This is a genomic window from Gilliamella sp. WF3-4, assembly GCF_001690275.1.
Classification (GTDB): Bacteria; Pseudomonadota; Gammaproteobacteria; order Enterobacterales; family Orbaceae; genus Gilliamella; species Gilliamella apicola_C.
The window spans coordinates 1-57,040 of record NZ_LZGW01000003.1; the positions used below are offsets into that span (position 1 = coordinate 1).

Below are 57,040 nucleotides of genomic sequence, written 5' to 3' on the forward strand. Positions count from 1 at the left end.
GACGGCTCGAGCAGGTACGAAAGTAGGTCATAGTGATCCGGTGGTTCTGAATGGAAGGGCCATCGCTCAACGGATAAAAGGTACTCCGGGGATAACAGGCTGATACCGCCCAAGAGTTCATATCGACGGCGGTGTTTGGCACCTCGATGTCGGCTCATCACATCCTGGGGCTGAAGTAGGTCCCAAGGGTACGGCTGTTCGCCGTTTAAAGTGGTACGCGAGCTGGGTTTAGAACGTCGTGAGACAGTTCGGTCCCTATCTGCCATGGGCGTAGGAAAATTGAGAGGGTTTGCTTCTAGTACGAGAGGACCGAAGTGAACGCACCGCTGGTGTTCGGGTTGTGATGCCAATTGCATTGCCCGGTAGCTACGTGCGGAATAGATAAGTGCTGAAAGCATCTAAGTACGAAACTAGCCTTGAGATGAGTTTTCCCTGAAGAGATTCAGTAAGGTCCGTTTGAGACTAAGACGTAGATAGGTCAGGTGTGTAAGTGTAGTGATACATTGAGCTAACTGATACTAATGAACCGAGAGTCTTAACCTTACAACTCGGAGTTGTTTTGGAGTTACGCGATAGGATGATTGAAGTTGATGATTGTATAGAGATTGACTTTAAATTGTTTAATAAATGAGAGAGCAGTTTGTTCCGGATTGAGAGATTGTTGTGGATATGAGATAATACACAGTAATTGAGAGAAGAGAAGACAGGATATGTCTGGCGGTAATAGCGCGGTGGTCCCACCTGACCCCATGCCGAACTCAGAAGTGAAACGCCGTAGTGCCGATGGTAGTGTGGGTATTACCCATGTGAGAGTAGGGTGCCGCCAGACTTTTAAATTTAGTGAAGCCCAGCAGTGATGCTGGGCTTTTTTACGTTTGGTATTTTATTTAATGGAGCGCTTATTTGTATAGTAATATCTAGAGTGAGTAGCCCGAAGAATAACGTATTGAAGATGATAAGTTGATGTTGAATTGATGTTGGAATGAAATGAGTTCATTAATCATTGATAAAAAACCGAATTATCCATGTCCTATTTACCGCACAGTTCTCTAACTGGAACAACCAGCCTCAGCTTCTTTTAAAAAGCTACGGTTTGATGTTCAGTCATTTTTTATAATTAAATCCCTCTTTTGTTTTTATCATAGAGAATTTTCTACTTTTTTACTGTACTATTTTAGAGGAGCAGTTACAAGAGCAATTGAAAGACTCTTCAAAGGGAAAATTCCTAATGAAGCTATTGAAATTATTAGATGGGGTTGATTTTATGCCGGCATTATCTGAATATTCAGATATATCAAACACTGTATTCAATATATTGGATAAAAAAGGGTACCAAATCTGGTATGACAAAAGATTAAAAATGTACTGTGCCGAAAGAAATGGTTGGGATTTTATGGCAGATTCCCCCGTCAGGTTTACTAGGTTTAGTTAGTATTTATGAGTTTAAACAACCAGCTATATATAAAGAATATTGGTGGAAAGATGACAATAAAAGTTTACTAGATAATTTAAGTAGAAAAAAACCTAAATACATATCAGTAACAGATAAAAAATAGACCCTGTAAATAAAAATGGATAAAAAAATTAAAAGAGTTAGCGACTGAGTTAGCTAAAAACATAAAAATTCAAGACGATTTGGGTAAATTAACCTGCTTTTTAAATAAACTTATCATTGAGGCAGTGTTAAATACGGAAATAATCCAACACTTAGGGTATGATAAACATCATAAAAAGTTAGGTAGTAATTATCGTAAGGCTATAGTAAAAAAACAGCCATTAGTGATGATGGTGAGTTAGAACTATCCATCTCACGGGATAAAGAAAGCTCATTTGAACCACAGTTAATAAAAAATATTAAACTCGGATTGATAAAATCAACCATCAAATTCTATTCCTGTATGCCAAAGGCATGACCGCACGAGAAATTGAAAAACTTTAAACAGATATATGATGTTGATATCTCTCTAGCCTTGATATCAAAGGTGAGCGATGCGGTTAAAAGGCAAGTGATTGAGTGGCAAAATAAACCGTTGGATACGCTTTATCCCATTGTTTACTTAGGCTGTATTGCGGTCAAAGTCAGACAAGATGGCTGTATTATCAATAAATTGATTTTTCTAGCTTTAGCCATCAACTCTGAGGGGGAATAAAGAACTATTAGGATCTTGGATAGCTGAAAATGAAAAGGCTAAGTTTTGGTTATCGGTTTTAACTGGACTGAAGAATCGAGGAGTGGAAGATATTTTAATTACTTGTATTGATAGTTTAAAAAAGTTTTCCTGATGCAATTAACACCGTTTATCCCGTGTCTGTACCTTGCATAGGGTGGGTAATAGTTTAAAGCTTGTTAGTTGGAAATACTATAAAGCATTACTAAAGATTTTAAAGCAATTAATCAAGCTAGAACCGAAGAGTAAGCCTTACAAGCTTTATCTCACTTGAATCGATGTGAGATGAAAAATATAGCTACATAAGTCAATTATGGCGATGTCATTGGGATAATTTGACAGCCTATTCGAAAAATATTTGTAAGGCAATTTACACCATCAATGCCATAGAATCACTGAACAGCATCATTCGCCATGCTATCAAAAAACGCAAGTTTTCCCGACGGATGATTCGGTGAAAAATGTGATTTATTTAGCTATCCGACAAGCATCAAAAAATGAGCTATACCGATCCAAAACTGGAAAAGCGCAATGAGCCGGTTTATTGTAGAATTTGGTGACAAAATTACCCGTTACCTCTAACTGGCAAATACACAAAATTGAGGATAGTGTCTTTTCTATCGGTTAAGACACTTCTCCATAATCATTTTCAAGACATTATATTTTAGTTGTAATTCTTAATTCTATAAGAAAATTATATTGTTAGTATTATTTATGTTGAAAAATATGTCATTCGATATATTTCCCTAAATGATAAATATCAGTTGCCTCGTTATTCATTTCTAAAGAGCCTAAAGCACCTAAATCTAAACTATATATATTATCAGACTCATTATTTTTCTTGACGTATATAAAATAGCCTACATCACCATCTTGACCTATTAAAAAATAATTGGGTGCAATGTTTTGTATACTATATACATCATTTCTTTCTTGAATGTCATATATGTTATATATGTATATATATTCTTCTTTTTCAGTGATTAATTCATACGGCTCTTTATCTTGAACCTCTTCTGACAAAAATCGTACATATAAACTTGGAAATTTGATATTCATTTCTTTTTCAAGAGTATACAATATTTCTATAATTGATTTCTTTTCCATAAAAAATTTACCATTCAATTAATATTCTATAAGTCAAAAAAAGGATTATTTATATTAGCATTTCTAATGCTATCGAAATATTTGTAAGAATCATTTAACGCTTTTTTGCTTGTGCTTTAGGTACACCGGCGTGAAGTATTTCTCTGTAACTTATATTGAATTCTTGTTTTAAGGTTGTATTCCATTCTCCATTAAGTGAGTTTCTAGTTCTTTGTGCACGACTAATGTTAGCATGTAGTAAACCAGAAAAAGATTGTAATAATGCCGCTGGTGCAACATTTCTTCGATAACTAGTTATATTTCTTTTAGTCCAAGCAGCTTGTATTGGATGATGGCTTTGTACGAATGCATCAGATCTAGTGTTTTTATGGCCTGAAGCTCTATTTGCATTAGGCGATAAGTTACCATGTATGTTTACATCGCCTTTTTTATAGCCATTTGGAGCTTTACATATTAATCCCTACGATTTGATTGGCGCATATTGATACAGATTAAAGCTACCCAACAGTCCAATCAAACCCAGTTGTGTAAAGCGTCCTATATCCGGATTATCGTACCTGAAAGTATTGTAATGTAAACTGGTTTCACTGTCTAAATATTGTCCTTGATATCTGAGATTCTGTTGTATCGGTAAGTTCTCCCCGACAGCCGTGCAGATCGGTGTGGAAATAGCGGATATGTTGTTCTTGGTTGCCGTCTGTGCCTATACGTGCTAGCGGTTCGTAGCTGTTCTGGTCGGTATAGATATATAGGCTGGTAGGATGATTCGGGCCGGTTTTCTTAATTATTGTTAAGCCATCTCACAAGAAGTAGGTATGGTTGTAGAGCTCGCTTTATTTTGATTTTGAGGTATTAATCAGGTCGCTTAGTCACAGAATATATATACATTTAAACCATTATTAAATGATTTTTCCAGAAAATCAATAAAATGAATAATTGATTCAAGCTGTAGCTTTTTTGTTTTAATAAGGCTTTCTAATTCTTTTATTAAGGGCTGAATTTCTCCATATAAAATAGTAGTATCAGCATAGTAATCATCAAATTTTTTTATTATTGGGTATTGATTTAATGGTTTCGCATTATTGAAAAGTTTATCATAATCAGACTTCTCAAGTGAAAATACCGGTGTGTTTCCATCTATTTTCTTTTGATTATTTGATGCCATAAAATCCAAAGCCATAAATACCTCATGTTCTAATTGGATGGGATTGTTGTAACCTTGTCTACTGTGTTTTTGGCTTACCAGTCGTTTAGAGGTATCGTAAAAGAAATTTTTTACTTTTTTTAATGATGAATTCATTAATCATAGACACCAATCTCTTCTGCTTTTGCAATTAACTCATCTTGCAATGAACCTTGTATTTCTTCTCCATCATACTCAAGCATGAAATCACCACTAATATTCGGTGGGAAATGTGTACCGTCTATGGTTCCAAAAACCGCAGACATTGTATCTACTATTACTATACGCAGAAAATTAAAAATCTTTTCTTGGTCTTTATCTGATAGCTTTGTGATAATACTTCTTGCTCTTGCAAAAGGATCATTAACGTTTGTAGATTCACTTGAATCACTTAAATGAATTTTATAATATTCAAGTGCATCATCTAAAAGTTCAGATAAGAGTGAGGTAACTACTAATTCATCTTTTCTTATTTTAACCATTTAACAACCTCTTTTTCTATTAGGCTTTGCTTTATTCATTTCTGGATACATTTCTTTATTTTTGGCGATTAATTTCTGAAAAGCGCTATTGGGTATTTGTGGGTAACCCCTTCTTAGCTTACGTATATCTCTAGCTAATAACTTTCTAATACTACTAAATTGTTTTCCTGTTTTAGAGTTAGTTTTACTACGTGCAACAATTCCAACTTCATCTTTAAGGAACCAATGTTCTAGCTCTGGGAACTAAAGTAGCAGGGATCATACCCTTTGACAAGATTTTGCATAATTGCTTTTTGCCTTATATGGTGAGCATTCATTCCTAAATGATCAACTCTAGTCAACCCATTAGGCGTATACTCATACAGTTTAAACCCAGCGACTAATCCAATTGGGGCGGGCATAGTCAAGACCCTACATCCGAACCTGAAAGTTTTGTAATGCAATCTGGTTTCTCTGCCTAAATATTGTCCATTATATCTAAGGTTTTGCGCTACTGATTCCGTGCTCAATTTCCTGAATCCGTTTACTCCAGAGCTGGTAGCGGCATACTCTCAGTATTTTGCTATTTGAATCGGTTAACTTTTCCGGTTTTATCCCTAATATATATGTTGCTATCTTTATATTAAATATGGTTCTAAGTAAAAATCACTATCTACGAAACAATACTCTAGCCAATATCCAGATTCTTTACTGTATCCCTGTAATATAAGATTATTTTTTTCAATAAATATTTTCTGAATATATTCAAAAAACTCTAATTCATGTCTAAGTAACTTTTTTTGTTCAAAACTATTATTCAAATCATTGACAATAAAAACGTTTGCTTGGAAAAATGACCAATTAAAAACTGACAAACTAATATTACTGATGTACTGTTTTTTCTCTAGATCGTAGACTGACTCAAAATATATCTTAATTTTATTAGAAAATATTTTAGTTTCCAAAATATTACAATCTGCTATTTCTATATGTTGTATATTCATTTTTTAACAACTTATTTTTTATGATCAGCCGGTGACTTTGAATTAACAACGTTACCGTTAATATTTAAAGAGTTTCTTGCCTTATCATATTGATGGCATGATAGTATAAAACACTTTATCTAGCGGATCTAATTTAGCTACTATTGTTCTGATGTCTGTATATTTCCAATGTGCAAATGCATCATCAGGGGATCCTCCTTTCCATGAAATGTTTTCTACTTTTGATAAAGTATGGTAATGTAAGCCAGTTTCTCTGTCCTAATACTATCCCTGATATCTGAGGTTTAGCTCTACTGAGTTGTGCTCGATTGCCTGAATGTGCTTCCCAAGAACTGAAAGCTGCATTCCCAGACGATGTCACTATTTGCATCGGTTAACTTTTCTGGCGCACTATTTGGGTCGGTATGGAAGTAGACTGTTTCCTCATCTTCACTGTTTCTTTTGTCTATGCGTACCAACGGTTCGTAGCATTAACAGTCTAATATCGTTATTTCGATACTGGTAATGCTCATTAGGTATTTATCTGATTATGTGCAAAGCTTAATGATAGTATTGTCAGTCAATGATTATTTATGTTGATTGTTCAAAAGTCATATACGTATTATTTTTTTCATCTAAAAAAATATATAAGTAAGAAATATCATGCCTAATTTCGGTTATATCCAATTGGCCTATAAAAAATAACGGTTTATTTTCTACTGTTGGCCATACTGGAGATTGGAGCCATCTGGGTTTATTTTTTAAAAATTTAAAATCATTTTTAATTTCTAATTTTAAAGCTCTTTCTAACTCTATTCCAGATTTATCTTTATGTTTATTAAAGATAAACTGAAAATAAGGTTCAGTCAAATTTAACCATCGTGGTTGAATTTTCATAAACAGGTCATATTTTTTCTTATATTCATTATTTAACGAAAAGCTAATATTTTTTTTTGTAAGCAATTTTGAAAGTAAACCTTTACTATTGATTTCGCCTGATGGTAATAAAATATCAATTTCAATAAGATACAAAAATGCATTTTGTGAATTAGTGTATGGAGGTATTTGAGTTTCCTTAGATAAAAGATCTTCCATATCCTTATTGTAATAAAGTTCTTTTTGAAAATCCTGCGGAGAAAGTGACCCTTCCAAATAATTTTTTATAATATCTATAGAGTTCATTTTTTATTACCTCCTAGCGGTCTAAATTTATCAAGAGCCGTATGCTGTTCTCTAGTAGCCTCACGAAGACTTCCAATATCTGGTTCTTACTACATTCCATGAAGAGGTATCACCATTAGGCAATGACTTATCGATAGCATCACCTCTCTTTCATATTTTGAATCGTACTTTGCATGATAATCCCTACGGATCTATCCAAGTCAATCCATTAGTCGCATACTGATACAGATTAAATTCACCTAGCAACCCAATTGGGTCAGGCTAGATAAAGTGGACTATATCAAGGCATAATACCTAAAAGTATTGTAATATAGCCCCGTTTTTCTGTCTAAATATTGGCTCTGATATCTGAGATTGTGCTCTATTGATGTGAGCTCAATCTCCTGAATGCATTTATCCTAGAGCTGAAAACTGCATTCCCAGATGATGTCACCGTTTGCATCGGTTAGCTCTTCTGGCGCACTATTTAGGTCGGTATGGAAGTAGACTATTTCTTCATCTTCACTGTTTCTTTTGTCTATGCGTACCAACGGTTCGTAGAATTAACAGTCTAATATCGTTATTTCGATACTGGTAATGCTCATTAGGTATTTATCTGATTATGTGCAAAGCCTAATGATAGTATTGTCAGTCAATGATTATTTATGTTGATTGTTCAAAAGTCATATACGTATTATTTTTTTCATCTAAAAAAATATATAAGTAAGAAATATCATGCCTAATTTCGGTTATATCCAATTGGCCTATAAAAAATAACGGTTTATTTTCTACTGTTGGCCATGCTGGAGATTGGAGCCATCTGGGTTTATTTTTTAAAAATTTAAAATCATTTTTAATTTCTAATTTTAAAGCTCTTTCTAACTCTATTCCAGATTTATCTTTATGTTTATTAAAGATAAACTGAAAATAAGGTTCAGTCAAATTTAACCATCGTGGTTGAATTTTCATAAACAGGTCATATTTTTTCTTATATTCATTATTTAACGAAAAGCTAATATTTTTTTTTGTAAGCAATTTTGAAAGTAAATCTTTACTATCGAATTCGCCTGATGGTAATAAAATATCAATTTCAATAAGATACAAAAATGCATTTTGTGAATTAGTATATGGAGGTATTTGGGTTTCCTCAGATAAAAGATCTTCAATATCCTTATTGTTATAAAGTTCTTTTTGAAAATCCAGCGGAGAAAGCGAACCCTCCAAATAATTTTTTATAATATCTATAGAATTCATTTTTTATTACCTCCTAGCTTTCTAAATTTATCAAGAGCCGTATGCTGTTCTCTAGTAAACTCACGAAGACATCCAATATCTGGTTCTTACTACATTCCATGAAGAGGTATCACCATTAGGCAATGACTTATTGATAGCATCACCTCTCTTTTATATTTTGAATCGTACTTTGCATGATAACCCCTACGGATCTACCCAAGTCAATCCATTAGTCGCATACTGATACAGATTAAATTCACCCAGCAACCCAATTGGGTCAGGCTAGATAAAGTGGACTATATCAAGGCATAATACCTAAAAGTATTGTAATATAAATCCGTTTTTCTGTCTAAATATTGGCTCTGATATCTGAAGTTTTGATCTATTGATGCGTGTTCAATTTCCTGAATCCCTTTACTCCCAGAGCTGATAATTTCTTCATCTTCACTGCCCCTTTTGTCTATATGTGCCAGAGGTTCGTAGCAACTCTGTCCGGGGTAGATATACAGGCTGCTGTGCTATTTAGCTGATGTTTTTCGATATGCTAGCCAAGAGCATCGCAGATATTGGAATGCCAATATCTTTTCAAACAACAAAATTAAGAAAGAGTAATGAAGATTATTATTCAATAAATTCTAAAATATATTTCTAAATTAACTATATATAGCTAACTCAGGCTTACAAAAACCTATAACAAAATCCATTAATTCTAAAATAATATCTTCTTCGTCAAGATACCTCAGGTTTTGTAAACAATCATACATGCAAATCTGTGGCATGCCTTTATTTTTAAAATCAACTAATACCTTTCTAATTTCCAATAAATCTTTATTTGAAGATATTTCTTTTTTCATATAATCAAGGAATTTCTGTTGTTCTAGCATTTTATCCATTTACTTTTTTAATTAGCCAATGCTGTTTGGTATTTTGAAAAGAAGCATCGACTGTTTAGGTTGAATTGCGCCATGTCCTGATTTGTTTTGTACGTGCTGCAAATCATTACCAATGATCTGTTACATACAGGAATATCCCTATTAGGGCTAGCACTCAATGTTCTAGCTGAGTCTACAACTTTGGATTTACTTTTCTTTTTTGTCATTCTTCGAAATATGTCTGAATAATTTAATCCCCATGCTTCGATACAAGTCAACCCATTAGACGCATACTGATACAGATTAACGCCACCTAGCAATCCGGCTAAATCAGTGAATCTACATGTATCAGGATAGTATCACTTTGAAAGCCCGTTATTCTTAATAACTTCATTATTGTGATTTCAATTCTGCAATTTTATTCTCTTGCCACCACAGACAATACCTTTCGTAAAAGCTAAACCTATTGCACGTTTTGCACTTTCAAAAATATAACTATATAAACTCTCGTAGTTTTCAAATTCAGGATCTAAAATGAAAAAATTTTCATTTAACGGTTTAAAAAAACTTTCTTTTACTTCTCTTAATCCATATGGAGCCTGGTTTTTATCAGGAATGCAAATAGAGATAGAAATAACATACTCCTTATCTGATGGATAGCGCATTGATCTTTTGAAAACCCCAATACCATTTGTAGCCCGAGAATTAATCATTATTAAAATACGCCACCCATTTAAATCTAAAATATTTATTCGCGGTAACAAGTTATCAATATATTTGTTCAATTCTATCCACATGAAATGCATATTCACATTGTCATTTATTTTTGGTACTTCAGTAGGCAATGACACCATGATTTTTTTTCCCATAATATACCTTGTAAAATAGTTAGCACCACTTGTTCTTTTTAGTACTGGGTCTATAACGTTTGTCTTTTTCTCGATTGGGTGGCAATTCATGTTTTAATATTCTTAAAAGCCTAACTCTTCTTGCCTCAATTCTTTTCATTTTACCTTTAGTTATTCCTCTATAAGTACGGACTACTTTCGATTCTGCATTGCCAAAGTTAGGGGCTTTTCGTACTTTTCTTATACTCGTATAAGCACGTCTATTATCCGCCAACCATTACATCTTCTGCTTTACTAATTCCTGTTTTAGCACGGCGTTTAGATTCCTATCCATTACATCATATAAAACCCAATCTCAATTAGTGTCATTACTATTTTTATACCATCCAAGTGTATCAATCCAAGTCAGCCCATTCGGCACATACTGATACAGATTACACCTACCTAGCAGCCCAATTGAGTTGGACTGGGTAAAGCGTCCTATATCTGGATCATAGTACCTAAAGGTATTGTACTGCAGTCTAGTTTTTCTGTCTAAATATTACCCATGATATCTGAAGTTTTGCTCTATTGGTTTGTGTTCGATTTCCTGAATGCGCTTACCCTAGAGCTGATAGCTACATTCCCAGAGTTATTCGCCGTTTGCATCGGTAAGCCGTTCTGGTCGGCGTAGAAGCAGCGGATATATTGTTTTTAATTGCCGTCTGTGCCTATACGTGCCAGTGGCTAGTCGTTGCTCTAGTGGGTGTAGATATTCAGGCTACTGTGCCGATTCGGGCAGGTTTCCTGTATTATTGTTAAGCTATCCCATAGGAACGGGTACGGTTGTAAGGTTTGCCTGTGCGCCTGACTGATGTTTTTCGATACGTCGACCTAAGGCGTCGTAGGCGTAGTTGTAACGCTGGTTGTGGCTAGCACTTTGTTTGTTTTTGAAGCAATAACTCTCTATCTTACATATATCTAATTATTGAGCTAACTTCTATAATTTTATTTTTTAGTAATATTTAATTTCATATTTACCAATTACATCAAAAATATGATCATAAGTGCTGAGTACTATACGTTGCCTTCCTTTTTTATGCACCTCATCAACTAAATCAAAACTAGATTTTAAATATTGCTCATAAGGATACTCATCCATTCTATAAATAAATAAACTATAAATATCACTGAAAGTAAATGTAACTTTAACTTCTGGAACATTCGATATCTTCGGTTTACAGCCTGATAATGCTAATGACGTATTAACAACTAAAGTAAATGGTATACATTCTAATTTTACGTCAGATAATATTAATGCACTTCGCGCATAAATTATACCGTATTTTGTTTGAATTTCTTTTGTATTCATATTATTTACACCTCAATTTTATTGATTTACCACTGGTTTTAGTTGTAAAACGCCACCATAAAGTAGCTGAAGACAGATCCACTTAAGTAGCCCATCTAGATGGAGCCTTAGAAATTCCAGCCTTTTTAGCAGTATAAAGGCGCCTATTATCCAAACTAAAAACGCACCTTGCGATAATAACTTTGTTTGTATATCAGTGGGTAAATCAAGCTTTTTTATTTTTCTAATAGTCTCTCGATTATTTATGTATGAATGATAATAAGGCTATGTATAAGTTTATTCACTTTTTTATCGTTAAAGATTGTAAATATTGCCGATTTTTTGATTAAAGTAATGCATATATTTTCTTTAATTGTCCACAATATTTCTTACTATACGGTATTTTTATTTTTTTTAGATAATTAATTAGGTTATCAACATCGTTAGTAAGTAAATAATACTCTAATAAATGAATAATAAGAAAATTTTCATAGGGTGCATTAACTGAAATAGTGACATCCTTTTCATCATTCCCTTCTTGTTCATCTGGTTCATCAAAGAGAACGACAAACTTAATCGCTATATATTTCAAAAAAGAAGCAAGATTATTCGACAATATGTTTTTTAAATCAGATAAAGTGGCACCAGACAAATTTATTTCATTTGCATCATATTCAAACAATACCGATGGCAATTCTTTTCCGTTTGTCGTAATTTTATATTTTTTCTCTAATTTATCTAATGCCGTTTTATATAATGAGCTATTTATAAAATCTCGAATTTCATTAATGTTTATCATTTATCAACATCTCTTACTATATTTATAACACTATAACCAATGTGTTTATATGGATTGCTTTATGCTTCCATGAGGTTTATTTGGCAATCATCATCATGATTAAATCACTTTTTACTTTTATCATGGCGAGTTTTCTACTCTTTTGTTGCACTATTTTAGAGGGGCGTTACAGCTTAGGTTATAATAAACAGATACATTATCTCCCTACAAAATATTAAGGAAACTATTACTATTAGCACATTTATAAATTATTGTTAGATAGTTATATTAAAATAATTATGCCGTTTGAACAAAAAAAAGTCCTGCATTATTAAAATCATCAATTTTCTTTTTTAGAAACAAATATCCAATAGCATCAGATAAAAATAAAGCTCCACCATCATGAACGGGAATATCTGATGAATATAATTGGCCAATAAAATCATATTCATTTAGCAATTTTTCACAAGCCACAATGCCATTGGGTATTTTATTTGACAAAAAAGAAAATGCTGGGTACTCATTATTCTTTAGTTGTGTCTTTTCTAATTCAAGATATTGAGGAACAAGACTATTACTATTTTCACGTAATTTTGATGTCTCAGTTAGTGTAACTCTGGTAAATCCTGATTTTAAATGATCAAGTTCTGCATCATCACCGAAATAAACAATATCGTCCAAAAAATACCTATTTTCATTATATGTTGAAAATACGGAAATATATTTAGCTTTAGGAAGATTAATTCCACTAATAGAATCAGATAATTTATCATTATCGATTGTGAATAATAATGTTAAATTTTCACCTAACGGATTTTGGGGCCAATTGCCGTCAATAAATGCTCCTCCACCAAATTTGATACCACTATTTTCGTTTGATGAAGGTGTAAGCTCATATACTAGGTGCATGATATCTCCATTAACATTTGCTAATTTCTTTATGAATTTTTACGATTTTTCTTAGTATACCAATTTTCTTTTCAGGAACACCAGCTCTTCCCTGTGCTTCATAGTTATTCTAGTCGGTATAGATATACAGCCTGCTGTGCTGATTCGGGCTGGTTTCCTAAATCACTGCTAAGCCATCCCACAGGAAGCGGGTACGGTGTAGGATTTGCCTGCGTTGTCTAGCTGATGTTTTTCGGTACGTCGACCTAAGGCGTTGTAGACATAGCCGTAACGCTCACTAGCTTGGGTATTCGATGGATACTTCGGTCAACATGTGCTAAACATTGTATTTTAATCTTAGATTTTGGCCAAATCGACTAATCTATATATTAAAATGCCTTGATTTGATAGTAATATAATAAAATTTTAGATAATCGTAGTATTTAATTTTATAAATTCTTTAACTCTCTAATTTTAGCTAAGCCTTTTTCCAAACGACTAATATTTTCATACTTATTTTCTACAGTACTTTTATCTAAATATTTAAGCCATCCAGATACATATTTCCTGAATAAATCAAAACCATCTTCCGTAACAGCAGATTTCATTAATATAAAATCAGTTTTCAAATTTCCCTCTAGATCAAATGGCTCTACATTAATTAGTAAATGGTTCTCTTTGAGAAACGTTAATAAACTAGTAGATAATCTTATTATTTGGTTTTGATATTCTTTACTTTTATTTGCGCCTAATAACATAGGAATATTATGTAATTCAAAATCTTCATTATTCATTATTTTGCCTTATAACTTTTGATATACTTTCAATTTCGATCAGTTCGTTAGTATTTTTATTTTTCACATATATACTTCCTGTACTATGTATCCGAGCTTCTTTTGCTAATTGTTTGTACTTAGAGGCAGTTTTACTTGTTATCTCATAAGGACGCCATTTTCCATTTGTCTTTTAACCACAAAGTCGACTCTATGTCGTTCACCTGTTATAGGATTTTAACTGGTTTGGCACCCGTTCATTTTTTAGAGTTTGATGGGCAGAATCAATCGCTACCTTTAACTGGCAAATACACAAAATAATATAGAATGGTGTCTCTCAATTTTCTATCTAAATACTAATCTATTATTTTAATTTTCAATAATATCTTGATATAGTTCAATTAAGTCATTATTGTTACTTTTTAGGCATTTATTCATTAATTTGATTTTTAAGTCTGAGAAATTTAAGTATAGTAGTAATTCAGCTAATCTTCGGTATATAAAGTCATCGAAAGAAGCAAGGTAATGATCCAACATACTGCATAATTTATGTTTTACGATTTTATTCTCTTTAAATTTGATTAATATATCTCTAGCTATAGGAATATTATCAATATTGCCATCGACTGATATGTCTATAATTATAGGAATTAATATTTCTAATTCTTCGTCATTAAAATCATCATCTCTTATGAATCTTAACGCTGTTCCTTGTTCTGATAATGTGTTTAATGCTAATAGTAATTGTTGGAAAAAACATTCTGATTTTCTAAAATAATATTTAGAAGAAAATAAATTTGTTTCAGATTCTTTTAAATTAAACCATTCTATAGAAAAAATTGTATTATCTTTCATTTTGTTACTACCATACTCACAAGAAATTGAGTTAAATAATTTTTTAAATTCATTCATGAATATATCACGTTTAATACCTAATCCATTAGGGAATGATTTTCCTTCAGGTATTGTATAGTAATGTTCAGTTAATGGAGACTTATTAGGATCTAATGTGGTTGATGCACCTTGCGGTAATTTTTTATCAACCTGAGGTTTTACCATACCAGTGCTATCAGTATCAATATCTTTGCTTGCTCTTGGTTTTTGGGCTTGTTTTTGTTTCCAAAAGCACACAATTCATTATTTAAGCCCAAGGATCAATCTAAGTCAACTCATTATTACCATTCCATATTCTTAACTCATAAAAATTCTCTGTTGGTAAAATTGAAAATCCAAAAGAGTTATTAATGGCAACTAGCAAACACTCTAACGTCTTGTTACTATTCTTTACTGTCATATTCCAAAATAATGTTGGATTTTGCTTAATGTTATTAATATGCAATTTTAAATAATAATATGTATTACAAGTGATAATTTGAAAAACTACTAAATCATTAGTATCAATACTACTCAAAAAATCACAAAATCGGTTAAATAATAAATTTTCATTTACTGATAAATCTACTGGCTGATGTTCAATATTATCAATAAATTTTGACAAAAAGACATTATAATCATGCGACTCAAACGTTATCGAATAGCTGTTATTATTAATCCGTAATTTATTTGAGATATTTTGAACAATTGCCTTTTTTTCTTTTTCAATAACTGATAATTTCAATCTTTCTTTTAAAGATAATGACATTATTTTTTGCCTTTAGCATTTGTAATTTTTGTCATATTTTCAGGAATATGTCTACCATATTGATTATATCTTACTTTTGGTTGGAGAGGATCACCAGACAAATCATCAGCAGTATAAAAGTGAGGAACGCGATCAAATTTATTTTCTCGTTTTGAAGTATTTAGATCGGCGTGGACGTAAACTATTTCTTCATCTTCACTACCTCTTTTAACTATGCGTGCCAGTGTTGGTAGTTGCTTTGGTCGGTATAGATATACAGGCTGCTGTGCTGATTCTGGCTGGTTTCCTGAATCATTTTTAAGCCATCCCACAGGAAGCGGGTACGGTTATAAGGGTTGCCTGCGCTGCCTAGCTGATGTTCTTCGATACACCGGCTTAAGGCGTCGTAGTGGTAGTGCTGGGTAGCGCCGTTGGTTTGTTTGCAGCCGATTTGTCCGTGGACACTGTATTGGTTTTTATGTCTTCCAAACCAATTAAATACTTTTAAACATTATTAAAAGGGTAAGTTAATTTTTTTATTCAGTTTTTCTTCAATAAGTGTCGATAATTCTTTAAATAAAGTTTCCCAAACCTGAATGTACTCTAATTTACTGATAAAAAGTTTCATATCAGGAATTTTTCCATTATATATGCCTACATCTGGTCCTTTCTTATATTCAAGTTCTACGCCTTTATCTTTAATTTCATAATAGAAGTAAAAATCAGAGCCTTGCTCACAAAACCAAATATCATCTTTGCCTGTCCAATTATTTTTTACTCGTTTGACAGATTTAACAATGTCTTCATAACATGCTGTTATGTCCGCATAAATGTAAAAATGTACTCTATAGTCGCCTTTCAGTTTAATGTAAAACTCAGGTTCAGCATATCTTCTCAATTCTTCCAATGCATATTGAAAAGGAGTTAGTTCGTCATCAATATCATCATCAATATCGCCTATGGGATTTTGATAGTTAACCTCAAATATAGTTTCCATTTTAATCTCCAGGAATATAGGGACAGGCTATAATAGGTTTGCCTCTAATGACTACTCTTATAAATCTTACAATATCCATTATTTTTATTGTTCTATCAGGATAATATATTTTTGATAATTGTGATACTTTAACATCATGTGCTCCATGTGTGTTGGTGCTTTAGCAAACGCTTCCTCTATTATTTTGTTATCATTAAATGCCTTATAGGCTCAGAGTCTTTTGGATTTTTTTCTCGGTCAATTAATTTTTGTGCATTAATTTGAGAACCATGTTGATTACGGGAATATCCATATTTTTTATAACTTTCCCTGTTTGATGATTTAGCTTACAACTCATTAATCCAAATGGATCCAACCAAGTCAACCTATTAGGTGCATACTGATACAGATTAAAGCCACCCAGCAGTCCTATCGGGTCTGGCTAGGTAAAGCGGCCTATATCTGGATCATAGTGCTTGAAAGTATTGTAATGTAGTCCAGTTTCTCTGCCTAAATATTATTCATGACATCTGAGGTTTTGCTCTATTGATTGATGTTCAATTTCCTGAATATGTTTACCCCAGAGCTGATAGCAGTATTTTCAGACGATGTCATTGTTTGTATCGGTAAGCTTTTCTGGAGAGCCGTTCAGGTTGGTATGGATATACAGGCTGTTGTACTGATTCGGGTTAGTTTTCTGAATCATTTTTAAGGTATTCTGCAGGATGCGGGTACTGTTGTAGGGTTGTCTGCGCTGCCTAGCTGATGTTTTTCGATACGGCGTTTCAGGCCATCGTAGTGATATCCTCTGAAATGTAGGAGAATCAGGTTGCTGTATTCTGTACTTATCAATCGGTCGAGGCGATCGTACTGGTAGCTGCGTTCTGTTAAGATACTGGGCCGGGTTGGTTTGTGTTGCAGTCATATTTGAATGTGGTGTTCAGCCGCTCTTGTGGCGTAATACTTCGCGGTGCAGGTTGTCGGAACCGTAATACAGGCTGTTGATGGTGCACCCATCTGGCTGTGAATAAAAAAGATGAATAATCTATTTGAATGTTTTGAATTTTGATAGCCAATAATTGCCTTTATCATATACACAACCAATTAAAACATTTCCTTCTGTTTTGATCGTTAATTCACGACTATAACAATATTGTTTTTCAAAAGACCAGTTTATATCAGCAATATCGAGATATTTCATAATAAGTTCAAAACTTGTTTCAGAATATATAATTACATTATTTAATAAAGTAATTGGATGACGAGCTACATCAAATCCTAAGGAATGTATCTTGGAATCAACTACCATTATTTCCAGTGAATCATAAAAATAAGAAAAACCTTCACTTTTGTTCAATTTATCAAAGTAATATTTTTTACCCAAATCTTTTTTTTGCAAAATAGAATATATTTCTTTTTCTGATAAGCCTACTTTTAATTCCAAATATATTCCTGTTCTCAGAAAATCAGTTAAGTCCATTAATTTTCTCCTGCATTTTTGAAAATTTAACCACACCCCGCTCGGCCAATTCAATTGACTTTTTATTACTATTTGAGTCATTTAATATCTTTTTAAATTCTTCTATGGCATGAGATACTTGAGTTTTAGTTTTCCCCATAATTTTTTTATTGTTTATCAAACCGTCTATATGCTTGTTCGCTTGGGTTATGGATTTTTTACTAATACCTTTCATGTTACTAAACCGCTCCCAGATAAGATTGTCAGCTTTATCTAAACCTAATTTAGCTTCCGTAGTTTTTCTTCCATTTATAGATATATCTAAATAAAATCTTTTAATCCTTACATTATCGAAATGACATGGTTGCATTTTCCCGGTACAGTCAATCCTAATGGATCGACCCAAGTCAACTCATTAGGTGCATACTGATACAGGTTAAAGTCACCCAGCTGGTCAATCGGGGGGCTAGCTAGGTAAAGTGACCTATATCCGAGTCATAGTATCAGAAAGTATTGTAATGCAGTCCAGTTTCTCTGTCTAAATACTGTCCCTGATATCTAAGGTTTTGTTGTATCGGGATGTGTTCGATTTTTTGAATCCGTTTTCCCCAGAGCTGATAGCGGTATGCTCACAATACTGCGCCATTTACATAGGTAAATTTTTCCTTTTAGCCCTGATTGCATATCCCTAATTGTTTATACGATAATGAAGATATATTTCATATTCATCATCATTAATAACCAATATTCTTTCAGGTTGTAAAAACAATAATGATAAATCAAAAGATTGGTTGTATTTAAATATACTTTTTAAAAAATTATCAAGATAATTAATATTTAAGTGTATCGCAAATTTTTCTTCAAATAATTGGATGCATTTAAAAAAATTATTATTTAAAGTGTTATTTATAATTTCAATTAATTTTTTTTGGCTAATCGGGTGCTCTAGCCTGATTTCGCTATCAATTTGATCAATCTTGAAAAAAATTTTAAGCTGTTCTTTATACCAAATGAAATCTTCATTATTAACAGACGAAATTGTAAATGATTCAATTCCTTCTAATTGACTAACATATTCTTCTGCTTTTTTATAAAGTAATTTTTTTTCAAGTTTATTATTCATAATATATGTGATGATCATTGGTTAGCGAATCAATAATTTTTTGATATCGTTCTTGTTCGAAGTCATAGGTAATTGAATTAGCACTACGTTTTGATTGGTCCGCATTTAGCTATTGGATCATTTGTTTATTCTACTGTGACACGTTTATGTCCTTGTGCATTTTTATATTGATAATACCTGCCATGTGAAACATGGCTCTATTAATAATTTTATTTGTCTAATTTATAGGGGAAAAAATATTTTTCTAATATTTCATTTTTTGTTTTCTCATCAAAATATCTATTGTTTTGTTTTTCATAATTAGCTATTTTATCAATAGCAACACTCTTATTCATTTCAGGAATATTTGAAAAAATTCTGTTCCAATCTTTTTGATTCCCATACATTTTTATCAATTTTTCAAAAATTGAATTAATAATGGGGCTGCTACAATAAAATAACGAGTCTGTTTCCTCACAATCGAACTTTAAATAAAGAATTGCTTTGGTTAAAGCATTTACTTCACTTCTAGTTAATTCTATTTTTTCAATATCCATTATTATCAACCTTTTGTTTTTACACTAGAATTAATTTGATTGTTTGTCAGTTTTAATCTGATTTCATAACCTAAACTTGACAAAAAAGAATATGGATTCTTACCAGAATATAATATCTCATTTAGTGTTAACTTTCCTTTATAAATATATTCTAATAATATTAGCCATTACATCTTTCGGGATCATTAAAATATCTGTGATATAAACTTTACCTTTTACATAAGATTCTAAGACACCTATTCGCATGATGTTTTCTAGGCCAATCGAATCCGTATAGTGAATACAGCAACCCCATTCGGTGTGGAAGTAGACTGTTTTTTCCATCTCCACTGCCTCTTTTACCTATGCGTGCCTATGGTTTGTAGTTGCTTCCGGTCTGTGTAGATATACTGGCTGCTGTGCTGATTCTAGCTGGTTTTCTGAATCATTTTTAAGCTATTCCATGGGAAGCGAGTACGGTTGTAGGGTTGGTCTTCGTTGTGCCTAGCTGATGTTTTCGATACAGAAGCATAAGGTGTCGTAGATATAATCGTAACGCTAGCTGTGATCGGATTGTTTGATGTGTGTTTCACTTAAGCTTAATTTTATCTATTATAAGCTAGTGGCCGATTTTATTATTTGGTGTCGATATTCTTTGCTTTTATTAATAGTTAATAGCATTGGAATATTATGTAATTCAATATCTTCATTGCTCTACCCTTATCACTGTTGATAAATTTTCAACTTCAATTAATAATTTAGTATCTTTATACAAATATTTTTATTTTTTAATAAGGTATATGTGTTTTATTAATTGGAACAAAATCACTTAATCCTATTCTCCATCGTTGTTCAATATATTCTAATAATTCATCGAAATTAGAAAAAACATATTGTTCAAATGAAGTTATTGATTGATTGAATGCATTATTATTATCAGTTAATGCAGGATCTGCATAATATGTGCGGAGCTTATATAAAAAAAACACTTCTTCCTCATCTATTATTGGTTTTATAAGTTGATCTATATAAAGCGAATACAAGGAAAATTCCCATTCGTCGTCATCCCAAGGTTTTGCATATTCAATAGAATAAATCTCAATAAAACGAGTTTTATTTTCTTCTAATCTTTCAAAGAATTGCCCTTTCATTTCATAGGGAAATGGATGGTAAGGATTATTGTATTTTTTCTTATTCATAAAATATTCTAATAATTCGACTGTTATAGATGTGAATTAGCAAATGCGCACTTTCAGAAGCATGACCTCTAATTTTCTCATTTGGATTAAATTCATCCCAATGATAAGCTCCTTTTTCTACTAAATGGACGAGGTAATCAGTCAGATGCATCTTTTTGTGGGCAAAATGTTCTTGATTTAGTGGTATCCATATATCCTTTGTGTTGAGGATGTTTTTCGTTCGCGGAAATTAACGCTCTCAATATTTCTTCTGCATCAGGTTTATTTCGTACTCTTATAAGAGCTTATTTTCCTTTAGTTAGCTGCTTTTTAATGTGCTTAATTGCCTGTAATAAATTGCAATTCCTCCTACGGAACGGTCTAAGCCAACCCATTAGGCGCATACTGATACCGATTAAAGCCACCTAGTAACTCAATCAGGTCTGGCTGGGTAAATCTACTATATCCGAATCATAGCTCCTGAACATATTGTAATATAAGCCAGTTTCCCTGTCTAAATATTGTTCCTGATATCTGTGATTTTGCTCTATTGATTCTTGCTCAATTTCCTGAAATCGTTTACCCCATAGCTGACAGCTACATTTCCACAATATTTCACCGTTTGCATCGTTAAGTTCTTCCGAGAACGGTTAAGGTCGGTGTGGTAGTAGGCTATTTCTTCATCTTCGCTGCCTCTTTTGTCTATGCTTGCTCGTGGTTTGCAGTTGTTTCTGGTCTGTGTAGATATACTAGCTACTGTGCTGATTCTGGCTGGTTTCCTGATCATTGTTAAGCCATTCCACAGGAAGTGGGTACGGTTGTAGGGTTGGTCTCCACTTGTGTCTAGCTGATGTTTTTCGATACGTCGACCTAAGGCGTTGTAGACATAGCCGTAACGCTGGTTGTGGCCTGAATGTTCGATGCGTGCTTTGCTTAGGCGATGTTCGGCATTGTAAGCTGTAGTGCTGGTTACGTCGTTGTTTTGTTTGCTTTTGACGCTGCCATACGGGTGATAGCTATAGCTCTGATCTCTGAATTTAAGTAGATGATTAAAACGCATCAGGTTGTGGTTGCGGCAGTCTTAATTTACGTCCGTAAGTTTACATATTCTTCAAAAAAACATCTGAATGACGGTGCAAGGACGTTTGATATTTTTCTTGAGAAGAGATCATAATTAACTATTTGTCCATAAGTATTTTTCCTACAATCAACACAGCAACATACATCGTCATCTTTAAAATAAATAACTGCCATATCTAATGGTAATGAGTATTCATTTCGACATTGACAAGTATCATAATAGATAGCTCCTCCAGACTCAGCCAAGGCATTATTATCAACTATGCCTGATATTTCTTCACCAACAACCCCTCCGCCACCAACCAATAAAATAAATTCTTTTAATTCATTTGGTAATGACAAATTTAGCTTATTTTCAAGTATATTAATTTGTGATTCATCACAAGCTCCAAGCCAATATACTTCGTCTTGAGCGCCATGATTTAAACGCGTAACAAGATTTTTAATATCACCCATATAGCTATTACCTCACATAAAATCCAATGCCTTAATTTACAATATTCTTTTATTTTTCATCATTAAAAAATAATTAAAATTCTGCTGACATTATATTCTTTAATCTTTATGATTCCAGATAGATAAAGCCGAAAAATACTTTAGCTTTCTTATGTCAATATGAGCAAAGGTAATTTAGATATGACAGGTTTGTTGAAAAATTTTAATTATAAACTAAATTGATAATAAGTATCTGATAATATTATCTTTTGTTACCTTTTTAAGGATTACAGCATATTCATCTTTAAAATACCCTATATCAGATATTTGATCTTCTGCATCTTGAATAAACCGTATCGGATCATAAAAATTGAATGTGTATGTATTTCCATTTACTGTAACTTCAAAATTTAATACAACTCCTTTAGATTCGCATTCAAGTTGAAACAAATTGTCATACCAATCAGGAAATATAATATTCATTAATCTAATACCTGTATTTTTGATAGCGCAACCTGATAATTTTCAAATTATCGCTAATAGTAGTCATATCATATTTTATGAGGAATAAACCCTTTACTAGATACACTAGTAGGATTATCAAAAACAGAAATACCGCGTGTTGTCTTTACTAAACGCTGATTTACCAATTTTATACTCTCCTAGTTTTGCTTTAAAAGAAACAGGTTCCCCTTTTTTGAACCCCTGAAATAACAAACAACTCCACCCAAGAGGATCAACCTAAGCCAATCCATTTGGTGCATAGTGACACAGATTAAAGTCACCAGCTAATCCTATTGGGTCCAGCTGGGTAAAGCGTCCTATATCCGGATCATAGTACCTGAAGATACTATAGAGTAATTTAATTTATTTTTAGAACATCAATTTTTCCATTTTTCACCTCTGACATAACTTATTAGTTCATTTTTATTTTTTGGTTCATTAGGAAATTTCAAAATTGAATCATAACTACAATGACCAATAATCGATGATTTTATGTCATCCAAATAGTCAAAAGCGGCCTCGGGAATGTTATCGTAATCTGAATCGGATAAATTATTTTTTATATATAAAAATGCAAATTTATATATCTTTTCTCTATCCCATTTAGATTGTATTAATTTCCTTAAAAATAAATCTATTAATTTCTGTGATGTATTGTTTTCATTCACATCCCATGATTGCATTATTCTTTTCAAATCTGCAAATGCCTCTTTTTCATTAACAATAAGTTTTGTCATTTATAAGCTAATCCCATTTAATTTGATTAAGCAATTTCTGATATTCATCAAATGTCATGTTTTTGCTTGAATATATGAGAACCATGATCATTAATCGCTGCAAGTCTATTAGGCAATTTATCCAAGTTTGTAATAGTATTTACAAATACCTCGTTTGGGTCAACAGGTAAAGGAACTTGACTGCCACTTAAACTTTGTTTGCCTGTTTAACTTGGATTAATCATATCAGTTGCATTATTTACTTCACTAAAATCATAGAACTTAGGATTTCCTGATGCCGTTTGTATCGATAAGCTCTTTCTGATAACCGTTCAGGTTGGTGTGGAAGTATATTACCCTTTGTGGTTGATTACTTCGTTTATCTCTACTTGCCAGTGATTCGTACTTTGTTTTGTATAAATATACAGGCTACTGTACTGATTCGGGCTGGTTTCCTGAATTATTGTTAAGCCGCCCCATAGGAAACGATTACGATTATAGGGGGGAGGTGTTGTAGCTGTAGTACTGAGTAGCGCCGTTGGTTTGTTTGCTTTTTAATGTCGACAGTTATAAATTATTTTTTCTTTTTGCCTCTTTTAAATAAAAGTTTATATATTTTTTTTGCCTTTCCTGGAATGCTCGCGCTTTACCATATTTATAAGCCTCATCAAAGTATTTATATGCTTCCTCTAACTGGTTTAATTCATAACAAACCATTCCTAGATTAATTAAAGGCCCCGTATTTATATTAGATCCCCTTGTTTGTAATGAAATTACACCCCATTTTTTAGCAGTAATAAAATCTGATAAGTCAAAATAAGCACTATATATACATTTTGAAATCCAGCTAGCTATTTCCCAATCTAGCTTTGGTTCGGGAAGTAATTGCCAAGCATCATTATATTTATTTAAGGCATTGGTAAAATCTTTCTTGTCATGATATTGATTACCAATTTCTACTATAGCAATTATTTCTTTTTCCAATTTATTATCAGATAGTGTTTTCATCTTTATAACCTTACTTGTTAAAAATGCTCCTTGAGAAGGATTATGACCAAAATATTCTAATTTATAATTATCTAAATCTCTCATGAATGATCTTACTTTCTTAGATTTAGACCTATGACACTTACCTTTCTGATTCCAATATTTAACGGCATCTTTTAAATGTGCCATATCAGCATTTTGAACATAATACCATTGGTTATTAGTTGAATTTTTGAATTTCATGTTGTTACCGCTATCACGAATGCGACCCTTAGTGAGCATTCTTTCAATAACTTCCTGTCCTGTTTTGCTTTTCTTGCTTGGTATTCTTCCCATGAATCTAAGATGGTAACTACTTAATCCCCCCAAGCTAATCTGTAGTGCTCGTCATAGCGGTAATTGGTCTGTTTTTATTTGCTGAGTTTTTGATTCAAGCTAAGATTAATCTCTGCTATTACTAGCCATAGAATAAACAGCAAATAAAATCGGAAAGATTTTAAATATCAATCCTGATTTTAATAACTATTTGTAGCTTACTTCACATTGGCCAATAACATCAAAAACATGATCATAAGTACTTAAAATATAATGCTCATCTTTCTCTTTATCGAATATTTTATCGAAGCATGATATCATCATTGGCTGATAACTTGATTCATCAATCATTGTAATATTTAAGCTCTTTATATTTTCAAATTTAAAATAAATTAAAGCCTCTCCTTCTAGTCCTTTACTTGGTTGGCAAAGCGATAATTCCAAAGAAGCTATTACCTTTAATTCTAGGGGAAACATATTTAATATGACGTCTTTTAATATTAAAGCGTCTCTTCCATATATTTCTCCATATATTGTCTCAATAGCCTGATTATGTACTGTTAGCATCTTACTTTTATCTCTATCCCACCAGTTGTTGTTGAAAATATATTGTTTAAGTTAATTGACTTCAAATCAGATTTAGTTGCCCAAACCGCAGGCATACGTTTTATACTGTAACTAACTCCTAAAATAGTACAGCAAAAAAGTAGAAAATTCTCTATGATAAAAGTAAAAGGGGGATTTAATGATGAAAAAATGGTTGAACATTAAATCGTAGCTATTTTAACAGAAGCTGAGGCTGTATTGCCTTAAAGAACTGTGCCGTAAATACCGGTAAGTTTTAATTGCTATTGTTTAAAAAGAAAACTCTTTTTTATCGTAAATATTTTCAGACAATAAAATTAAACAGATTCTTTTAGTGATAATCCAAAATCAATAAACCCTTCAGAACTTATAACAAGGCACCATTTATTTGAAGAATCAAAAAAATAATGATGTTGAGGAATATTTTCTATAGCAAGAGCAAGGAAACTATCAAATTGATTAAATTTTAGATGTACTGCAAAATTTAAAGAGGAATCATTTACATAGTAAATATCCCCGCTTTCTCTAATTTTAGTAAATATATCATTATCGACAATAAATTTTCTTATTGTGGATAACCAACTGGAATAACTTCCAAAAAGTTGATTACTTTTGTGTTTAAGAGTTTTTGACCAATCAATTTTGGTTCCTTTCCAGTCAAAAGAATTAAATAATTTATGTGCAATATTTTACCAATTATCAACCAGTTCTGGTGGTTCTGATAATAGCGAAAGTTTCATTTTTATTTCATCATCAAGAGTCATGTGTCTCTCCGGTGCTTAGAAGCAAGATTAAATAGGCCTTGAAGTTTAATTGATTTTATAACATCAAATAAAAAATGTTCTCCTTTCTTTTTTCCACTAAATACGCTTATATTAGCACCACTTCTTTCATCATACTCAATCCTAAATCCTAAATCCTAAACCCTAAATCCAGTTTTTCCATCAGCAGAAGTCATTCCAATGGGCTTTTCTTTTGTAGAATCAAATCTTCCCATATTAAATTTTTCAGCTTTAAAAACCTCTTTTTTCCTGTCACTTCAAGGCGTTATTTCTTGCTTGTTGATATGAATCTTTAATTGATCCACAACTCCCTCACCACGGATCAATCCAAGCCAATCCATTAGGCGCATACTGATAAAGATTAATATCGCCTATCGTGTCTAGTTGGGTAAAGTGGCCTATATCCGGATCATAATAGCTGAATGTATTGTAATGTAAGTCTGTTTTTCTGTTTAAATATTGTCCCTGATATCTAAGGTTGTGTTGTATTGGTATGTGTTCGATTTCTTGAATCTGTTTCATCCCCCAGAGCAGATAGTTGCATTCCTAGATGATGTCATTGTTTGCAGCGTACACTCTTGTCATCTCTTAAAATATGAAAAAACATTATTTGGTAACTGGATTTTCTTATTATTCGATGCCACCGATAGTTTATTTCCATCAATATTTGATAAATGTAAAAAATCTAAGATCATATTAATTACTCTAAGTGTATAGAGTAATCGGATATTGCATATATTTTTATTTAAGACAACAAATTAATGAATTATGCATATTTAACATACTAATTAATATCAGATTCTAGACATAAGCTAAAAGTTTTATTTATATCATCTATATCCTCACATTCTGTATAACAATAAACTTTCGGATCATCTATATCTCTATTAGTAAAGAATAAAGAGGTATATCCTTGGTGCATTAAAAAGGCAAACATATTTTTAGGTGGAATTATTTTATTTTGATGCATCAATTCTATAGTTTCTTCATTAATATCATCAAGATCAGAATAAAGCATCCATGTGCCATCCTTAAAATCACCAGCATAACATCCTAATTTTTCAAGATATAATTTATAAAACTGAGGAAGCTTTCCATATTTTTTTTCCAGTTGCGCTATCTGCTCTACATTACAGCCTAAAACAGAAATCCCTTTTTTTTCTAAAAAAGAAATAAAACTATCAATCATATGAATATATTTGTTTTTATTCATTTAATTACCTGTAAGTCTATTTATTTTTACGCTTGGAAACCTAGTTTCAGATTGTTTAATTGTAACTATCCCCTAAAATAGTACAGCAAAAAAGTAGAAAATTCTCTATGATAAAAGTAAAGAGGATTTAATTATGAAAAAAATGACTGAACATCAAATCGTCGCTATTTTAAAAGAAGCTGAAGCAGGTATTCCCGTTAAAGAGCTGTGCCGTAAATATGGCATGGGTAATTCAACTTTCTATAAATGGCGAGAAAAATACGGCGGTATGGAAACGTCGGATATCAAACGCTTAAAGGAGCTGGAGGCTGAAAACCGCAAGCTTAAGCAGATGTTTGCCGAACTGAGCTTAAAATCTCAGCTTCAGGAAGAAATCATAAAAAAGCTTTAGTGCCGACAAAGGCACGTAAAACGTGGGCACAGTAACTACAACAAAATCATTCGGTTACTATTGTTATGAGTTGTGCTATTGTTGGCTTAAGCCGTTGTGCTTACTATTATCAATCTAAGTTACAGGATGATTCCGTGATTATTTCGGTGTTGAATGCTATCACAGACCGGCATTTACGCTGGGGCTTTCCTAAGTGTTTTAATCGTATCAGAAAGCTCGGCTATCAATGGAATCATAAACGTGTTTATCGGGTGTATTGTGAGTTAAAACTGAATCTTAAAACAAAACGGAAACAATGAATTCTACCTAGGGAGCCAGAAAAGTTATTGGCTCCCAATAAACAAAGTGACTGTTGGTCAGTGGATTTTATGAGTGATAGTCGTTGCAATCAACGTCGTTTTAGCGCCTTCAATGTGATAGATGATTTTAACCGTGAGGCATTAGGCATTGATATTGGCGTGAGTTTACTCGCAGGTAGAGTGACTCGTTATTTGGATAAATTGGTGGAGTATCATGGTTATTTGCGGTCTCCAATAAAATGTTTCCATATTTTCCTCCAGACATAAAAAAGCTCACATTTGCGAGCTTTAGGTTTGATTTTATTTTGTATATCTACATTAGATTTTCATATTCAATTAACAACAATCGGTGTGTTTTTGTGATGAAAACTGCATTTGCAAACCTAATGCTTGAACAATTTTAAAGATTGTATTAAAAGTAGGATTCCCCTCACCTGATAACGCTTTATAAATACCCTCACGACTTATACCTGTCTCTCGTGAAAGTTGGCTGATGTTTTTAGCTCTAGCTATATCACCAAGCGCAATAAATAAAAACTTAGGATCGCCTTCTTCTATTGCAGCATTTAAATATTCTTGCATTTCTTCATCAGTGTTTAAAAAATCAACCACATCAAAATTTTTTAGCTTTGTAGTCATAATTAGCCCCATTTATTTGCTAGTTCTTTAGCAATTTTAATATCTGCCTGCTGTGTATCTTTGTCACCGCCACACAATAAAATAACAATCTCATTATTGCGATTAATAAAATAAACTCTATACCCTTTTCCGCAATGAATCCGCATTTCTGATACACCACCTCCTACAGGCTTAACATCACCAAAGTTACCTTCTTGTATACGACGAATTCGAACTTTAATTTTAGCTGCTGCAATTTTATTTTTTAGCGACTTCAACCATTTTTCCATCTCTGGTGTATAACTTACAGTAATCATGCTTTATTCCTGTTTTAATTTAAAACTATTATATCTCACACTGCTAAACTGTCAACTTTGGTTATCAATTCTTTTTATTTATATTTTTGCTAGAACTTATATAATGATTATATTGAGATTAGTCATAAGAATCATAATGAATAAAACAATCAATATTGAAACAGATGTACCAAGCGAAGTTGTTAACATGGTTTTTGATAATAATTATTCTCCAGTTCAAGCATGGCGTGAGTATTTGAAATTATCCCAAGTTGAAGTTGCAAATAAAATAGGTATTAGCCAATCGGCGTATTCTCAATATGAAAAAAGCCAAAAGTTAAGAAAAGTAACACGGATTAAAATTACCGAAGCACTACAAATCAAGCTTGAACAGTTAGATTTTTAATAAAAAACCCGCCGAAACGGGTTATGATCTAATAATATTTGATCTAAAGTTAACTTATTAATAAGTAACAATTTTAAATTTAAAATACTTACCCAGTTATAATAAAATTATTATTAATCATCGCATTAAAAACTAGAGCTGCATTTGATTGATCAATAGTTTTTCACGATAAAAACCACCCACAGGTGGTTTGCATCTAGAACACATTAACGGTTTGGACGAGAACGGAAGTGTGAACAAACATACTCCCAACCACCATTACGAAAGCGGTAATATGCATTAACAAACACATCCTTAATTGAATCTATTGGATATTTCATCCTCAATCCTCCTAAATGACGCTAGTTAACTAACACTTGCCAATTCAGGGAAAGTAGGATACTATGAATTGTCCATTCGTAGAGATCTTACTTCTATATAGCGGTTAGCGTCTCTATATATTAGGCATGTTATAACATGCCGACCCTTAAGGCTCATTATTGAGCCTTAACTCTTTATAACAGCGTAAGATTTAATAATTCTCGAAATTTTGTCCGCCTCTTCCTCTGTTAAATCTAATGGTAAATTACTAATATTTAAAATTAACCCTTCTCTAATTGGAATTGGCAAAACAAATGTTTTTGTCGATTCAGGTACTGCTTTTTCGACCGTTTCGCTTATAGGTTTTCTTACTGCTTTTATACCGCCTCTAACAACATGTACTTTGTCACCATTTAAGTATTGAATAAAATACTTTAAGCCGCTATTCATTCTACCAACATATGTTTTTTTCGCTTTTTCACTAATATTAGATTCAGCATATTCACGAGCAACTATCTTTTCAAAATCAACATTTCTTATATCAGTTGAAAGCGCTAAACCACTATCAGTATTACTGAGTAATCTTTTAGCGGTCAAAGTTATATTTCTTGAAGTCTCTGGATTGATATATTTATCTAACTCATCTAAAAACACAAGAAAATTACGTATTGAATAATCCATAAAAACCTCATAGAAAAATTTATTTGGTGCATTATTGATCGATATGTCTTTCGTGTCAACAATGAAGACACAAAAATGATCAAGAACCAAATTAAATTGATTTTATAATTAATTTCGTGTCTCATTAAATAATGATTTATAAATCTTGAATCATGAATAAATCCATTATTAATATAATAAATCTCAATTTCTTAATTAAGAATGCAATTTCCATTGAATAGTCTTAGCACGTCAGGTACTACCTTATATAATGAAAATATTAATAAAGAAAAGACAAGACAAGACAAGACAAGTAAAACGACAAGAAATATAATAATTAAAAATACGAAGACTCCACAACCTCTTATTTTTGTTCCATTGTTGATCAACTTAAAAAGTAAAGCTAACGAAGGAATATACCCTACTATAAAAGATATAGTCTGAATAATATTATTAAAGAGACTGTCTTTTAAACCATCTTGCTTAAGCAAAAAAACAAAGCTGCAGACGTCGTTAATGTAAAAAACTACACAAGCATTTATATCCCTAACATACGTCAATAATACAGTGAAAACTGTGTCTTCATTAAATTCTGATTTATTAACACTTTTAGGCTCTGAGCTAACTTTTTCAGTGTAAAGTTTCGAGTTCGAAGAGATATTGTAACTATCCCCTAAAATAGCTACAATTTGATGTTGAGTCATTTTTTTCATAATTGAATCCTCTTTTACTTTTGTTATAGAGAATTTTTTACTTTTTGCTGTACTATTTTAGGGGGTAGTTACACGCTGTCTAGCTGATGTTTTTCGATACGTTGGCCAAGGGCGTCGTAGACGTAGCCGTAACGCTGGCTGCGGTCTGTTTGTTCGATGCGTACTTCGCTCAGACGGTGTTTGGCGCCGTAGTGGTAGTGCTGGGTTGCGTCGATGGTCTGTTCTGTTTGGGTTCGGTCGTACTGGCCGTAGCTGTATTGGTTTCCTCTGAAATTCAGGAGCTGGTTACAGCGGATCAGATTGTGGTTGCTGTATTCTTCTCTGTATTTGCGATCCAATATGTTTGCGGTGACATCATATTGCAGGGTTTCCCGTATCTTTGATTGCGACAGCCTACAATTTTTCCGGTGCGATCATAATAGTAATCGGTCTGCCCGTGTCTGCTGTGTTTTTTGCTCATCAGTCGGTTGAGGTTGTTACATTAAGAATTATGCTAATCATTAGAGTTTGAGCTAGTACATACAATTATCTTATTGGAACATTATCTTTTAGTTTTTCGAATTTTAGCTAAACCTTTTTCTAAGCGACTTATATTTTTATACTTATCGGGAACTGTACTTTTAGCGAGATATTTATACCATTCATCTACTGTAGTTTTGAATAATTCTAAGCTTTCTTGAGTAACGTTTGACATTTTAATAACAGTATCAGTTTTTAATTTTCCTGTATCATCAAAAGGTTCAAGACCAATTAATAATTCATTATTTTTTAAAAAGTTTAATAAGGCTGTTGAACTTTGAATAATATCCTCTTGCCATTGCTTACTTTTATTTCTCGTAAGTAATAATGGAATATTATGTAAGGTAAAATCAATTTTGCTCATTACTTTACTCCAATAACAGTTGATACATCATCTAATTGTGTTAATTGATTGGTATTTTTATTTTTCACAAAATCACCCCAGCTTCGCCGATCTTGAATAGGTTACACTAATTCATACAACTTGGAATGGCAACACCTATTCAAACAACAAAATTGCGGTTTGATGTATTTGGTAACGTTTAACTGTGCACTTAGATGTCAATGATAGTGACTTCATTACCCGAACAATGTGACAACGCGAAACGCAGATGGCTAATTGTTCTAAGGCAAAATGAATTCACCTAGAGCTATAAGATTGACAGCTACAATTGTAGGCCGTCAATATTTCTTCTGCATAATATGAGGTAGGTTTATATTTTGTAGCTTTGCACTGATATTAGGCATGATGCCTTGATATTCCTAAGTAGCGACATAATGCCACAATAGGATAACGATGTTGATTATTTTTTAGAATTTTGATTTTCGCGCTATTGTTAGTGCAGCCTGCTTTAGGATTTCTTTTTCCATACGTAGCTGTTTAAGCTTTTTGTGTAAGGCCATTAATTCATTTTGTTTTGGAGTGCGATTACCCTTAGAGCTAAATGAGTTACTTTTACTAGATTGATTTATCTAGCGTTCTAAAGCAAATGGTGTGAGATCCTATTTTTTGACCAAATCATTGCGTGATTTCCCCTTGCAGATAACGTTTCACTATTCGCGATTTGAAATCAGCGCTGAAAGTTTGTCTTGGGCGTTTTTGTTGATTCATATACTTTGCCTTTTTTGGAGTTAAATTTATCTTGCCCCTTAAAAAAGTTATTTGAATGAGCATAGCCTATCCAATATCAATTATTTTCAATAACACTTAATTTATCCGATAAGATCCTTATCTTGCATCATGCTGGGCATAGTTATATTATGGATGTAGAGTCATATTATTTAAGGAATAAGTTATGTTAAAGTCAATTGATCCAACTACGACCCATTCTTGGAAATCTCTTCAAGCTAGCTATGAAAAACATCACAGCAAAACAATTGCGCAAATATTAAAAGAGGAAGCTAAACGAGTTGAAAATCTCAGTATTCCTTTTGAAGATGAGTTTTTGGTTGATTTATCCAAAAATAGGATAACGCAAGAAACGTTAGAACTACTCTATAAATTAGCTGATGAATGCGATCTAGCTGGTGCAACTAAAGCTATGTATAGTGGTGAAAAAATTAATCGTACAGAGGATCGTGCTGTATTGCATGTCGCACTTCGTAATGTATCAAACACCCCAATTTATGTTGATGGTAAGAATGTGATGGATGATGTTAATGCAGTACTGGCAAAGATGGAATCATTCAGTAAAAAAATCATTAGTGGCGAATGGAAAGGTTATACTGGAAAAGCGATCACTGATGTTGTAAATATTGGAATTGGTGGTTCAGATCTGGGTCCTCATATGATTACCGAAGCGTTACGCCCCTATAAAAACCACTTAAATATGCATTTTGTTTCTAATGTTGATGGTACCCATATTGTTGAAGCGCTTAAAAATTTAAACCCTGAAACCACATTATTTTTAGTAGCATCTAAAACTTTCACCACTCAAGAAACCATGACTAATGCTCAAACGGCACGAGCATGGTTACTTGATGCAGCTCAAGATGATAAAGCCGTTGCTTTACATTTTGTTGCGCTTTCAACTAATGCTAAGGAAGTTGAAAAATTTGGCATCGATACCGCTAATATGTTTGAATTTTGGGATTGGGTGGGCGGACGCTATTCATCATGGTCGGCTATTGGCTTATCAATTGTATTATCAATTGGATTTGATAATTTTAAACAATTTTTAGCTGGAGGCCATGCTATGGATAAGCATTTCCAAAGTACGCCAATCGAGAAAAATATACCTGCATTATTGGCACTAATTGGTATTTGGTACAATAATTTTTGCGGTGCTGAAACTGAAGCAATTTTACCTTATGATCAATATATGCATCGTTTTGCTGCTTATTTTCAACAAGGGAATATGGAATCAAATGGTAAAAGTGTTGATCGAAATGGTAATAAAACTGCCTATACTACTGGTCCAATTATTTGGGGTGAGCCAGGTACGAACGGTCAGCATGCGTTTTATCAATTAATTCATCAAGGGACTAAACTGATTCCTTGTGACTTTATTGCGCCAGCGATTAGCCATAATCCTATTGGTGATCATCATCCAAAATTATTGTCCAACTTTTTTGCACAAACTGAAGCTTTAGCTTTTGGTAAAACAGCACAGCAGGTTGAGCAAGAATTTATTGCTTCTGGCAAAAATCTTGATGAAGTGAAATCCGTGGTACCATTTAAAGTGTTTGATGGCAATAAACCTACCAATTCAATTTTAGTCAAAAAAATTACGCCTTATTCACTTGGTGCATTAGTTGCGATGTATGAGCATAAGATCTTTACCCAAGGTATTATTTTAAATATCTTTAGTTTTGACCAATGGGGGGTAGAACTTGGTAAGCAATTAGCTGGACGTATCTTACCTGAGCTAGCGGACAATAAACCAGTGAGCTCTCATGATGAGTCGACAAACAACTTAATTAACCAATATAAAAAATGGCGTTAAAAAGTCTCAAGAAATAAAGTGCTTGAATATAAAGAAAAAACCTTCAGTTTCCACTGAAGGTTTTTTTATCAATAATGATTATTACTTTTTAACTCGCATTATCGGTGTTTGACCCGCTTCAACTGAGCCTGATAACTTAGTTAGTTCGGCAACAGTTTCCATGTTTGAAATAACCACAGGTGTTAATACTGATTTGGCTTTACTTTCAAGTAGAGGTAGATCAATCTCAATAATTGTATCACCAATTTTAACTTGCTGGCCTTCTTCGGCAACACGAGTAAAACCTTCACCTTTTAGTTCTACTGTATCAATACCAAAGTGAACGAAAAGCTCAATGCCTTCGTCTGATTCAATAGCAAAAGCATGATTGGTTTCAAATATTTTGCCAATTTTACCATTTAATGGCGCAACAATCTTGTTACCAGAAGGTTTGATTGCAATACCATCACCAACGATTTTTTCAGCAAAAACCACATCTGGTACATCTTCGATTTTGACAATTTCGCCACTTAAGGGGGCAATAATTTCGATGCCATTTTTATTATCATCGGATACGAATTGTTTAATTTTATCGAATAGACCCATTATTGTCTCCTAACAAATTTGCTTTTCAGCAGTGTAATTTTCAATTAAATCAATAATTTCTTTGGCGGTTGCTTTTTCTAATGCAGTATCAGCAAATTTTTTCGCCTCTTCATAATTTGTATTACGAATTAATTTTTTAATTTTAGGAATTGATACTGCGCTCATACTAAATTCATCAAGCCCCATACCAAGTAATAAAATTGTCGCTCTTTCATCACCAGCAAGTTCGCCACACATACCAGTCCATTTTCCTTCTTTATGAGAAGCATCTATAACATTTTTGATTAGTGTTAGTACTGAAGGTGAAAATGGATTATAAAGATGAGAAATCAATTCATTACCACGATCAACGGCAAGCGTATATTGTGTTAAGTCATTGGTTCCAATACTAAAGAAATCGACTTCCTTGGCTAAGTGATGCGCAATTACAGCGGCTGCTGGCGTTTCAATCATTACACCAATTTCAATATTTTTATCAAACGCTTTACCTTCAGCATTTAATTGTTCCTTAAGGATATTGATTTCAGACTTTAATATGCGGATTTCTTCTACAGAAATAATCATTGGGAACATAATGCGCAATTTACCAAATGCTGATGCACGTAAAATTGCACGTAATTGTGCATGAAGCACTTCTTTACGATCTAAACAGATACGAATTGCTCGCCAACCTAAGAATGGATTTTCTTCTTTTGGTAAATGCATATATGGGACATCTTTATCACCACCAATATCCATGGTGCGTACAATCACAGATAAGCCATTGGTTGATTCAGCTACTTCTTTATATGCTTTAAATTGTTCTTCTTCGTCAGGATACGCTTCACGATCCATAAATAAGAATTCCGTGCGGTATAAACCAACACCTTCATAACCATTACGTTCAGCACCAGCAATATCCCGTACTGTACCAATATTGCCACAAATTTCTACTTGGTGACCGTCAAGGGTTACAGCGGGTAGATCTTTTAATTTAGCAAGTTCTTCTTTATCACTAAGGTATTTAGCTTGAACTTGTTTTAACTTTTCTTGAGTAGTGTGATCTGGGTTGATATAAATAGCATTATTGATCGCATCTAGAATAATGAAATCACCTTGTTTGATTGCTTGAGTTGCATTAGATGTGCCAACGATAGCAGGGATTTCTAAAGAACGAGCCATAATTGAGGTATGTGAGGTGCGCCCACCAGCATCAGTAATAAAACCCAATACCATTTCTAAGTTTAGTTGAGCTGTTTCAGACGGCGTTAAGTCAGTTGCAACTAAAATACATGGCTGGCTAATAGCACTTAAGTCAACAATTTCAATACCTAAAATATTTTTTAGTAATCGTTTACCGATATCACGAATATCTGCAGCGCGTTCTTTTAGATATTCATCATCTAGATTTTCGAGCTCTTTAGCTTGAGTTTCAAAAACAGATTGAACAGCAGCATCAGCGCTTGAGTGCTTACTTTGAATACGAGAAATAACTTCTTGTTCAAGATCTTCATCTTCAAGAAGCATAATATGCCCTTCAAAAATGGCCGCTTTATCTTCTCCTAATGTTGATTTCGCCCGTTCCATGATCGCATGAAGTTGTTTGCTTGATTTTTCTCGAGCTTCCTTAAAGCGCTCAATCTCAGCGTCAATCTTGTTATCAAGAATTTGTCTATTGCTAATAACAATAGGTTCTTCTTTTAATAATAGCGCTTTAGCAAAAGCGATACCTGGGGAAACAAGTGTACCTGATACCATAACATTTAATCCTTATTCAATTTTAAAACCATTCATAGCTAATCGGGAGTTATTTATTCCAACTCAGGAATTAATTTTACTAAGTGATCAACAGCTTCTTTTTCGTCTTCGCCTTCAGCTTCAATAGTAATAGTTGTGCCTTGTGATAAAGCTAATGTTTGTAATTTAAATAGGCTTTTAGCGCTTGCACTTTTGCCATTAGATGTGACCGTGATTTCTGCGTTAAAGTTTTTTGCTTCTTTAACAAATTGTGCAGCAGGGCGGGTATGAAGACCGTTAGATGCTGTAATGGTTACATCTTGTTTATACATATTATTTTACTCCCAAAATATTTTCATTCTAGCGACCAATATAAATAAAAACAGCCTGAAAGGCTAGTAAGATTTCATATATCTTTTATATTAGGTCAATCGTATTATCTTAATTTATTAAGATAGTCATATTTGATCAATACTGATAGATACGCGTGATCTTATCACTGCATTTTTTAAATTCTACCTGTCCATGAATCCCATGTTTTATATTTTCAAAAACCATTTCTTCACTACCATCAAGCTGTGATGCTCGTATCTCTTCTCTACAGAAAGTTTCAAATCGTTGTAATTCTTGCTCACTATCACCTAATTTATAAGCTTTAGGTAAATCTTGACCTGTTACATTAGTATGTATTTTGTTTCGCACATCAAGGACAATCATACCTTTATTTGATAGAAATAAGCCACAGGCAGTTAATGATAATGATAATCCTACAAAAAATAATAGCTGCAGAAACAATTTCATGGTTAATTCTACAATGTTCAAAATAATTCCTTTATAAAGTGCAGGAACCTGTTTATTATTTATAATTATATACTAATAATCAGAGAAAGTGCAGAGTACATTTTTTTATGATGCAATAAGACTAAGGTGAAGTTTATGTCAAATGCGATTAATTATGACGAATTTAATGGTCAACTAATTCAAAATAAAATAGGTATTACCGCAGCCGAACTGCACGGTTTTCTTTCAGGCATATTAGCTGGCGGTAATTTTGATGAAAGTTGGCATCCATTGGTTGAAGATATGTTAAACAATGGTCAAAAAATGCCCGCATCATTAGATGAAAAAATAAGCCATCTTTATACGCTTACCAAACAACAATTCTTTGAAGAAGATTTCAGCTTCCAATTATTACTAAGTGATAAGGATTTATATGCGCAGCTTGATGATCTAGTCGGCTGGGTGAATCATTTCTTGCTTGGCATTGGACTTGTACAACCTAAAATTAATCACATCAAAGGTGATGTTGGTGAGGCTATTTATGATCTTCGCCAAATTGTTAAATTGGGTTATGACGAAAATGAAGATCAGCAAGAACTTGGTTTTGCTTTTGAAGAAATAAAAGAGTATGTTCGCATAACTTCGATGCTATGTTTTGATGAATTTAATGAGCCAGATATTCGCCCAACAATCCATTAATAATAGTAATTACACACCTCAAGGCCATTATAATGATAAACACCGATATCAAAACAGAACTCTTGGCACGGCGAGAGAAATTATTAGCCGAAATGGTGCCAAATAGTATTGCTCTTTTTTTTGCAGCTCCAGAAGTTGTACGTAGTAATGATACGCATTACCCATATCGACAAAATAGTGATTTTTGGTATTTTACTCTTTTTGCCGAACCAGAAGCGGTTTTTGTGGTCATTAAACAAAAGGATAATACACCGAAATATGTATTATTTAACCGCAAAAAAGATGCTTTGGCAGAAATATGGACAGGTTACCGTTTAGGGCAGCAAGCCGCATTAAAGACTATATTTATTGATGAGGCATATTTATTTGATGAAATTGATAGGATATTACCTGATTTATTAAATGGTAAAACGGCAGTTTATCATGCTGATCAACAGTATGCATATGCAGATGGTATTGTGGATCATGCGATTAACACCTTACGACAAGGTAGTAGAATGAATTTATCTGCGCCTAATTGTAAAATTGATTGGCGTCCTATCGTCCATGAAATGCGCATGGTTAAATCAGATTTTGAAATAGAACTTTTACGTCAAGCTTGCAAGATTAGTGCAAAAGCTCATATTAGCGCTATGCAAAAATGTCAACCGAATATGCATGAATATCAATTAGAGGCCGAAATTTTACATGAGTTTGCTTGGCATGGCGCCCGCTCACCGTCTTATAATACTATTGTAGGTAGTGGTAATAATGGTTGCATTTTACATTATGAAAATAACAGTGATCAGTTAAAAGATGGTGATTTAGTTTTGATTGATGCGGGTTGTGAATACCAATACTATGCAGGAGATATTACACGCACTTTTCCGATTAATGGTAAATTTAGCCAAGCTCAGCGTGAAATTTATGACATTGTTTTAGCATCGCAATATCAAGCTATTAAATTATTTAAGCCAGGCACATCAATTATGGATGTGAATAATCATGTTATTAGAACGATGGTAGAAGGTTTAGTTAAATTAGGTATTATGCAAGGAGATATAGATACTTTAATTGCTAACAAAGCCTACACTCACTATTATATGCACAGTTTAGGACATTGGTTAGGCATAGATGTGCATGATGTTGGTAGTGATCGCAACCGCATTTTAGAGCCTGGTATGGTATTAACAGTTGAGCCAGGGCTTTATATTAACCAAGATGCAAATGTGCCGGCACAATATAAAGGCATAGGTATTCGGATTGAAGATAATATTTTAATTACTGAGTCAGGCAATGAAGTATTGACCTCTGATGTGCCCAAAGATCCAGTAAAAATTGAAAAATTGATGGCAAACAAATTTGCTTATTAGTTGTTTTGCTTATTAGTTGTATCGTTGCCATAATTTTTTAATTGAAGTTATGGCTTTTCTATCGACATCATTATTAACCTAGACTAATTGATTTATCGCGATTAAAGATAATTTTTATTTTTAAATCTTTGCTAGCAATTGGTTGATACTTCCAACTTTTCATGGCGTTGATTACTGAACGATTAAAAATATTATTAGGATTAGCCTCTATTATCCGAATATTTTCAACCCGCCCATCTTTGTTAACATCAAACATAGCAATCACATAACCTTCTAAACGCATATCAAGCGCTCGCCGTGGGTATTCGGGTTGATTTCGTCTAATTGGTGAAGGGTTGCCTGAATATCGCTGACTATCTGAAATCTTTGGAGCTACGGAAGTATTAGCGACATTTTCACTGGCAACCTCTTGCCTGACTTGTTGACGTGAAGCTTTTGGGGCTGGTGAGCGTTGTTTCTTCTTTTTTGATTCTTTTTTCACCACGATGTTCTTTTGGGAATCTACAGTAGGTTTGTTAGGTATTTTTTCAACAATAGGATCGGTTGTTTCTTCTTTAACAACTTCTGGTTCAACAACTGGATCAGTGGGAATTTCTTCAATCGGTTTATTATCAATAAGTTCGCTATTTTCCACACCTTTAATATCGGGGGTATTTTCTACTAATGATTGCTCGGGAGCTGCCAATTGCGATAAATCGACCATAACAGCTTTAATTGCATTATCGCCTTCATCAATAACAATATTTTCAGCAAATAAGGCCGAGCTAAACAGTAGTGCAAATAATACAAGATGTGACACTACGGAAGCCGATGTGCATATATAGCGACTCTTAGGCTTCTTTTTCGTAGGGCTCAAAGGAGCCTTAGCATTATCTATGTCTATATCAAAGTTAATCTTCATAGCAATAATCATTTTTAACTTAAGTTAAGTATTCTAGATGAAAATGCTTATCATTTGTAGCATTTTTTGAAATATGATAGATAAGGCCTTGTTGCATCATGATATTTATCAGATAATAGAAAATAGATATCTATTATTTATAATGGTTAGGCTGATGAACACTCCGTCAATGAATCAAATACTCGATCTTGTTAAAGACGATTTAATAAAAGTAAATCAAGCTATACAAGCAGAACTTAGTTCTGATGTGGCTTTAATTAATCAGTTAGGTAATTACATCATTAGTAGTGGTGGAAAGCGCATACGCCCTGTTATTGCATTATTAATTGCTAAAGCACTTCACTATCAAGGCGATAAACATATTATCACAGCAGCTTTTATTGAATTTATTCATACTGCCACTTTATTGCATGATGATGTTGTTGATGAGTCTGACTTACGCCGTGGTAAATCGACCGCTAATGCAATTTTTGGTAATGCTGCAAGTGTGCTTGTTGGTGATTATATTTATACACGTTCTTTTCAAATGATGGTGCGTACAGAATCTTTTAAAGTATTGACGATCATGTCGGCGGCAACAAATGTGATTGCTGAAGGTGAAGTACAACAATTGATTAATTGTAACGATCCCGATATCACGAAAGAACAATATTTAGATGTTATTTATCGCAAAACCGCACGTTTATTTGAGGCGACCGCACATTCTGCTGCGGTCTTAGCTGGTGCAAACGAGCAGCAAGAGATTGCTTTGCAAGAATATGGCAAATATTTAGGTACAGCTTTTCAAATCATTGATGATCTACTCGATTATAGCGCTGATAGCAACCAAAAATTAGGTAAAAATTTAGGCGATGATCTTAACGAAGGTAAACCAACCTTACCGCTTTTACATGCAATGCGCCACACTAAAAATGCTCAAGATGCAACTTTAATTCGTCAAGCAATAGAGCAAGGTAATGGGCGAAATTTATTAGATCGTATATTACAAATCATGGATGAATGTGGTTCGCTAGATTTTACGTTACAAACCGCTCAAGAAGAGGCTCAAAAAGCGTTTGATGTTGTCGCTATTTTACCCGATTCACCCTATAAACAAGCATTACAAGATCTTGCCTTATTGTCAGTAAAAAGAGAGAACTAATTAACAGATAAACTAGTCTGTTATTAGTTAATTTTATGTTCAAGTGCATGCCTACTTAAAATGCTTTGTCACCCGTTGTATATGCAATAATTTCAAAATTCAATTATGGTAATTCTGTATGCTTAGAAGATTTTTGCCTATTTTTTTTATTTTAATTTCAATGATTTCGGTTCAAGGTAGCGCATCTATAGCCAAATATTTGTTTCCTATTCTCGGGCCTCAAGGAATGACTGCTTGGCGGTTATTTTTTTCGGCAATTTTGTTAGTTTTGATATTTAAACCATGGCGCAAAGTCATGACCAAAAAAGCATTGAAATACATTTTTTTATATGGCATATCAATTGGTTGTATGAATTTAGCTTTTTATAACGCGATTGCAAGAATTCCGATAGGTATTGCTGTTGGCATTGAACTCACTGGACCTATTGTAGTGGCAATGTGCTCTTCTCGAAAAGTGCTTGATTTTATTTGGTTAGGTGTTGCCATTGTCGGCCTTGCTATGCTTTTGCCTATTCATCAAGCATCAAACCATTTAGATCCCATTGGGATTTTATATGCGCTATTAGCAGGAAGTGGTTGGGCATGTTATATCTTATTTGGGCGTAAAGCTAGCGCCCTTCATGGTTCATCAAGTGTCGCAATTGGGTCGGTTATTGCTTCGTGCTTTTTATTTCCTATCGGTATCTGGCAAACTGGTAGCGCCATGTTTTCATTAGAACTTATTCCGATGGTTTTTGTCGTTTCATTATTAGCATCGGCAATTCCTTATGGGTTAGATATGATGGCTTTGCCTAAATTACCGGCTAAAACATTTAGTACATTAATGAGTTTATCGCCCGTTTTTGCAGCACTTTCTGGACTAATTGTGTTACATGAACAATTAACCTACTATCAGTGGTTAGCAATTGTTTTTATCATTATATCGTCGATGGGGACAGTACTTGCAATCAGTCAACCGACAAAGCTTAAATCGACTAGACCAAGCAATTAACGGTAATACCGTGCTGTTGCGAGCACGGTAATCTTTGCAGAAAACTTTTAGTTAAAGATAGGACAAGCTATTTTTTAGCTAAAAACAGTGTATATGGTGATTTAACGAGGTGGGAATCCCATGCCTCCTCCGCCCATTAATCCTTTCATTTGGCGCATCATTTTCATCATGCCTCCACCTTTCATTTTCTTCATCATTTTTTGCATATCTTCGAACTGTTTTAATAGTTTATTGACATCTTGAACTTGAGTTCCTGAACCATTTGCAATGCGGCGTTTGCGCGATCCTTTAATAATTTCAGGGTTAGCGCGCTCTTTTAATGTCATTGAACCAATAATTGCTTCCATTTTTATGGTAATTTTATCATCCATTTGAGCTTTGATGTGATCTGGAAGTTGACCAACACCCGGTAATTTAGCCAGCATTGCTCCCATTCCGCCCATATTACGCATCTGTTTGAGTTGATCTTGAAAATCGTTAAAATCAAATTTGTCGCCTTTTTTTAGCTTTCTAGCAATTTTTTCAGCTTTTTCGCGATCGACATTACTTTGTAGTTCTTCAATTAAAGAGATGACATCTCCCATCCCCAAAATTCGCGAAGCAATACGGTCTGGGTAAAATGGCTCTAACGCATCAGTTTTTTCTCCCATCCCTAAAAATTTAATTGGTTTACCTGTGATATGGCGAATAGATAATGCTGCCCCACCACGAGCATCACCATCAACTTTGGTTAAAATCACACCAGTGAGTGGTAAAGCATCGTTGAATGCTTTAGCTGTGTTTGCTGCATCTTGCCCTGTCATAGCATCAACCACAAACAATGTTTCAATTGGATTAATTGCTTGATGTAGTGCTTTGATTTCATCCATCATGTCATTATCAATGTGCAAACGACCAGCGGTATCGACAATGAGCACATCAAAAAATTGCAATTTTGCATGGGAAATTGCTTTATTAACAATATTAACAGGTTTTTCAGTAATATCAGATGGGAAGAATTCGACATCAATCGCTTTAGCCAGTGTTTCTAACTGTTTAATTGCAGCGGGTCGATAAACGTCCGCAGACACAACTAGCACTTTCTTTTTTTGTTTTTCTTTGAGGAATTTAGCTAGTTTAGCGACACTGGTTGTTTTACCTGCACCTTGTAATCCTGCCATTAACATGACAGCGGGAGGCTGGGTTGCCAAATTAAGTGAACTATTGACTTCCCCCATTGCGCTTGTCAGCTCGGCTTGAACTATTTTAATGAATTCTTGACCAGGCGTAAGACTTTTGCTGACATCTAAGCCAACAGCTTTTTCTTTAACTTGATTAATAAAGTCACGAACCACAGGCAGTGCAACATCAGCTTCAAGTAATGCCATACGTACATCGCGTAGTGCATCTTTGATATTGTCTTCAGATAATCGCCCACGGCCACTGATATTGCGGAATGTCTGTGATAAACGGTCGGTTAAATTCTCAAACATATTAACTCTCGTAATAAATAAAAAATTACGATTATCATATCAGAAAATTACCATAAGTCCCACGATCATAATTTTGCGTTGACTTGACACCAAATTGTGTTCCTGTTGAAATGAGGGAAGAGAAAAAGATCACATTGATTATTTTAATAATTAAAAAAGCAAATAATAGATTAAAAAGGAGAAAATCGAATATGGCAAAAGTAATTAGCACTGACAAAGCACCTGCGGCTATTGGCCCTTATGTTCAAGCTGTCGATTTAGGTAATATGTTATTTGCCTCAGGGCAAATCCCACTAAATCCAACAACAGGTGAAATGCCAAGTTGTGTGAAAGAGCAAGCGAAACAGAGTTTAGCTAATGTTAAAGCGATTGTCACAAAAGCAGGTTATCAAGTGAATAATATCGTTAAAACCACTATTTTTTTAGCCGATATGAATGACTTTACCGCTGTAAATGAAGTATATGAAGCCTTTTTTACTGAAAATAATGCTTCTTTCCCTGCTCGTTCATGTGTCCAAGTTGCACGAATCCCTAAAGATGCTAAAGTTGAAATTGAAGTTATTGCCGCTAAATAAATTACTTATCTGATTAGCACCAAAAGGTGCTAATGTTTGTCAAAAACTTTCAGTAAATAAAGCGTTTTAGTATAAATTGCACTAAAAAACGTTACATTTTGAGTTATTTTAACCTTTAATTCTTTTTAGCAAAAAAGCTGCAAATTTCTAACCAAAAATCAATTTAATTATTTATTGTTAACCTGTTATTTAGTGATTGATTGCTGATTTAGTTGGTGCAATAATCTACAATAATTTATTACTATTTTTTGTGTCAATTTGGATTGTAAATATGTTTGAAAAAGTAGAGCCATATGCAGGGGATCCTATTTTATCATTAGTAGCTGAATTTATTAATGATAGTAGAGATAATAAAACTAATTTAAGTATTGGTTATTATTATGATGAAAACAGCATAGTTCCTCAATTACAATGCATTAAAACGGCTCGCAATTATGTCTATCACCATAACCAAGATGCTCAGTTGTATTTGCCGATGAGTGGTTTACCCGCTTATTGCCAAGCAATTCAATCATTATTATTTGGTGACGACCATGTGGCTTATCAAAACAAACGTATTGCAACGATACAAGCATTAGGCGGATCTGGTGCACTTAAGGTGGGGGCAGATTTTTTATATCGTTATTTTCCAAATTCGCAAGTCTGGGTCAGTGATCCAACATGGGAAAATCATATTGCTATTTTTAATGGCTCAGGTTTTAAAGTAAATAAATATCCATACTTTGATGCACAATCCTGTGGTGTAAAATTTGAAGCAATGCTTGAAACATTAAATCAATTACCTGCCCAAAGCATTGTTTTACTACACCCTTGTTGCCATAATCCAACTGGTGCTGATTTAACGCAAGCACAGTGGGATAAAGTGATAGCGGTTTTACAAACACGAAATCTTATTCCATTTATGGACATAGCTTATCAAGGTTTTGGCCAAAGCATTGACGATGATGCTTACGCGATTAGAAAGATGGCTGATGTTGGCTTGTGTGGATTTATCAGTAACTCCTTTTCAAAAACATTCTCACTTTATGGTGAACGCGTTGGCGGGCTATCTGTTTTATGTGATAACAGCAAAGTAGCTAGCCACGTATTAGGGCAGTTGCAAGCCACTGTCCGCCAGAATTATTCTAGCCCAGCAGCTTATGGTGCGCAGTTAGTTAGTTATGTTTTAAATAATCCAGAACTTAAAACACAATGGCTTAAAGAACTCGATGCAATGAGAAATCGAATTGCAACAATGCGATCTACGCTGGTTGAATTATTAAAAAAAGCTGCTCCTGAGCGTAATTTTGATTATTTGGTTAAACAGCGAGGCATGTTTAGTTATACCGGTTTTAGTAAAGAGCAAGTTACACAATTGAAAGATAATTTTGCTGTTTATTTGGTGGGCAGCGGAAGAATGTGTGTAGCGGGTTTAAATCACCATAATATCGACCGTGTGGCAGAAGCATTTGCTACATTAAAATAATCATATTACTAAAAGGAGTATATTTTATGTTCCGTAAAATGCTAATTCTAATGTTAGGTGTGGCGATGACAACTCTTATTGTTGGATGTAACACTGTTAAAGGTGTTGGCGAAGATGTTGAATCAGGTGGAAAGGCCATTTCGCATACTGCTGAAAAAGTCAGTGATAAAATGTAATTAAGGATATAGATATGCCTATAAACATTCTAACATCTGGAATATAGTTAGAATAAAAATGTTACGTATTTTATCTATAGTGATATTTTTTTTACTTGTTGGGTGTGGTTCGTTAAACTTTCGAACTACACCTTTAACTATGGAAAATTGCCAATACTCAAACCTATTTGGCATTGAATTTATATTAAATCCCCTCCCTGCAAATATACCAATTTATCAGCGTGTTTATATTACCCAAAGTCGAGAAGGTAAACATTTACCGAGTAGTTATGCAGGAATAAAAGGTAAATTAACAGATCAAATTTTTATCCGCGATTATCCCAAAGAAACATTCTGGCGAACACCTAACTTATTTGAAAGCTCTTCTCTGTACGATGATGGTTATGATGATCTTTATATTAGCAAAGCGCAAAAAGAAGCACGTGATCGTAAAGCCAAATTTGTAGTAAGACAAGCCATTTTACAAAATTGCCAAATCGTTTATATCGCTATTGATTCTTTAGCCAAAGATAGGGATAATCCTTCACTCATTGAATCTAATGATTTATCAATCATTAAAAAGGCGCAAAAATGATCAAGGAAAAAGAACTTAAAGGATTAGGCGGTTGGCTAATTTTAGTTGGTATTGAATTATTTTTTTATTTTATTTTTATTGGATATGTTATTTTTTCTAGACTAAATGTGATTAATTTTATCGACGTGTGGATACAATTATTGGATCCCTACTCGGAAATGCAAACAATTCATTTGGGGCTGTTTATTTTATGTGACATCGGTCTAAATTGTTTATTTTTGCTTTTAAACGCTTATATTATATTTTTATATTTTACTAAAAGTTATAAATTTCCTAACTTTTTTATTATATTTAGTAGCAGTTTTATTGTTTTTAAGCTAATTCAAAGATGTTGGTATTTTTTTATCGTGTTACCATTTGAATTTAAATTCGAGTTTTCTCTTATAAAAGATATTGTTATAGCAATCATTTATACCTGTATTTGGATTGCTTATATGTTAAAGTCAGTGCGAGTCAAAAATACATTTGTTAATGATCGCCGTAGTGACGATACCTATAGCTCCACTGTTAGTTAATTTGTTTTAAGGAAATAAAATGACATTAAATTTAGACAGTTCAACCAATAAAAAAGTCAAAAAAGCCGTTATTCCTGTTGCTGGTTTGGGTACACGCATGTTGCCCGCAACAAAAGCTATTCCCAAAGAGATGCTTCCGGTTGTTGACAAACCACTGATTCAATATGTGGTTAAAGAGTGTATTGCAGCTGGCATAACTGAGATTATTTTTGTAACCCACTCATCAAAAAACTCAATTGAAAACCATTTCGATACCAGTTTTGAATTAGAAGCCATGTTAGAGGCTCGTGTTAAACGTCAGTTATTGCAAGAAGTACAAGGTATTTTACCTAAACATGTCACAATAACCAGTGTTCGCCAAGGTTTGGCTAAAGGGCTGGGTCATGCAGTGTTATGTGCTTATCCTTTGGTGGGCGATGAACCATTTGCTGTCGTTTTACCTGATGTGATTATTGATGAGTATGAAAGTGATTTAACCAGCGATAATTTAGCCGCAATGATTAATAATTATCATGAAACCAAACATAGCCAAATCATGGTTGAGCCAGTACCCAAGGAATTAGTCTCTTCTTATGGTATTGTTGATTGCCGTGGTGAAGTATTATCTGCAGGCAATGTTGCACAAATGTATAGTGTTGTTGAAAAACCCTCTATTGAAGATGCACCATCAAACCAATCTGTGGTCGGGCGTTATGTTCTATCTGAAAAGATCTGGCCGTTACTTGCTAAAACACCATTAGGTGCTGGTGGTGAAATTCAATTGACCGATGCAATTGCCATGCTACTTGAAGAAGATAGTGTTGATGCTTATTGCATAAAAGGTCGTAGCCACGACTGTGGTAACAAACTCGGTTATGTGCAAACCTTTGTTCAATACGCAATGCGCCACAAAAGTTTAGGTAAAGATGTTAAAGCATGGTTAAAGACGCTTTAGTTTTAATAACATCAAACAATATTAAAAAGACGCAGTTTGCGTCTTTTTTTCGTTCTTAAATTTGGCATGGCAAATATTCTATTAATATCAATTTTACCTTTAAAAAGGTATGCAATTTTCGCGTATATTTTGTAGCTCCTTTTGACCCTTTTTATAATAGTCTATTTTGGAGGTTTTAATGCGCTTTCCATCGTATTCAATAGAATCAATACAATTGAATACGATAGGATGACGATAATAACCAAAAAATCGAGGTATAACATAAGTAATTTTGATATTTTTTGGCTGTTGAGATACTGGTTGACTAGCAACAAAAGCATTATTTTTAAAAAAATAATAGCCACCACTAATAACCAATGCTAAAAAAATAGCTCCTAACACCCAAAATACTTTGTGGCTAATTGATTTACTTTTTTTTTCAATAACAATATTACTCATATCTTATTACCTATATTAACTTACTATCACAACACGAGCCTGCATTGAATGCGGTGGTTTGATTTATTTGTTTTAGTTAAGCATTATCATACTTAGCTAGTTATTCATTTATATCTAAATGTGTTAACGGAAGAAAACGATATAAATTACGATAGTTGCTTAATATATTATTTACTTCTGCTTGTTGTTCTTCGGTTAATTGAGCACTAATTTGTGCTACTTTTGTGGTTGCTTGGGTTTGATTATATTCAACTAATAAACGATACCAAACTAAAGCTAACACTTTATTTTGAGGAATTTCTTTACCTTGTTCATGCATTTGTGCAAGTTCAAACCACATTTTATAAATATCGGAAGAGGTTAATTTGGAATCTGCATAAAAATATTTAGAGAATTTATTATTTTGATAGTATTCATTAATTTCTGAATCTAAATAGTACCACCTTAAATCATTCAGTAATAGAATTGATTTAGTATGTTGTAACATATCGATATTTATATTTTCATAATAAAAAACCAAAAGTTTAGCAGCAGCAGGGCTACCTGATTTCAGTAATGTTTTTATATAAGGTAGCACTACATTATTTGGTAAATTAACCATAACTTGTTGCTGTGCCAGTTCAAATATTGCATAAGGGTTATTATTTGTAACTTGAGCTTTCAACATTGCATGGAATTCCTTATATTGCCCTGACATTTTGTAATATTTTACTTTTAAAAATGCTTTCTTGTGATCATTTTTATTACTGCTATCAATCCAATTAAAGAGCAATTCTTTTTTAGGTGTACAAATAAAGGAATCTCTTTTTTTATCCATTTGGCTTAGCAACTCATCTTGTGCAAAGATATCTCCACCAGCAGCAAGTGACAATGCGGCTTTGCAACCTTGATACGTTTTTAGCCCATTTCCATTTGAATCATGCTTTATTTTGTGATATGTGGCCTTATCATTTTGGTTCACTTCGCTTTGAGTTTGTAACCAATCCACTCCATCAACCATAACCGTTGGGGAACGGTACACTTGTCGATGATTAAGATATTGGGTTGTTAACCAATCAAATTCAGGATGAGATTTATCAATTGTGATCAAAAAATCCTGAGCAGGTTGATAATCTTGCTTAGCTGCCAAATCAAGATATTGCCAAGCCTCATGATAACTTTTTTCAACACCTTTGCCTAAATAATAAATGACACCTAGCCGATAATTCGCTTTTGAATTACCTAATTTAGCCGCATGTTGGTAATAAGTTATTGCTGTCTTTTCATCCTCAAGAATAAAGTCATATAACGTACCAAATTGATAAAGTACCGTTGGGTTGTTGGGGTCAATTTTTAATGCTGATTGATAAAGAGCCATTAATTCATCTGTTGTCTTACCTTGAATATTTCTAGCATCACGATAAAAACCATAAGCTATTCCCTGTTGTTTGGCAAGTTTCAGCAAAAGAGGAATAGATTCAAGTTGATATAAGAAATCATAGCTTTCAACTTGCAGTGTTTCGACTAGATTTTCTATCAATTTTTCATAAAAAACTTCTTTATCTTTAGGGTTATTTGCAAAAACAGCGTCGATAACTTTTTGGGCTTTAGCCGTATCAAATTTGTTTATATAAAATGGCGTAATAACTTGATGTAAAAATTGATTTTGTAACGATATGTCAGTTGAAGATGTAATGTCTTTATATTCTGTTAAGTTCATCTGATAGTTTGTAAGGTCATCTTGGTACATGCCTAAATGATAATATTTTATTGCTTCTCCAATATCTTTTTCTACACCTAAACCATTTAAATAAAACCACCCTAACTGGAAAGCCGCTTTTTGTTTAGACTCTTTTGGTATGTTAGATTGTTCGACTACTTTTAATAACCATTTTGCTGCCCAAAGGTAATTAGGGGTATCTAATTTAGAACCATCGGGTTGTCCTCCACCCAAAAAGTAACTAACCATTTTCGTTGGTGTTTCTAATGTTTGTTCATCAGCAAATTTACCAATATTGTTTGCTGTCTTTTCAAGCCAATAGAGTGATTTTTTGGGATCATTGAGCTTATCTTGATAAAGTTTATATAGTTGATATTGAGCTAGATTATCAACCTCCCAATCGGTACTTTTACTAGCTATTTTATAATGTTTGATTGCTTTAGCATAATCGGCTTTAACTTCTGTCCCCTCGTGATAAAGCAATCCTAACCAATAATGGGCTTCACCGACACCAAATTTTTTACCATTTGGCTGTGCTAACCAAAATGTGCCTTCAACGATTCGAAATTTTGCTTTGTCTGAAATCGGTGAGGCAGCTCTTTCTAACCAATAAAGCCCTTTTTTAATATCTTTAGGCACCAATTCGCCTGTAATATAAGCAATACCTAAATCTTTTTGGGCGATAGGGTATAAGTTTTCGGCCGATTTTGTTAAAAACTCGATATATTTATCGGCAGATTTATCGCGACAACCTGACAGTTTTTTATTTTGATGACTAAAATATAACTGATTAGTTTGACAATGATAGCTATCGTTTTTTGTTAAAGGGCTATAAGCCTCAGCGATTTTATATTGGGCAACGCTGTCTTTCTTTTCGATAGCTAAATACCAATCTTCTTGATAGATAACGCTTGCAAATGTATGATTTGGGAAAGCCAAAAATATGGCCAATAAAAAAAATACTCTTATATTATTCATTTCATTATGTCTTGCTTGTTCAAGTTTAAATTACAAAATAGATAACGATCTTCCATCAATTTAGCGAAGTTGGATTAATGGAGTTTTATCAACTTCGAACGAAGAAAAATATAAACTAGGTTGATAATGAATTGCCTTTGCATCATAAAGCCGTTCGGTGTTTAGCGAAGGAGTTATATAATATTGTGTTAGGCGTTTATCTTTTGCCCAATTAGGAATATCGCTAAATGAATAATGATAATAGACCAATCTTGATGTTCTACTGCGTTGATTATACCTTGTTGGACTCGATTCAGTTTTATACACATCATTGACTTTAATGTTGCCAAAACAAAACCCCCCTTTTTCTGGATTAAAATACGTTTTACCTTCTTGGGATAATCGATATCTTGTGGCATAAGTTAATGACCCATCCAACTTGGTTATGGATAATTGACGTTTAGTTAATAAGTTTAAATCGACAAAAATATCTACTAGTTCATCATTCAGATTATCTTCAACGATATTGTCATCAAAAATATCTTTAGGGAATTGTCTTACTTCTTCAGGTAAAGAATAACATAATGGTTGATTATTATTGATTATCGATTGTAATTCATCTTTATTAATGTTGTTATCACAAGCCACAAGCGACAAACCACAAAGCAACATAAGTAGTGTTTTTAATTTCATTATTGATGCCATCCTTCGTAGATGTGGGTAATTAAACCAATTCCTGACACGCTATAAAGCTGATTGCTTTTATCTAAACTAAATGTAGCGATTGCGGTCTTTGATGGATTATTAATATACGAATTTTGTTTTGATAAAAGAGGCTCAATATTGGCAGGAAAATCTTCCACTTTATATTGGTACTCAACAGTAACATAATTACCATCTTTATCGGTTTTGCTTATTTTTTCAACCGTGACCTTACCAAAACAAAAACCAGAATGCCGTAATTTAGGCCAAGTTTTATAGTAGCGTTTCCCTTTTTCGGTGAGGTGATAAGTGTATCGATAATCTTTCTCAGAGTGACTTCTCTCTTTGATCGACTCATCAACTAATTCGGCATCGACCGCCATCAATAGAGGCTCTGATACTAAGACAGAATAATCAAAGTGATAAGGGAAATTATCAATGTTTGCAAATACAACGCATTCAACGGGTTCACCATTCTCATTAATTGCATCAAAACGTTGTTGAATTTCTTTTTGCCACTGTTCAGATGTTAAATTAAGTGTCGCATCAGCACGTGACTGATTACTAACGATGGTTAACATCAATGCCATACATAACTGACAAGATGATATATATTTCTTAAATTTCATAAAGTTTTAACGCCCTATACCTGTATCAGAATGATAATAAAATGGTTCAAAAAACAATGCATTTTGCAAGTTAGTTAATTCTTTTGAATCATTTTGTTGTTCCGTTGCATCAATAAGTTCAGTTAATGATATTGGAAAGCAACGTCCCTTATTCAGATAATCAAAATTTGCTATAGAAAGTGCCGAATCTGTTAACGCAAATTGACTACAGCGATAAACAGGTTGCTTATCAAATTGATATTCTGGTCGTATTTTAATTTGCTTAGCCCAATCAAATTCCATTAGCGCAGAATTAGCTAACATATTATTAGGGGGGTTGGTTAAAACAATCATATGATCTTTAACAAAAATGACTTGAGCAATAATTTGACCGGTAATAACTTCTTGTCTGTTATTTTCGCCGATACGTTCAAAAATATAACGATAACCAAATTTCATTGTGTGGTTTTCAACATCTAATTGTGGCTCTATTAACCATTCAAAATGTTGATAGCGATTGCGGTAATTTATCACTTTGCGTTGTAAATTATTTTTTATTTCTTGCAGACGCAGAGGATCATCAAATTGCTTTTTTTCTGCCTTTAAATCAATATAGCCAACATTATGTACAGAAATACACAATTGATTATTATTGCTGTATGCTGGCATCAAAAAACGATTACAATCCTTTTCAAGAAAAGGCCACTCATAATAAATATAGCCATTTGGTATAGTTAAATCAGCAATATCTTTAATATTAACCGTTTCAGGGCCGGCTAAATAGGTTTCATTTTTGGCATGATTGATTGTATTGGTGTTTTTATCATTTTGTTTTTTAGTGACAAAATAATTGGCAATTTCACCGATTTTATCTTTAGGGATGTCAACGACCTTATTTTTTTTATCCATCCAAGTATCTCTTTCGACCGATTCATCAACATATCGGTTTAATAAGCACTCTTTTTCAATGTCTAAAGGCCATACAATGTTATCTTGGGGATCTTTTAAAACGATCAAATCTTGCTTACAAGCACTGTTTTGAGTTTCATCGATTTTATCTTCATAGAATAAAACATGACCATCCTGATCCAAAATTTTGGTTAAAAATCCCCCATCTTTATAGTCTTTTTCTGGTAATTTGGTTTTAGCATAAAACAGCACATGATCACCGACTTGAACGGTACTATAGTTATCGTATTTGTCGAGAGTTTCGCCTGTAGCATTAATTAAACGATACTTATCTTCATTACTATCCTTTTTAACCCAACTTACCGAACCATAAAAAGGGGCGACTTGATAAAAGCTATTTTCATAGAGCATTGTCCCTTCGTAATCGTAAAGTTGATATACTGCATAATTATCTTGATAATTTTTCACCCAAAAATATTGACCAGAAAGGTCTACATTATCATTAAAATAATAGCTATCGAGCGCCCATGCTCGTGTACCGATATCCACTTCTTTACCGGTTTTTTTATTAATAAGGTATTTGCTGTTCTTTTTGTTACACAGCTGCATGATTTTATCGAGGGTGGCGTCTTGGCAATGTGGATTGTATTTGGTGTTTAGCTTATTGGGATTCTTGCTGACAAATTGCCCCTGCAAGTCAATATACCCCTGTTTATTATCTTGTGTTTTTACTTCGGCGTAACCATTATTAAATGGATTGATTTTTTTGTAATAAACGCCTTTGGGGGTAATTAAATGACCATCGGTATCAATTAAAACCGATACCCCGGTATCTTGATAGTCATAAGCAATTCTTTCATTACCTAAATACGTTAACGACCCACCGGGTTTGAAAGTTAAAATATCACCCTGTTTATCAAAAGAATATTCAAAGTTGTTAACTTGATTAAAATTATTAAAAAAAACATCATTACTTTTTTGTATAATCCAATAATGATCCCTATAAGTTATTGAGTTTTCATCCCCCTCATTATCGACAATCACCTTACCGCTACGATCGAGTAAAAGATGCTTATAAGGAACATAAAGCCTTGTATCATTAGCATACGACGACATTGAAAAACAGATCAAACCTATTAGATATAAAGCTCTTTTTAATCTTTTTTTTATCACTTATTTATTTCCTTTCCTCAGTAATAATATTCTATTTATTCATGATTTACGGTTGTGTTTATTGAATAATGGTAATAGTAAAGTTAATGATTATTTTTTATTAATGTTTTATTTTAAAATAAATTGAGATTAATTTCTTTTTATTTTTCAAATAGAAATTTTGAAATGGGTATGTTAGTTTCAGTGTGGGGATATTTTTAGTTAAAAAAACAAACAAAAAATTAATAAAATCAATGTATTATTTGTTTTTTTATGGGCTAATTGTAGGAAGGACGGGGGTGTTCCTGACGTTTGAGTTTTGGATGGACAAATGATTATGTTAGAGTTAGCAGATAGTTATGTAAATAAATTGCTTCTAGCGTTTTTACCGATATCATTGATGATATGAGTAAAAACGCTTTATTAATTTATCTTTGGATAAAAAACTTTTAGAAATTTATGTTTTACCGGAAAAATTTCAATCGCTCAGAAAAGCAATTGATTTTATTTGTTTTTTTTAAATTAATACTTATATTAGGTTAGAAAAACCTTCTCATTGCCGTCAAACTTCTGACGGCTCATTTTCAAAAGTGACATTAGGATCGTTATACACGGTCATATTCATAAGTCCTACTTCTCGATCAGTTACAACAGCCGCTGTCATTGCACCAGATACATTGGCTAAAGTTCGTGCCATATCGATAATTGGATCGATAGCTAACACCATACCAATTAAAGGGAAGTATTCAGCCATACCCATGCCAGATAAGACCACCGTTGCGGCAACCGTTGCTGTACCGGGAATGCCAGCGATGCCGATTGAACCAATAACCACCACAATGACAAGCATAATATAAAACTGGATATTAGTCTCAATACCAACCATGTGCGCTACCATCACGGCAAGTAAAGCAGGGAAGAAGCCAGCACACCCATTCATTCCCATGGTGCTACCAAGCGAGCCGACTAAATTGGCAGTGCCAGTATTTACCCCCATTCGAACGGTTAACGTTGAGATAGTCATAGGTAATGTGCCGACTGATGAGCGACTAGTAAAGGCTAATAGCCATGTTCCTAACGCTTTTTTGATAAACATCGTTGGCGAAATACCATGGATCAAGACAATCGTAATATGCATAATTAGCATAATCGCTGTTGCAATATAGACTGCAACAACAAAGTTTGAAACCTGGATAATTGCTGGTATTCCATTAGAAATAATGGTGCGAGCCAGTAAAGCAATGACCGCGTAAGGCATGTATTTAATAACAGTCATCGCAATTGACATGACGATTTTGTAAAGTGCTTCGATAAATGTTTTAAATAACGCAATGGGCTGTGGGTTTTTCTTTTCCATTCTATTAGCGGCAAGCCCCATTAAGGCAGAAAAAATGACTAAGCCCACAATGTTTTCGTTTACCATTGATGCAATAATATTGCTAGGTATTAGATTGATAAAGGTATCAATAATATTGGTGTATTGTTTTGCGTGAGCTTGATGTACAGAGTTTGAGCTCATTGTACCTAAGGCAAATAGATTCGCTAACAAAATACCGACTATACAGGCAATAGCTGTTGTAAACAGCAACCAAAAAATCCCTCTAAATGCGATTTGCGGTAGATTTTTTTTACCAGAAAAATCGATGATGACTTTAACAATAGAAACAAAAATGAGTGGTATCACTAACATTCGGATAAAGGCAATAAAAGCACGACCAAAAAGCCCATACCATGTTGCGGTTTCCTGCATCCAGATTGTTGATATATCTGGGAATCCTGCTACAGCTTGGATCCCTAAGCCAAGCACTGCACCAAGTATTAGACCAACTAACATGCGAATTGAAAAATTAACTTTTTTATCTTGTAGCGGTTTCATCACCGCAAAAAAACAAATAAGTAATAGTCCAATACTAATGAGCGTTTGATAATGGGTAATTACTAAGAACTTTTCAAAAAAAGCTCCCTGAAAAATGGCACCTGGCATAATTAGCCTCTCTTTTGATAATTCAATTATATGGTTAAAAATCGACCTTTAATAATATTGCTTATATAGATAAGCAAGTATTTTTATTTTGCTATAGATCCGGCAATATTTAAAATATCCCATGGTCTTGAAAATGGTGGCGCATACAAAAAATCCATCATGGCAAACTCATCAATTTTTAAATTTGCCCATATTGCAGTTGCTAACGTATTTACTCTTAATACCGCACCACTTCCACCAACTATTTGCCCTCCTAAAATCTCGCGAGTATCGGCATGGTAAATCAGTTTTGCT

At 33.4% G+C, this 57,040-nt stretch carries 68 protein-coding genes, 2 rRNA genes and 6 pseudogenes (1 of these 76 cut by a window edge); 19 read left to right on the plus strand and 57 right to left on the minus strand.

Annotation, left to right across the window (positions count from 1 at the left end):
* From A9G47_RS01050 to A9G47_RS01065, 4 genes and pseudogenes are all read left to right on the plus strand, one after another.
* Positions 1-543 (plus strand): 23S ribosomal RNA (locus A9G47_RS01050); the annotation flags it as partial.
* 170 nt (positions 544-713) lie between these two features.
* Positions 714-829, plus strand: a 5S ribosomal RNA gene (gene rrf, locus A9G47_RS01055).
* A gap of 399 nt (positions 830-1,228) precedes the next feature.
* Complete coding sequence (locus tag A9G47_RS14420; protein WP_218057399.1) at positions 1,229-1,432, plus strand: hypothetical protein; 204 nt, start codon at positions 1,229-1,231, stop codon at positions 1,430-1,432.
* A 143-nt stretch (positions 1,433-1,575) separates the two neighbouring features.
* A pseudogene (locus tag A9G47_RS01065) lies at positions 1,576-2,750 on the plus strand (IS256 family transposase).
* A gap of 147 nt (positions 2,751-2,897) precedes the next feature.
* On the opposite strand, the gene A9G47_RS01070 reads toward A9G47_RS01065, so the two are convergent.
* From A9G47_RS01070 to A9G47_RS01215, 38 genes and pseudogenes are all read right to left on the minus strand, one after another.
* Complete coding sequence (locus A9G47_RS01070) at positions 2,898-3,275, minus strand: SMI1/KNR4 family protein (RefSeq protein ID WP_065641959.1); 378 nt, start codon at positions 3,273-3,275, stop codon at positions 2,898-2,900.
* Positions 3,276-3,369: 94 nt separating this feature from the next.
* Positions 3,370-3,729 carry a hypothetical protein gene (locus A9G47_RS14760; RefSeq protein WP_141674479.1) on the minus strand — a complete coding sequence of 120 codons (360 nt, stop codon included), beginning with the start codon at positions 3,727-3,729 and terminating at the stop codon, positions 3,370-3,372.
* Between the two features lie 6 nt (positions 3,730-3,735).
* Entirely contained in the window at positions 3,736-3,954 is a 219-nt protein-coding gene (locus A9G47_RS14765; RefSeq protein ID WP_218057404.1) for an RHS repeat-associated core domain-containing protein, read from the minus strand.
* Positions 3,955-4,140: 186 nt separating this feature from the next.
* Complete coding sequence (locus A9G47_RS01075) at positions 4,141-4,575, minus strand: hypothetical protein (RefSeq protein ID WP_065641960.1); 435 nt, start codon at positions 4,573-4,575, stop codon at positions 4,141-4,143.
* Complete coding sequence (locus A9G47_RS01080) at positions 4,575-4,940, minus strand: hypothetical protein (RefSeq protein ID WP_065641961.1); 366 nt, start codon at positions 4,938-4,940, stop codon at positions 4,575-4,577. The genes A9G47_RS01075 and A9G47_RS01080 overlap by 1 nt, the downstream gene beginning before the upstream one ends.
* 230 nt (positions 4,941-5,170) lie before the next feature.
* Positions 5,171-5,341 (minus strand): hypothetical protein, encoded by a 171-nt coding sequence (locus A9G47_RS14120; RefSeq protein WP_176700630.1) that lies wholly within the window; start codon positions 5,339-5,341, stop codon positions 5,171-5,173.
* Positions 5,342-5,557: 216 nt separating this feature from the next.
* Positions 5,558-5,923 carry a hypothetical protein gene (locus tag A9G47_RS01085; RefSeq protein ID WP_065641962.1) on the minus strand — a complete coding sequence of 122 codons (366 nt, stop codon included), beginning with the start codon at positions 5,921-5,923 and terminating at the stop codon, positions 5,558-5,560.
* Positions 5,924-6,213: 290 nt separating this feature from the next.
* Positions 6,214-6,381, minus strand: a complete 168-nt coding sequence (locus A9G47_RS13395; protein ID WP_081303484.1) for an RHS domain-containing protein — start codon at positions 6,379-6,381, stop codon at positions 6,214-6,216.
* Positions 6,382-6,493: 112 nt separating this feature from the next.
* Entirely contained in the window at positions 6,494-7,084 is a 591-nt protein-coding gene (locus tag A9G47_RS01090; protein ID WP_065641963.1) for a hypothetical protein, read from the minus strand.
* Positions 7,085-7,482: 398 nt separating this feature from the next.
* A complete protein-coding gene (locus A9G47_RS13400; protein ID WP_081303485.1) occupies positions 7,483-7,614 on the minus strand; it encodes an RHS domain-containing protein in 132 nt (43 codons plus the stop codon).
* Positions 7,615-7,726: 112 nt separating this feature from the next.
* Positions 7,727-8,317, minus strand: coding sequence for a hypothetical protein (locus A9G47_RS01095; RefSeq protein WP_065566958.1), 591 nt, complete (start codon positions 8,315-8,317; stop codon positions 7,727-7,729).
* A 632-nt stretch (positions 8,318-8,949) separates the two neighbouring features.
* Positions 8,950-9,180 carry a hypothetical protein gene (locus A9G47_RS01100; protein ID WP_065579963.1) on the minus strand — a complete coding sequence of 77 codons (231 nt, stop codon included), beginning with the start codon at positions 9,178-9,180 and terminating at the stop codon, positions 8,950-8,952.
* A gap of 392 nt (positions 9,181-9,572) precedes the next feature.
* Positions 9,573-10,037, minus strand: coding sequence for an Imm9 family immunity protein (gene imm9 / locus A9G47_RS01105; RefSeq protein WP_065566960.1), 465 nt, complete (start codon positions 10,035-10,037; stop codon positions 9,573-9,575).
* Positions 10,038-10,371: 334 nt separating this feature from the next.
* Positions 10,372-10,545, minus strand: a pseudogene (locus tag A9G47_RS14770) (RHS repeat-associated core domain-containing protein); the annotation flags it as partial.
* Between the two features lie 465 nt (positions 10,546-11,010).
* The gene (locus A9G47_RS01115) at positions 11,011-11,367 is read right to left on the minus strand and encodes a hypothetical protein (protein ID WP_065566957.1); all 357 of its coding nucleotides are present in this window, start codon (positions 11,365-11,367) and stop codon (positions 11,011-11,013) included.
* Positions 11,368-11,692: 325 nt separating this feature from the next.
* A complete protein-coding gene (locus tag A9G47_RS13410; RefSeq protein WP_081297875.1) occupies positions 11,693-12,145 on the minus strand; it encodes a hypothetical protein in 453 nt (150 codons plus the stop codon).
* A gap of 276 nt (positions 12,146-12,421) precedes the next feature.
* Positions 12,422-13,033, minus strand: a complete 612-nt coding sequence (locus A9G47_RS01125) for a hypothetical protein (RefSeq protein ID WP_065566956.1) — start codon at positions 13,031-13,033, stop codon at positions 12,422-12,424.
* A gap of 428 nt (positions 13,034-13,461) precedes the next feature.
* Positions 13,462-13,806 carry a hypothetical protein gene (locus A9G47_RS01130; protein WP_065579962.1) on the minus strand — a complete coding sequence of 115 codons (345 nt, stop codon included), beginning with the start codon at positions 13,804-13,806 and terminating at the stop codon, positions 13,462-13,464.
* A 348-nt stretch (positions 13,807-14,154) separates the two neighbouring features.
* Positions 14,155-14,916, minus strand: coding sequence for a hypothetical protein (locus tag A9G47_RS01135; protein WP_065579961.1), 762 nt, complete (start codon positions 14,914-14,916; stop codon positions 14,155-14,157).
* Between the two features lie 28 nt (positions 14,917-14,944).
* Complete coding sequence (locus tag A9G47_RS01140; RefSeq protein WP_065566953.1) at positions 14,945-15,427, minus strand: hypothetical protein; 483 nt, start codon at positions 15,425-15,427, stop codon at positions 14,945-14,947.
* The gene (locus tag A9G47_RS01145) at positions 15,427-15,738 is read right to left on the minus strand and encodes a hypothetical protein (RefSeq protein WP_065641965.1); all 312 of its coding nucleotides are present in this window, start codon (positions 15,736-15,738) and stop codon (positions 15,427-15,429) included. Before A9G47_RS01145 ends, A9G47_RS01140 begins: the two co-directional genes overlap by 1 nt.
* Before the next feature lie 182 nt (positions 15,739-15,920).
* Positions 15,921-16,403, minus strand: a complete 483-nt coding sequence (locus A9G47_RS01150) for a hypothetical protein (protein WP_065641966.1) — start codon at positions 16,401-16,403, stop codon at positions 15,921-15,923.
* A gap of 325 nt (positions 16,404-16,728) precedes the next feature.
* Positions 16,729-16,929, minus strand: a pseudogene (locus A9G47_RS14775) (RHS repeat-associated core domain-containing protein); the annotation flags it as partial.
* Between the two features lie 498 nt (positions 16,930-17,427).
* Positions 17,428-17,862, minus strand: a complete 435-nt coding sequence (locus A9G47_RS01155; protein ID WP_065641967.1) for a hypothetical protein — start codon at positions 17,860-17,862, stop codon at positions 17,428-17,430.
* Positions 17,849-18,247 (minus strand): hypothetical protein, encoded by a 399-nt coding sequence (locus tag A9G47_RS01160; RefSeq protein WP_141674774.1) that lies wholly within the window; start codon positions 18,245-18,247, stop codon positions 17,849-17,851. Before A9G47_RS01160 ends, A9G47_RS01155 begins: the two co-directional genes overlap by 14 nt.
* A pseudogene (locus A9G47_RS14780) lies at positions 18,223-18,461 on the minus strand (RHS repeat-associated core domain-containing protein); the annotation flags it as partial. The gene A9G47_RS01160 and the pseudogene A9G47_RS14780, both read right to left, overlap by 25 nt.
* Positions 18,462-18,529: 68 nt before the next feature.
* Positions 18,530-18,964 (minus strand): hypothetical protein, encoded by a 435-nt coding sequence (locus tag A9G47_RS01165; protein WP_065641969.1) that lies wholly within the window; start codon positions 18,962-18,964, stop codon positions 18,530-18,532.
* 209 nt (positions 18,965-19,173) lie between these two features.
* Positions 19,174-19,500, minus strand: a complete 327-nt coding sequence (locus A9G47_RS01170) for a hypothetical protein (RefSeq protein WP_065641970.1) — start codon at positions 19,498-19,500, stop codon at positions 19,174-19,176.
* Between the two features lie 138 nt (positions 19,501-19,638).
* Positions 19,639-19,824: a hypothetical protein gene (locus A9G47_RS01175; protein ID WP_065641971.1), complete on the minus strand. Its 186-nt coding sequence runs from the start codon at positions 19,822-19,824 to the stop codon at positions 19,639-19,641.
* 443 nt (positions 19,825-20,267) lie between these two features.
* Positions 20,268-20,678: a hypothetical protein gene (locus A9G47_RS01180; RefSeq protein WP_065641972.1), complete on the minus strand. Its 411-nt coding sequence runs from the start codon at positions 20,676-20,678 to the stop codon at positions 20,268-20,270.
* 416 nt (positions 20,679-21,094) lie between these two features.
* On the minus strand, positions 21,095-21,268 hold the full coding sequence (locus tag A9G47_RS14785; RefSeq protein WP_218057324.1) for an RHS repeat-associated core domain-containing protein: 174 nt from the start codon (positions 21,266-21,268) through the stop codon (positions 21,095-21,097).
* Between the two features lie 475 nt (positions 21,269-21,743).
* Positions 21,744-22,193 (minus strand): SMI1/KNR4 family protein, encoded by a 450-nt coding sequence (locus A9G47_RS01185; protein ID WP_065567335.1) that lies wholly within the window; start codon positions 22,191-22,193, stop codon positions 21,744-21,746.
* Between the two features lie 723 nt (positions 22,194-22,916).
* Positions 22,917-23,033: pseudogene (locus A9G47_RS14790) on the minus strand (RHS repeat-associated core domain-containing protein); the annotation flags it as partial.
* Between the two features lie 20 nt (positions 23,034-23,053).
* Positions 23,054-23,413, minus strand: coding sequence for a hypothetical protein (locus A9G47_RS01195; protein ID WP_065567337.1), 360 nt, complete (start codon positions 23,411-23,413; stop codon positions 23,054-23,056).
* A gap of 546 nt (positions 23,414-23,959) precedes the next feature.
* A complete protein-coding gene (locus A9G47_RS14435; protein WP_218057400.1) occupies positions 23,960-24,715 on the minus strand; it encodes a GH-E family nuclease in 756 nt (251 codons plus the stop codon).
* A gap of 186 nt (positions 24,716-24,901) precedes the next feature.
* Entirely contained in the window at positions 24,902-25,261 is a 360-nt protein-coding gene (locus tag A9G47_RS01205; protein WP_065567338.1) for a hypothetical protein, read from the minus strand.
* A 1,115-nt stretch (positions 25,262-26,376) separates the two neighbouring features.
* Positions 26,377-26,550, minus strand: a pseudogene (locus A9G47_RS14795) (RHS repeat-associated core domain-containing protein); the annotation flags it as partial.
* 295 nt (positions 26,551-26,845) lie between these two features.
* A complete protein-coding gene (locus A9G47_RS01215) occupies positions 26,846-27,274 on the minus strand; it encodes an SMI1/KNR4 family protein (RefSeq protein WP_065641973.1) in 429 nt (142 codons plus the stop codon).
* Between the two features lie 133 nt (positions 27,275-27,407).
* On the opposite strand from A9G47_RS01215, the gene A9G47_RS01220 reads away from it, so the two are divergent.
* From A9G47_RS01220 to A9G47_RS13795, 3 genes are all read left to right on the plus strand, one after another.
* Entirely contained in the window at positions 27,408-27,665 is a 258-nt protein-coding gene (locus tag A9G47_RS01220) for a transposase (protein ID WP_034909955.1), read from the plus strand.
* 65 nt (positions 27,666-27,730) lie between these two features.
* Positions 27,731-27,964, plus strand: a complete 234-nt coding sequence (locus A9G47_RS13435; protein WP_081303486.1) for an IS3 family transposase — start codon at positions 27,731-27,733, stop codon at positions 27,962-27,964.
* A gap of 69 nt (positions 27,965-28,033) precedes the next feature.
* Complete coding sequence (locus A9G47_RS13795; RefSeq protein ID WP_176700631.1) at positions 28,034-28,231, plus strand: hypothetical protein; 198 nt, start codon at positions 28,034-28,036, stop codon at positions 28,229-28,231.
* Positions 28,232-28,300: 69 nt separating this feature from the next.
* Here the strand turns inward: A9G47_RS13795 and A9G47_RS01225 are convergent, their stop codons facing one another.
* On the minus strand, positions 28,301-28,603 hold the full coding sequence (locus A9G47_RS01225; RefSeq protein WP_065641974.1) for an addiction module antidote protein: 303 nt from the start codon (positions 28,601-28,603) through the stop codon (positions 28,301-28,303).
* 2 nt (positions 28,604-28,605) lie between these two features.
* Positions 28,606-28,899, minus strand: a complete 294-nt coding sequence (locus A9G47_RS01230) for a type II toxin-antitoxin system RelE/ParE family toxin (protein WP_065641975.1) — start codon at positions 28,897-28,899, stop codon at positions 28,606-28,608.
* A gap of 136 nt (positions 28,900-29,035) precedes the next feature.
* On the opposite strand from A9G47_RS01230, the gene A9G47_RS01235 reads away from it, so the two are divergent.
* Positions 29,036-29,284 (plus strand): helix-turn-helix domain-containing protein, encoded by a 249-nt coding sequence (locus A9G47_RS01235; RefSeq protein ID WP_218057401.1) that lies wholly within the window; start codon positions 29,036-29,038, stop codon positions 29,282-29,284.
* A gap of 486 nt (positions 29,285-29,770) precedes the next feature.
* On the opposite strand, the gene A9G47_RS01240 is transcribed toward A9G47_RS01235, so the two are convergent.
* The 4 genes from A9G47_RS01240 to A9G47_RS01255 all read right to left on the minus strand — a co-directional run bounded on the left by A9G47_RS01240 (position 29,771) and on the right by A9G47_RS01255 (position 31,840).
* Positions 29,771-30,265 (minus strand): hypothetical protein, encoded by a 495-nt coding sequence (locus tag A9G47_RS01240; RefSeq protein WP_065641976.1) that lies wholly within the window; start codon positions 30,263-30,265, stop codon positions 29,771-29,773.
* A gap of 191 nt (positions 30,266-30,456) precedes the next feature.
* Entirely contained in the window at positions 30,457-30,957 is a 501-nt protein-coding gene (locus A9G47_RS01245; protein ID WP_065641977.1) for a hypothetical protein, read from the minus strand.
* Between the two features lie 68 nt (positions 30,958-31,025).
* Positions 31,026-31,295: a hypothetical protein gene (locus A9G47_RS13800; RefSeq protein ID WP_176700632.1), complete on the minus strand. Its 270-nt coding sequence runs from the start codon at positions 31,293-31,295 to the stop codon at positions 31,026-31,028.
* Positions 31,296-31,498: 203 nt separating this feature from the next.
* Positions 31,499-31,840, minus strand: coding sequence for a hypothetical protein (locus A9G47_RS01255; RefSeq protein WP_065641978.1), 342 nt, complete (start codon positions 31,838-31,840; stop codon positions 31,499-31,501).
* A 931-nt stretch (positions 31,841-32,771) separates the two neighbouring features.
* Between A9G47_RS01255 and pgi the strand changes: the two genes are divergently transcribed.
* On the plus strand, positions 32,772-34,421 hold the full coding sequence (gene pgi / locus A9G47_RS01260; RefSeq protein ID WP_065579947.1) for a glucose-6-phosphate isomerase: 1,650 nt from the start codon (positions 32,772-32,774) through the stop codon (positions 34,419-34,421).
* A gap of 81 nt (positions 34,422-34,502) precedes the next feature.
* On the opposite strand, the gene crr is transcribed toward pgi, so the two are convergent.
* From crr to A9G47_RS01280, 4 genes are all read right to left on the minus strand, one after another.
* A complete protein-coding gene (crr, locus tag A9G47_RS01265; RefSeq protein WP_065567348.1) occupies positions 34,503-35,006 on the minus strand; it encodes a PTS glucose transporter subunit IIA in 504 nt (167 codons plus the stop codon).
* 9 nt (positions 35,007-35,015) lie between these two features.
* Positions 35,016-36,743 (minus strand): phosphoenolpyruvate-protein phosphotransferase PtsI, encoded by a 1,728-nt coding sequence (gene ptsI / locus A9G47_RS01270; protein WP_065567349.1) that lies wholly within the window; start codon positions 36,741-36,743, stop codon positions 35,016-35,018.
* A gap of 53 nt (positions 36,744-36,796) precedes the next feature.
* A complete protein-coding gene (gene ptsH / locus A9G47_RS01275; protein ID WP_065567350.1) occupies positions 36,797-37,054 on the minus strand; it encodes a phosphocarrier protein Hpr in 258 nt (85 codons plus the stop codon).
* A gap of 136 nt (positions 37,055-37,190) precedes the next feature.
* The gene (locus tag A9G47_RS01280; protein WP_065567351.1) at positions 37,191-37,523 is read right to left on the minus strand and encodes a hypothetical protein; all 333 of its coding nucleotides are present in this window, start codon (positions 37,521-37,523) and stop codon (positions 37,191-37,193) included.
* Positions 37,524-37,658: 135 nt separating this feature from the next.
* Here A9G47_RS01280 and A9G47_RS01285 point away from each other — a divergent pair, with 135 nt between their 5' ends.
* Together A9G47_RS01285 and pepP are read left to right on the plus strand one after the other, a co-directional pair.
* Positions 37,659-38,201: a UPF0149 family protein gene (locus A9G47_RS01285; RefSeq protein ID WP_065567352.1), complete on the plus strand. Its 543-nt coding sequence runs from the start codon at positions 37,659-37,661 to the stop codon at positions 38,199-38,201.
* Positions 38,202-38,236: 35 nt separating this feature from the next.
* On the plus strand, positions 38,237-39,553 hold the full coding sequence (gene pepP / locus A9G47_RS01290; RefSeq protein ID WP_442903025.1) for a Xaa-Pro aminopeptidase: 1,317 nt from the start codon (positions 38,237-38,239) through the stop codon (positions 39,551-39,553).
* A 73-nt stretch (positions 39,554-39,626) separates the two neighbouring features.
* On the opposite strand, the gene A9G47_RS01295 is transcribed toward pepP, so the two are convergent.
* Complete coding sequence (locus tag A9G47_RS01295) at positions 39,627-40,352, minus strand: TonB family protein (RefSeq protein ID WP_065641979.1); 726 nt, start codon at positions 40,350-40,352, stop codon at positions 39,627-39,629.
* A 256-nt stretch (positions 40,353-40,608) separates the two neighbouring features.
* Here A9G47_RS01295 and ispB point away from each other — a divergent pair, with 256 nt between their 5' ends.
* Together ispB and A9G47_RS01305 are read left to right on the plus strand one after the other, a co-directional pair.
* Entirely contained in the window at positions 40,609-41,595 is a 987-nt protein-coding gene (gene ispB / locus A9G47_RS01300; RefSeq protein WP_065567355.1) for an octaprenyl diphosphate synthase, read from the plus strand.
* Positions 41,596-41,713: 118 nt separating this feature from the next.
* Positions 41,714-42,586, plus strand: a complete 873-nt coding sequence (locus A9G47_RS01305) for an EamA family transporter (RefSeq protein ID WP_065579945.1) — start codon at positions 41,714-41,716, stop codon at positions 42,584-42,586.
* A gap of 101 nt (positions 42,587-42,687) precedes the next feature.
* On the opposite strand, the gene ffh is transcribed toward A9G47_RS01305, so the two are convergent.
* Complete coding sequence (gene ffh, locus A9G47_RS01310) at positions 42,688-44,058, minus strand: signal recognition particle protein (protein WP_065567356.1); 1,371 nt, start codon at positions 44,056-44,058, stop codon at positions 42,688-42,690.
* 191 nt (positions 44,059-44,249) lie between these two features.
* Between ffh and A9G47_RS01315 the strand changes: the two genes are divergently transcribed.
* The 6 genes from A9G47_RS01315 (at position 44,250) to galU (ending at position 48,297) form a co-directional block, all read left to right on the plus strand.
* Entirely contained in the window at positions 44,250-44,633 is a 384-nt protein-coding gene (locus A9G47_RS01315) for a RidA family protein (protein ID WP_065567357.1), read from the plus strand.
* 271 nt (positions 44,634-44,904) lie between these two features.
* A complete protein-coding gene (locus A9G47_RS01320; RefSeq protein ID WP_065641980.1) occupies positions 44,905-46,098 on the plus strand; it encodes an amino acid aminotransferase in 1,194 nt (397 codons plus the stop codon).
* Between the two features lie 26 nt (positions 46,099-46,124).
* The gene (locus A9G47_RS01325; RefSeq protein ID WP_081295683.1) at positions 46,125-46,274 is read left to right on the plus strand and encodes an entericidin A/B family lipoprotein; all 150 of its coding nucleotides are present in this window, start codon (positions 46,125-46,127) and stop codon (positions 46,272-46,274) included.
* 58 nt (positions 46,275-46,332) lie between these two features.
* Positions 46,333-46,848 carry a hypothetical protein gene (locus A9G47_RS01330; protein WP_065641981.1) on the plus strand — a complete coding sequence of 172 codons (516 nt, stop codon included), beginning with the start codon at positions 46,333-46,335 and terminating at the stop codon, positions 46,846-46,848.
* Positions 46,845-47,363 (plus strand): DUF2569 domain-containing protein, encoded by a 519-nt coding sequence (locus tag A9G47_RS14800; protein ID WP_065641982.1) that lies wholly within the window; start codon positions 46,845-46,847, stop codon positions 47,361-47,363. The genes A9G47_RS01330 and A9G47_RS14800 overlap by 4 nt, the downstream gene beginning before the upstream one ends.
* Before the next feature lie 19 nt (positions 47,364-47,382).
* Positions 47,383-48,297, plus strand: a complete 915-nt coding sequence (galU, locus tag A9G47_RS01340) for a UTP--glucose-1-phosphate uridylyltransferase GalU (RefSeq protein WP_065588219.1) — start codon at positions 47,383-47,385, stop codon at positions 48,295-48,297.
* A 99-nt stretch (positions 48,298-48,396) separates the two neighbouring features.
* Here galU and A9G47_RS01345 read toward each other — a convergent pair whose 3' ends face one another.
* The 7 genes from A9G47_RS01345 to A9G47_RS01375 form a co-directional block, all read right to left on the minus strand.
* Positions 48,397-48,735: a hypothetical protein gene (locus A9G47_RS01345; protein WP_065641983.1), complete on the minus strand. Its 339-nt coding sequence runs from the start codon at positions 48,733-48,735 to the stop codon at positions 48,397-48,399.
* 100 nt (positions 48,736-48,835) lie between these two features.
* A complete protein-coding gene (locus tag A9G47_RS01350) occupies positions 48,836-51,412 on the minus strand; it encodes a tetratricopeptide repeat protein (RefSeq protein ID WP_065641984.1) in 2,577 nt (858 codons plus the stop codon).
* Positions 51,413-51,472: 60 nt separating this feature from the next.
* Positions 51,473-52,084, minus strand: a complete 612-nt coding sequence (locus A9G47_RS01355) for a hypothetical protein (protein ID WP_065588222.1) — start codon at positions 52,082-52,084, stop codon at positions 51,473-51,475.
* Positions 52,084-52,722, minus strand: coding sequence for a hypothetical protein (locus A9G47_RS01360; protein WP_141674777.1), 639 nt, complete (start codon positions 52,720-52,722; stop codon positions 52,084-52,086). The genes A9G47_RS01355 and A9G47_RS01360 overlap by 1 nt, the downstream gene beginning before the upstream one ends.
* Positions 52,723-52,728: 6 nt before the next feature.
* On the minus strand, positions 52,729-54,783 hold the full coding sequence (locus A9G47_RS01365; RefSeq protein ID WP_141674778.1) for a WG repeat-containing protein: 2,055 nt from the start codon (positions 54,781-54,783) through the stop codon (positions 52,729-52,731).
* Positions 54,784-55,324: 541 nt separating this feature from the next.
* On the minus strand, positions 55,325-56,746 hold the full coding sequence (locus tag A9G47_RS01370; RefSeq protein WP_065641987.1) for a cation:dicarboxylate symporter family transporter: 1,422 nt from the start codon (positions 56,744-56,746) through the stop codon (positions 55,325-55,327).
* A gap of 83 nt (positions 56,747-56,829) precedes the next feature.
* Positions 56,830-57,040 carry the 3' end of a CoA-disulfide reductase gene (locus A9G47_RS01375; protein WP_065641988.1) on the minus strand. Its footprint extends 1,121 nt past the window's final position, so the window shows 211 of its 1,332 coding nt (coding positions 1,122-1,332); its start codon lies beyond the right edge, outside the window; it ends in the stop codon at positions 56,830-56,832.

What these genes read in the sequence shown, in the direction of transcription:
- A9G47_RS01175 (WP_065641971.1), bottom strand. Translation starts at nt 19,824, where the DNA reads ATGGAAAAAACAGTCTACTTCCACACCGAATGGGGTTGCTGTATTCAC.
- A9G47_RS14120 (WP_176700630.1), bottom strand. Translation starts at nt 5,341, where the DNA reads ATGCCCGCCCCAATTGGATTAGTCGCTGGGTTTAAACTGTATGAGTAT.
- ptsI (WP_065567349.1), bottom strand. Translation starts at nt 36,743, where the DNA reads ATGGTATCAGGTACACTTGTTTCCCCAGGTATCGCTTTTGCTAAAGCG.
- crr (WP_065567348.1), bottom strand. Translation starts at nt 35,006, where the DNA reads ATGGGTCTATTCGATAAAATTAAACAATTCGTATCCGATGATAATAAA.
- A9G47_RS01170 (WP_065641970.1), bottom strand. Translation starts at nt 19,500, where the DNA reads ATGGATATTGAAAAAATAGAATTAACTAGAAGTGAAGTAAATGCTTTA.
- pgi (WP_065579947.1), top strand. Translation starts at nt 32,772, where the DNA reads ATGTTAAAGTCAATTGATCCAACTACGACCCATTCTTGGAAATCTCTT.
- A9G47_RS13410 (WP_081297875.1), bottom strand. Translation starts at nt 12,145, where the DNA reads ATGATAAACATTAATGAAATTCGAGATTTTATAAATAGCTCATTATAT.
- ptsH (WP_065567350.1), bottom strand. Translation starts at nt 37,054, where the DNA reads ATGTATAAACAAGATGTAACCATTACAGCATCTAACGGTCTTCATACC.
- A9G47_RS01225 (WP_065641974.1), bottom strand. Translation starts at nt 28,603, where the DNA reads ATGACTACAAAGCTAAAAAATTTTGATGTGGTTGATTTTTTAAACACT.
- A9G47_RS01215 (WP_065641973.1), bottom strand. Translation starts at nt 27,274, where the DNA reads ATGAATAAAAACAAATATATTCATATGATTGATAGTTTTATTTCTTTT.
- imm9 (WP_065566960.1), bottom strand. Translation starts at nt 10,037, where the DNA reads ATGGGAAAAAAAATCATGGTGTCATTGCCTACTGAAGTACCAAAAATA.
- A9G47_RS01115 (WP_065566957.1), bottom strand. Translation starts at nt 11,367, where the DNA reads ATGAATACAAAAGAAATTCAAACAAAATACGGTATAATTTATGCGCGA.
- A9G47_RS01345 (WP_065641983.1), bottom strand. Translation starts at nt 48,735, where the DNA reads ATGAGTAATATTGTTATTGAAAAAAAAAGTAAATCAATTAGCCACAAA.
- A9G47_RS01140 (WP_065566953.1), bottom strand. Translation starts at nt 15,427, where the DNA reads ATGTCATTATCTTTAAAAGAAAGATTGAAATTATCAGTTATTGAAAAA.
- A9G47_RS01125 (WP_065566956.1), bottom strand. Translation starts at nt 13,033, where the DNA reads ATGCACCTAGTATATGAGCTTACACCTTCATCAAACGAAAATAGTGGT.
- A9G47_RS01325 (WP_081295683.1), top strand. Translation starts at nt 46,125, where the DNA reads ATGTTCCGTAAAATGCTAATTCTAATGTTAGGTGTGGCGATGACAACT.
- A9G47_RS01285 (WP_065567352.1), top strand. Translation starts at nt 37,659, where the DNA reads ATGTCAAATGCGATTAATTATGACGAATTTAATGGTCAACTAATTCAA.
- A9G47_RS01075 (WP_065641960.1), bottom strand. Translation starts at nt 4,575, where the DNA reads ATGAATTCATCATTAAAAAAAGTAAAAAATTTCTTTTACGATACCTCT.
- galU (WP_065588219.1), top strand. Translation starts at nt 47,383, where the DNA reads ATGACATTAAATTTAGACAGTTCAACCAATAAAAAAGTCAAAAAAGCC.
- A9G47_RS01180 (WP_065641972.1), bottom strand. Translation starts at nt 20,678, where the DNA reads ATGAATAAGAAAAAATACAATAATCCTTACCATCCATTTCCCTATGAA.
- A9G47_RS01070 (WP_065641959.1), bottom strand. Translation starts at nt 3,275, where the DNA reads ATGGAAAAGAAATCAATTATAGAAATATTGTATACTCTTGAAAAAGAA.
- A9G47_RS01100 (WP_065579963.1), bottom strand. Translation starts at nt 9,180, where the DNA reads ATGCTAGAACAACAGAAATTCCTTGATTATATGAAAAAAGAAATATCT.
- A9G47_RS01305 (WP_065579945.1), top strand. Translation starts at nt 41,714, where the DNA reads ATGCTTAGAAGATTTTTGCCTATTTTTTTTATTTTAATTTCAATGATT.
- A9G47_RS01255 (WP_065641978.1), bottom strand. Translation starts at nt 31,840, where the DNA reads ATGAGCAAAATTGATTTTACCTTACATAATATTCCATTATTACTTACG.
- A9G47_RS01185 (WP_065567335.1), bottom strand. Translation starts at nt 22,193, where the DNA reads ATGGGTGATATTAAAAATCTTGTTACGCGTTTAAATCATGGCGCTCAA.
- A9G47_RS01155 (WP_065641967.1), bottom strand. Translation starts at nt 17,862, where the DNA reads ATGGACTTAACTGATTTTCTGAGAACAGGAATATATTTGGAATTAAAA.
- A9G47_RS01355 (WP_065588222.1), bottom strand. Translation starts at nt 52,084, where the DNA reads ATGAAATTAAAAACACTACTTATGTTGCTTTGTGGTTTGTCGCTTGTG.
- A9G47_RS01245 (WP_065641977.1), bottom strand. Translation starts at nt 30,957, where the DNA reads ATGAAAAAAATGACTCAACATCAAATTGTAGCTATTTTAGGGGATAGT.
- A9G47_RS01320 (WP_065641980.1), top strand. Translation starts at nt 44,905, where the DNA reads ATGTTTGAAAAAGTAGAGCCATATGCAGGGGATCCTATTTTATCATTA.
- A9G47_RS01205 (WP_065567338.1), bottom strand. Translation starts at nt 25,261, where the DNA reads ATGCTAACAGTACATAATCAGGCTATTGAGACAATATATGGAGAAATA.
- A9G47_RS01360 (WP_141674777.1), bottom strand. Translation starts at nt 52,722, where the DNA reads ATGAAATTTAAGAAATATATATCATCTTGTCAGTTATGTATGGCATTG.
- A9G47_RS14800 (WP_065641982.1), top strand. Translation starts at nt 46,845, where the DNA reads ATGATCAAGGAAAAAGAACTTAAAGGATTAGGCGGTTGGCTAATTTTA.
- A9G47_RS01330 (WP_065641981.1), top strand. Translation starts at nt 46,333, where the DNA reads ATGTTACGTATTTTATCTATAGTGATATTTTTTTTACTTGTTGGGTGT.
- A9G47_RS14435 (WP_218057400.1), bottom strand. Translation starts at nt 24,715, where the DNA reads ATGGGAAGAATACCAAGCAAGAAAAGCAAAACAGGACAGGAAGTTATT.
- A9G47_RS01280 (WP_065567351.1), bottom strand. Translation starts at nt 37,523, where the DNA reads ATGAAATTGTTTCTGCAGCTATTATTTTTTGTAGGATTATCATTATCA.
- A9G47_RS01235 (WP_218057401.1), top strand. Translation starts at nt 29,036, where the DNA reads ATGAATAAAACAATCAATATTGAAACAGATGTACCAAGCGAAGTTGTT.
- A9G47_RS01130 (WP_065579962.1), bottom strand. Translation starts at nt 13,806, where the DNA reads ATGAATAATGAAGATTTTGAATTACATAATATTCCTATGTTATTAGGC.
- ispB (WP_065567355.1), top strand. Translation starts at nt 40,609, where the DNA reads ATGAACACTCCGTCAATGAATCAAATACTCGATCTTGTTAAAGACGAT.
- A9G47_RS14420 (WP_218057399.1), top strand. Translation starts at nt 1,229, where the DNA reads ATGAAGCTATTGAAATTATTAGATGGGGTTGATTTTATGCCGGCATTA.
- A9G47_RS01230 (WP_065641975.1), bottom strand. Translation starts at nt 28,899, where the DNA reads ATGATTACTGTAAGTTATACACCAGAGATGGAAAAATGGTTGAAGTCG.
- A9G47_RS13795 (WP_176700631.1), top strand. Translation starts at nt 28,034, where the DNA reads ATGAGTGATAGTCGTTGCAATCAACGTCGTTTTAGCGCCTTCAATGTG.
- A9G47_RS01085 (WP_065641962.1), bottom strand. Translation starts at nt 5,923, where the DNA reads ATGAATATACAACATATAGAAATAGCAGATTGTAATATTTTGGAAACT.
- A9G47_RS01370 (WP_065641987.1), bottom strand. Translation starts at nt 56,746, where the DNA reads ATGCCAGGTGCCATTTTTCAGGGAGCTTTTTTTGAAAAGTTCTTAGTA.
- A9G47_RS01350 (WP_065641984.1), bottom strand. Translation starts at nt 51,412, where the DNA reads ATGAATAATATAAGAGTATTTTTTTTATTGGCCATATTTTTGGCTTTC.
- A9G47_RS01165 (WP_065641969.1), bottom strand. Translation starts at nt 18,964, where the DNA reads ATGAATAATAAACTTGAAAAAAAATTACTTTATAAAAAAGCAGAAGAA.
- A9G47_RS01150 (WP_065641966.1), bottom strand. Translation starts at nt 16,403, where the DNA reads ATGGAAACTATATTTGAGGTTAACTATCAAAATCCCATAGGCGATATT.
- A9G47_RS13435 (WP_081303486.1), top strand. Translation starts at nt 27,731, where the DNA reads ATGAGTTGTGCTATTGTTGGCTTAAGCCGTTGTGCTTACTATTATCAA.
- ffh (WP_065567356.1), bottom strand. Translation starts at nt 44,058, where the DNA reads ATGTTTGAGAATTTAACCGACCGTTTATCACAGACATTCCGCAATATC.
- A9G47_RS01315 (WP_065567357.1), top strand. Translation starts at nt 44,250, where the DNA reads ATGGCAAAAGTAATTAGCACTGACAAAGCACCTGCGGCTATTGGCCCT.
- A9G47_RS01095 (WP_065566958.1), bottom strand. Translation starts at nt 8,317, where the DNA reads ATGAATTCTATAGATATTATAAAAAATTATTTGGAGGGTTCGCTTTCT.
- A9G47_RS01220 (WP_034909955.1), top strand. Translation starts at nt 27,408, where the DNA reads ATGAAAAAAATGACTGAACATCAAATCGTCGCTATTTTAAAAGAAGCT.
- A9G47_RS01080 (WP_065641961.1), bottom strand. Translation starts at nt 4,940, where the DNA reads ATGGTTAAAATAAGAAAAGATGAATTAGTAGTTACCTCACTCTTATCT.
- A9G47_RS01195 (WP_065567337.1), bottom strand. Translation starts at nt 23,413, where the DNA reads ATGACAAAACTTATTGTTAATGAAAAAGAGGCATTTGCAGATTTGAAA.
- A9G47_RS01090 (WP_065641963.1), bottom strand. Translation starts at nt 7,084, where the DNA reads ATGAACTCTATAGATATTATAAAAAATTATTTGGAAGGGTCACTTTCT.
- A9G47_RS01240 (WP_065641976.1), bottom strand. Translation starts at nt 30,265, where the DNA reads ATGGATTATTCAATACGTAATTTTCTTGTGTTTTTAGATGAGTTAGAT.